50 protein-coding genes (1 of these 50 running past the window's edge) are annotated in these 57,671 nt (G+C 36.6%); 28 read left to right on the top strand and 22 right to left on the bottom strand.

Going from position 1 to position 57,671, the window contains the following annotated elements; all coding sequences use genetic code 11:
* Positions 1–8: 8 nt before the first annotated feature.
* From B5440_RS10170 to B5440_RS10225, 12 genes are all read left to right on the top strand, one after another.
* The gene (locus B5440_RS10170) at positions 9–230 is read left to right on the top strand and encodes an integrase core domain-containing protein (RefSeq protein ID WP_079711126.1); all 222 of its coding nucleotides are present in this window, start codon (positions 9–11) and stop codon (positions 228–230) included.
* A gap of 46 nt (positions 231–276) precedes the next feature.
* Entirely contained in the window at positions 277–855 is a 579-nt protein-coding gene (locus B5440_RS10175) for a hypothetical protein (protein WP_079711119.1), read from the top strand.
* Entirely contained in the window at positions 852–1,901 is a 1,050-nt protein-coding gene (locus B5440_RS10180) for a glycosyltransferase family 2 protein (RefSeq protein WP_070053513.1), read from the top strand. The genes B5440_RS10175 and B5440_RS10180 overlap by 4 nt, the downstream gene beginning before the upstream one ends.
* 312 nt (positions 1,902–2,213) lie before the next feature.
* The gene (locus tag B5440_RS10185) at positions 2,214–3,179 is read left to right on the top strand and encodes a beta-1,6-N-acetylglucosaminyltransferase (protein ID WP_157823638.1); all 966 of its coding nucleotides are present in this window, start codon (positions 2,214–2,216) and stop codon (positions 3,177–3,179) included.
* A 57-nt stretch (positions 3,180–3,236) separates the two neighbouring features.
* Positions 3,237–4,310, top strand: a complete 1,074-nt coding sequence (locus B5440_RS10190) for a glycosyltransferase (protein ID WP_070053515.1) — start codon at positions 3,237–3,239, stop codon at positions 4,308–4,310.
* 107 nt (positions 4,311–4,417) lie between these two features.
* Positions 4,418–5,239: a polysaccharide deacetylase family protein gene (locus B5440_RS10195; protein ID WP_200805510.1), complete on the top strand. Its 822-nt coding sequence runs from the start codon at positions 4,418–4,420 to the stop codon at positions 5,237–5,239.
* A 70-nt stretch (positions 5,240–5,309) separates the two neighbouring features.
* Positions 5,310–6,416, top strand: coding sequence for a glycosyltransferase family 4 protein (locus B5440_RS10200; RefSeq protein WP_079711121.1), 1,107 nt, complete (start codon positions 5,310–5,312; stop codon positions 6,414–6,416).
* 11 nt (positions 6,417–6,427) lie between these two features.
* Positions 6,428–8,326, top strand: coding sequence for an asparagine synthase (glutamine-hydrolyzing) (asnB, locus tag B5440_RS10205; RefSeq protein WP_070053518.1), 1,899 nt, complete (start codon positions 6,428–6,430; stop codon positions 8,324–8,326).
* 76 nt (positions 8,327–8,402) lie between these two features.
* Positions 8,403–8,879 carry a PssD/Cps14F family polysaccharide biosynthesis glycosyltransferase gene (gene pssD, locus B5440_RS10210; RefSeq protein ID WP_070053519.1) on the top strand — a complete coding sequence of 159 codons (477 nt, stop codon included), beginning with the start codon at positions 8,403–8,405 and terminating at the stop codon, positions 8,877–8,879.
* A gap of 23 nt (positions 8,880–8,902) precedes the next feature.
* Positions 8,903–9,382, top strand: coding sequence for a PssE/Cps14G family polysaccharide biosynthesis glycosyltransferase (gene pssE, locus B5440_RS10215; RefSeq protein ID WP_070053520.1), 480 nt, complete (start codon positions 8,903–8,905; stop codon positions 9,380–9,382).
* 31 nt (positions 9,383–9,413) lie between these two features.
* On the top strand, positions 9,414–10,421 hold the full coding sequence (locus B5440_RS10220) for a Gfo/Idh/MocA family protein (RefSeq protein ID WP_070053521.1): 1,008 nt from the start codon (positions 9,414–9,416) through the stop codon (positions 10,419–10,421).
* 7 nt (positions 10,422–10,428) lie between these two features.
* Positions 10,429–11,298 carry an aldo-keto reductase family protein gene (locus B5440_RS10225; protein WP_070053522.1) on the top strand — a complete coding sequence of 290 codons (870 nt, stop codon included), beginning with the start codon at positions 10,429–10,431 and terminating at the stop codon, positions 11,296–11,298.
* A gap of 58 nt (positions 11,299–11,356) precedes the next feature.
* Here B5440_RS10225 and B5440_RS10230 read toward each other — a convergent pair whose 3' ends face one another.
* The 5 genes from B5440_RS10230 to katG form a co-directional block, all read right to left on the bottom strand.
* Entirely contained in the window at positions 11,357–12,211 is an 855-nt protein-coding gene (locus B5440_RS10230) for a polysaccharide lyase family 20 protein (protein ID WP_070053523.1), read from the bottom strand.
* A 359-nt stretch (positions 12,212–12,570) separates the two neighbouring features.
* Positions 12,571–13,734 (bottom strand): heparin lyase I family protein, encoded by a 1,164-nt coding sequence (locus tag B5440_RS10235; protein WP_070053524.1) that lies wholly within the window; start codon positions 13,732–13,734, stop codon positions 12,571–12,573.
* Between the two features lie 152 nt (positions 13,735–13,886).
* Positions 13,887–14,402, bottom strand: a complete 516-nt coding sequence (locus tag B5440_RS10240) for a hypothetical protein (protein WP_070053525.1) — start codon at positions 14,400–14,402, stop codon at positions 13,887–13,889.
* 475 nt (positions 14,403–14,877) lie between these two features.
* Entirely contained in the window at positions 14,878–15,375 is a 498-nt protein-coding gene (locus B5440_RS10245) for a hypothetical protein (protein WP_070053526.1), read from the bottom strand.
* A 324-nt stretch (positions 15,376–15,699) separates the two neighbouring features.
* Positions 15,700–17,955 (bottom strand): catalase/peroxidase HPI, encoded by a 2,256-nt coding sequence (gene katG / locus B5440_RS10250; protein ID WP_070053527.1) that lies wholly within the window; start codon positions 17,953–17,955, stop codon positions 15,700–15,702.
* A 252-nt stretch (positions 17,956–18,207) separates the two neighbouring features.
* On the opposite strand from katG, the gene B5440_RS10255 reads away from it, so the two are divergent.
* The 5 genes from B5440_RS10255 to B5440_RS10275 all read left to right on the top strand — a co-directional run bounded on the left by B5440_RS10255 (position 18,208) and on the right by B5440_RS10275 (position 24,819).
* Positions 18,208–18,861 carry a PIG-L deacetylase family protein gene (locus B5440_RS10255; RefSeq protein WP_070053528.1) on the top strand — a complete coding sequence of 218 codons (654 nt, stop codon included), beginning with the start codon at positions 18,208–18,210 and terminating at the stop codon, positions 18,859–18,861.
* A gap of 6 nt (positions 18,862–18,867) precedes the next feature.
* Positions 18,868–20,010: a glycosyltransferase family 4 protein gene (locus tag B5440_RS10260; protein ID WP_070053529.1), complete on the top strand. Its 1,143-nt coding sequence runs from the start codon at positions 18,868–18,870 to the stop codon at positions 20,008–20,010.
* Positions 20,011–20,018: 8 nt separating this feature from the next.
* Complete coding sequence (locus B5440_RS10265; RefSeq protein ID WP_232755989.1) at positions 20,019–21,212, top strand: glycoside hydrolase 100 family protein; 1,194 nt, start codon at positions 20,019–20,021, stop codon at positions 21,210–21,212.
* Positions 21,213–21,517: 305 nt separating this feature from the next.
* On the top strand, positions 21,518–23,797 hold the full coding sequence (locus B5440_RS10270) for a glycosyltransferase family 4 protein (RefSeq protein ID WP_070053531.1): 2,280 nt from the start codon (positions 21,518–21,520) through the stop codon (positions 23,795–23,797).
* Entirely contained in the window at positions 23,797–24,819 is a 1,023-nt protein-coding gene (locus B5440_RS10275) for a glycosyltransferase family 4 protein (protein WP_070053532.1), read from the top strand. The genes B5440_RS10270 and B5440_RS10275 overlap by 1 nt, the downstream gene beginning before the upstream one ends.
* 7 nt (positions 24,820–24,826) lie before the next feature.
* Here the strand turns inward: B5440_RS10275 and B5440_RS10280 are convergent, their stop codons facing one another.
* The 4 genes from B5440_RS10280 to B5440_RS10295 all read right to left on the bottom strand — a co-directional run bounded on the left by B5440_RS10280 (position 24,827) and on the right by B5440_RS10295 (position 29,164).
* Positions 24,827–26,290: a glycoside hydrolase family 130 protein gene (locus tag B5440_RS10280; RefSeq protein ID WP_070053533.1), complete on the bottom strand. Its 1,464-nt coding sequence runs from the start codon at positions 26,288–26,290 to the stop codon at positions 24,827–24,829.
* A gap of 162 nt (positions 26,291–26,452) precedes the next feature.
* Entirely contained in the window at positions 26,453–26,902 is a 450-nt protein-coding gene (locus B5440_RS10285; protein WP_070053534.1) for a pyridoxamine 5'-phosphate oxidase family protein, read from the bottom strand.
* 238 nt (positions 26,903–27,140) lie between these two features.
* Positions 27,141–28,325, bottom strand: a complete 1,185-nt coding sequence (locus B5440_RS10290; RefSeq protein ID WP_070053535.1) for a PepSY-associated TM helix domain-containing protein — start codon at positions 28,323–28,325, stop codon at positions 27,141–27,143.
* Between the two features lie 356 nt (positions 28,326–28,681).
* Positions 28,682–29,164: a hypothetical protein gene (locus B5440_RS10295; protein ID WP_070053536.1), complete on the bottom strand. Its 483-nt coding sequence runs from the start codon at positions 29,162–29,164 to the stop codon at positions 28,682–28,684.
* A 203-nt stretch (positions 29,165–29,367) separates the two neighbouring features.
* Here B5440_RS10295 and B5440_RS10300 point away from each other — a divergent pair, with 203 nt between their 5' ends.
* Entirely contained in the window at positions 29,368–30,261 is an 894-nt protein-coding gene (locus B5440_RS10300; protein ID WP_070053537.1) for a DUF808 domain-containing protein, read from the top strand.
* 174 nt (positions 30,262–30,435) lie between these two features.
* On the opposite strand, the gene B5440_RS15730 is transcribed toward B5440_RS10300, so the two are convergent.
* From B5440_RS15730 to B5440_RS10340, 8 genes are all read right to left on the bottom strand, one after another.
* Complete coding sequence (locus B5440_RS15730) at positions 30,436–31,293, bottom strand: nuclear transport factor 2 family protein (protein WP_232755990.1); 858 nt, start codon at positions 31,291–31,293, stop codon at positions 30,436–30,438.
* A gap of 19 nt (positions 31,294–31,312) precedes the next feature.
* A complete protein-coding gene (locus tag B5440_RS10310; RefSeq protein ID WP_317039370.1) occupies positions 31,313–31,597 on the bottom strand; it encodes a RidA family protein in 285 nt (94 codons plus the stop codon).
* Between the two features lie 154 nt (positions 31,598–31,751).
* Entirely contained in the window at positions 31,752–32,534 is a 783-nt protein-coding gene (locus tag B5440_RS10315; RefSeq protein WP_070053538.1) for a hypothetical protein, read from the bottom strand.
* Positions 32,535–32,563: 29 nt separating this feature from the next.
* On the bottom strand, positions 32,564–33,505 hold the full coding sequence (locus B5440_RS10320) for an NAD-dependent epimerase/dehydratase family protein (protein WP_317039369.1): 942 nt from the start codon (positions 33,503–33,505) through the stop codon (positions 32,564–32,566).
* 35 nt (positions 33,506–33,540) lie between these two features.
* A complete protein-coding gene (locus B5440_RS10325) occupies positions 33,541–34,059 on the bottom strand; it encodes a nuclear transport factor 2 family protein (protein WP_070053540.1) in 519 nt (172 codons plus the stop codon).
* A 16-nt stretch (positions 34,060–34,075) separates the two neighbouring features.
* Complete coding sequence (locus tag B5440_RS10330) at positions 34,076–34,486, bottom strand: hypothetical protein (protein ID WP_141728110.1); 411 nt, start codon at positions 34,484–34,486, stop codon at positions 34,076–34,078.
* 14 nt (positions 34,487–34,500) lie between these two features.
* Positions 34,501–35,265, bottom strand: a complete 765-nt coding sequence (locus B5440_RS10335; RefSeq protein ID WP_070053542.1) for a hypothetical protein — start codon at positions 35,263–35,265, stop codon at positions 34,501–34,503.
* Positions 35,266–35,382: 117 nt separating this feature from the next.
* Positions 35,383–36,117 carry a LytR/AlgR family response regulator transcription factor gene (locus B5440_RS10340; RefSeq protein ID WP_233425375.1) on the bottom strand — a complete coding sequence of 245 codons (735 nt, stop codon included), beginning with the start codon at positions 36,115–36,117 and terminating at the stop codon, positions 35,383–35,385.
* A gap of 424 nt (positions 36,118–36,541) precedes the next feature.
* On the opposite strand from B5440_RS10340, the gene B5440_RS10345 reads away from it, so the two are divergent.
* Positions 36,542–36,982 carry a universal stress protein gene (locus B5440_RS10345; RefSeq protein WP_070053544.1) on the top strand — a complete coding sequence of 147 codons (441 nt, stop codon included), beginning with the start codon at positions 36,542–36,544 and terminating at the stop codon, positions 36,980–36,982.
* 168 nt (positions 36,983–37,150) lie between these two features.
* Here the strand turns inward: B5440_RS10345 and B5440_RS10350 are convergent, their stop codons facing one another.
* Positions 37,151–37,582 (bottom strand): PepSY-like domain-containing protein, encoded by a 432-nt coding sequence (locus B5440_RS10350; RefSeq protein WP_070053545.1) that lies wholly within the window; start codon positions 37,580–37,582, stop codon positions 37,151–37,153.
* Positions 37,583–37,790: 208 nt separating this feature from the next.
* Between B5440_RS10350 and B5440_RS10355 the strand changes: the two genes are divergently transcribed.
* The 6 genes from B5440_RS10355 to B5440_RS10380 all read left to right on the top strand — a co-directional run bounded on the left by B5440_RS10355 (position 37,791) and on the right by B5440_RS10380 (position 47,899).
* The gene (locus B5440_RS10355) at positions 37,791–38,993 is read left to right on the top strand and encodes a porin (protein ID WP_070053569.1); all 1,203 of its coding nucleotides are present in this window, start codon (positions 37,791–37,793) and stop codon (positions 38,991–38,993) included.
* 265 nt (positions 38,994–39,258) lie between these two features.
* Positions 39,259–39,585 (top strand): DUF6660 family protein, encoded by a 327-nt coding sequence (locus tag B5440_RS10360; RefSeq protein WP_070053546.1) that lies wholly within the window; start codon positions 39,259–39,261, stop codon positions 39,583–39,585.
* Between the two features lie 34 nt (positions 39,586–39,619).
* The gene (locus B5440_RS10365; protein ID WP_070053547.1) at positions 39,620–41,788 is read left to right on the top strand and encodes a TonB-dependent receptor; all 2,169 of its coding nucleotides are present in this window, start codon (positions 39,620–39,622) and stop codon (positions 41,786–41,788) included.
* Between the two features lie 361 nt (positions 41,789–42,149).
* The gene (locus B5440_RS10370) at positions 42,150–43,535 is read left to right on the top strand and encodes an efflux transporter outer membrane subunit (RefSeq protein ID WP_232755991.1); all 1,386 of its coding nucleotides are present in this window, start codon (positions 42,150–42,152) and stop codon (positions 43,533–43,535) included.
* Positions 43,536–43,553: 18 nt separating this feature from the next.
* A complete protein-coding gene (locus B5440_RS10375) occupies positions 43,554–44,768 on the top strand; it encodes an efflux RND transporter periplasmic adaptor subunit (RefSeq protein ID WP_070053548.1) in 1,215 nt (404 codons plus the stop codon).
* A 26-nt stretch (positions 44,769–44,794) separates the two neighbouring features.
* Positions 44,795–47,899 carry an efflux RND transporter permease subunit gene (locus B5440_RS10380; protein ID WP_234996380.1) on the top strand — a complete coding sequence of 1,035 codons (3,105 nt, stop codon included), beginning with the start codon at positions 44,795–44,797 and terminating at the stop codon, positions 47,897–47,899.
* A 154-nt stretch (positions 47,900–48,053) separates the two neighbouring features.
* Here the strand turns inward: B5440_RS10380 and B5440_RS10385 are convergent, their stop codons facing one another.
* Genes B5440_RS10385 through B5440_RS10400 form a run of 4 tightly spaced genes read right to left on the bottom strand, consistent with a single transcriptional unit; the run spans position 48,054 to position 52,510 of the window.
* Positions 48,054–49,571, bottom strand: a complete 1,518-nt coding sequence (locus tag B5440_RS10385) for an amidohydrolase family protein (RefSeq protein ID WP_141728111.1) — start codon at positions 49,569–49,571, stop codon at positions 48,054–48,056.
* 44 nt (positions 49,572–49,615) lie between these two features.
* Positions 49,616–50,464: a hypothetical protein gene (locus B5440_RS10390; RefSeq protein ID WP_141728112.1), complete on the bottom strand. Its 849-nt coding sequence runs from the start codon at positions 50,462–50,464 to the stop codon at positions 49,616–49,618.
* On the bottom strand, positions 50,464–51,423 hold the full coding sequence (locus tag B5440_RS10395) for a hypothetical protein (RefSeq protein WP_141728113.1): 960 nt from the start codon (positions 51,421–51,423) through the stop codon (positions 50,464–50,466). The genes B5440_RS10390 and B5440_RS10395 overlap by 1 nt, the downstream gene beginning before the upstream one ends.
* Positions 51,424–51,469: 46 nt before the next feature.
* A complete protein-coding gene (locus B5440_RS10400; protein ID WP_070053553.1) occupies positions 51,470–52,510 on the bottom strand; it encodes a patatin-like phospholipase family protein in 1,041 nt (346 codons plus the stop codon).
* Between the two features lie 506 nt (positions 52,511–53,016).
* Between B5440_RS10400 and B5440_RS10405 the strand changes: the two genes are divergently transcribed.
* The 3 genes from B5440_RS10405 to B5440_RS10415 all read left to right on the top strand — a co-directional run.
* On the top strand, positions 53,017–55,746 hold the full coding sequence (locus B5440_RS10405; protein WP_070053554.1) for a substrate-binding domain-containing protein: 2,730 nt from the start codon (positions 53,017–53,019) through the stop codon (positions 55,744–55,746).
* A gap of 243 nt (positions 55,747–55,989) precedes the next feature.
* The gene (locus B5440_RS10410; protein ID WP_070053555.1) at positions 55,990–57,330 is read left to right on the top strand and encodes a sugar porter family MFS transporter; all 1,341 of its coding nucleotides are present in this window, start codon (positions 55,990–55,992) and stop codon (positions 57,328–57,330) included.
* 11 nt (positions 57,331–57,341) lie between these two features.
* Positions 57,342–57,671, top strand: partial view of a glycoside hydrolase family 32 protein gene (locus B5440_RS10415; RefSeq protein ID WP_070053556.1) — the start only. The gene runs 1,275 nt beyond the window's last position; the window shows 330 of its 1,605 coding nt (coding positions 1–330); it begins with the start codon at positions 57,342–57,344; the stop codon falls past the right edge of the window.

Raw genomic sequence — 57,671 nt, forward strand, 5'->3', positions numbered from 1 at the left:
AGTTAAGTATGGATGGTAAAGGAAGAGCTATCGATAATGTTTTTATAGAACGCTTATGGAGAAGTGTGAAATACGAAAACATCTATCTCAATCCTCCGGAATCCGGGGTAGGTTTATACAGGCAACTCCGGGACTACTTTGATTTTTACAACCATAGGAGAAGGCACCAGGGAATAGAAAATGAAATACCTATCAACCGATATTTAAAACAAGAAAGAAATGCTGCTTAAAAAATAAAAAATAGAACTTAATTTAGCAGCTAAGCTGTCCTAACAAATGGGGGTTCTTCAGATATTTGGTTCTTTCTTAGCGCTCATAGTATTCTTACAGAATGTTCAACATCCAATTATTGAGGGGCTTATTGATTCTACGCGTAGTGATGCCCGGTTAGGTACTAACTATATTCGTGTACTGGCAGGGGAATATTTTTTAAGCGATTTCTCTCCGAATTTGGTAACTCAACTTCTAGGAAATGGAGTGCCATATTTTGGAGTTTCTAATTTTGGCCTATATGTAGATAGTTTAGGAGTAAGTCAGGAATACTTTTTATCTGATGTTGGGATTATAGCGGTCTATGTAATGTTTGGCGTGCTCGCAATTCTGGCCTACTTGCTTATTTTTATAAAAAGTTTCATAATTCCGCTTCCAGAGAAATTTCAATACTTAAAATATTATTTGTGGTTTATGCTACTAACCAGTTTAACCTGGTATACCACTTACCACTATCATTATTTAATTATTACGGTTTATGTTCTTTATATGTATCAAGCTGTCTATTTAGAGCAAGAGGAGAATAAACTCCAACTGCAAGAGTCTGAGAAAGAATTAGACAGAGAAATCATCGTTTCCGAATGAGAAGGCCTATATTAACTGTAGCCATGCCTACGTATAATGCAGAAAAGTATATTAGTGATGCTATTGATAGTGTTCTTAATCAAACATTCGAAGATTTTGAATTACTAATAATTAATGATGGATCATTAGACCATACCTTAGAAATAATTTCTTCTTATAAAGACACACGAATTAGGCTGATTGATCTTGAAAAGAATAAAGGGATAGCTCATTGTCGTAATCTTGCTTTACAAGAAGCCCGCGGCGAATTTATTGCCTGGACAGATAGCGATGATCTCAATGAACCTACAAGATTTGAAAAACAAATATATTTTCTGCAACATAACCCAGGTTTTGGGGGGTGTGGCACCTGGCTTTCAAGGTTTAAAGGCTCTAAAACTTATTATGTAACAAAAGCTTATAGGAATCCAGAAAAGATAAAAGCAGCACTTTTATTTAAACCGGCCAGTATTCCAAATGCTACTGCAATGTTGAGATTATCAGAAATAAGAAAGTATGGATTGAGATATGATGAAAGCCTTCAAATAAGTGAAGATTATGATTTTATATTTAATTGCTCAAGGCATTTGAAATTTTCTAATATCCAGGAAGTTTTATACCGCTATAGAGATTCGGATACAAGTATTATGAAACCTTTTGAAGCCCAGGAAGAGCAGACCTTTAATATTTTAAAAACAGTTTATAAAAAAGCTTTAGCCAGCTTAGATATTATAGCAACTGAAAAGGAATTACGCCTTCACCACGATATTTGTTCAAGCAGAATTTTTACTCAATTTTCTGAATATGAAGCGTGCTATTATTGGTTGGAAAGTTTAAAGCTAAGAAACGATTCAAAAAGAGTTTACAGCAATAAAGTATTCAATCATATTATTACAGAACAATTCTTTTTTCTCTCTAAGAAAGCCTCTTCTTTTGGGTTAAAAACTTTAGTATTTTTTATTCGAAAATCTTTAAAAAATAAATGGTTAATAAATCCCAGAGACTATTCTAAGCTGGCAGTTAGATGCGCCTTGAAATATGATAAGTTTGAATTTAAGCTAACGTAAAAATTCATAAAAACATCCTGTTTTAAGGGGAATATTAGTCTTGTAGATATCATTGTAGTTGTCAACTTTTTTGATGAAAATCCTTTTCTATATCAAATTTTCCAGGGAATAGATGATTCATGCTGGCTTGCTTCTTTTTGTTTAAACTCTATTAAAAAAACAGAAGATTAGATGTGCTAGAGTAAGTGGATAACTGGAAAAATTGAATAATCATTATTTAATCAACTAGTTACGAGATAATTTTGGGTCTCTAATATTGAAAAAAATAGTGCAGTACACTATGAATAAATAAACACAGTAAAATTACTGAAAGTGGTTATCAATTATTTAATACTTGCTCATAAGAACCCGGAACAGTTATACCGATTAATAACTCGACTGGATTCTAATAATGTGAATTTTTTTATTCATATAGATAAAGCAGTTGATATTTCTACTTTTAGTACAGGTTTGTCTGGTTTAAGCAATGTTTATTTTCTTAAAGATAAATACCGGTTGATTACTCCCTGGAGTGATATTAATGGCTGTAAGGTCCTAATCACCTTATTACGTATGGTCTATGAAAAGGTGAAAACAAATGCATATTGTATATTTTTATCTGGCCAGGATTACCCGCTTAAGGATAATATTTATATCTATAATTATTTAAAAACCCATTATGGGAAAAATTTTATTTCTTTAAATCAAATAACTAATATTTGGCCGGAATGGAGGACGAGACTAGAGCGTTATAACTTTCATTTTCCTAATAACCAACGTGTTTTCAAAGGTATTTTTCCATTAGCTGATAAGCGGTGTTTTACCACTGGGAATTTAAAGAATTCCTTTTACATAGCTAAACGCCTGGGATTAGCCAAAGTTCTCCAAACCTTCTTTAAGCCTAAGAGATTTCACCCATCCCACATTGAGCCGGTTGGAGGCTCAGCTTTTTGGGCGCTTCCTATAGAAACGGTAGATGAATTACTGGTGTACATAAATAAACATCCTGAATTTTTAGATTATCATGAGTATACCCACGTACCCGATGAGATTTTATTTCATAGTATCGTAAATCTACTAAAGCAGCCTCATGAAATTGCAGAAAGCACTACTTATACTAATTGGGAAAGGAAAAGGGAAGACGATAGTGGTCCTGTTATGTTTCAAACCCAGGAAGATTTGGAAGAGTTATTGGCTTTGGATGATCATTACCTATTTGCCAGGAAATTTGATACCGGATTAGGTAGTTTTATTTTAGATGAACTGGACAAGAAAACCAACTTTCAATCCCAATCCTAATTGATTAGAATTAAAAAGCTGGAGAAACCTTGTGATATTTAAAAAGTTCAATTTATTGTGAGAAACAAAAAGAGGGTACTTATAACGGCGTCGGATCAATTTGGATATTCTACCACTTTATTTAAATATTGCCAATACTCAACTTCAATATTCGATATTACCTACATAGGTTGGGATTATAATTTACCCAAAATAGAGTTAGCTGGCGTTAGGGTGAAATACGTTAGCAGAGAGGGTAACCTTTTAAAGAGAAACGTGGGTTTACTAAGAGCATTTCATAAGGAAATTTCGCTTGGTTACGACCTTATATTTTTAACATATGTAAGAGGAATTTCTTTGATCAAACTTTTAAATCCGCATTCCAATTTTCTAATGTACATAGATACATTTGGGGTTATGCCTAACGCATCGAAACGTTTTATATATGATGCAATATTGAAATTTGAAGTTTCATTTTTTTCAAATGTTGCCGTTATAAGTGAAGGCTTAGCCAGGCGTTTGGGAAGAAAAAAATATAAGATGCTTCCTCTTGGTGGCGAATGTTTCAATACTGAAATCAAATCATTCGAACAACTGGAATTATTATATGTAGGAACCTTAGATAACAGGAATATGATTGATTGTGTGAAAGGGTTTCACAAATATCTTCAGAAACAAAAAATAAATGAAAGGCGAACCATTTTTAGGATTATTGGAGATGGACCCAACAATGAATTGGAAGAAATTAAGGATTACGTAAAAACTAATAATTTGTCAGATAACATGGAGGTACTGGGCTATTTACCCCAAGACCAATTGAGTCCTTTTTTTAAAAGTGCCAATATTGGGGTGTGCTATGTTCCTATGTTTTCTTATTATGATTATCAAACTCCAACAAAACTTTTTGAATACTTAATTTCCGGCTTACCTGTAATTGCTACAAGAACAAGCGAAAATGAAAAAATAATTGAGCCCTGGGCCGGAGTTATAGTCGAAGATAATCCCGATTCTTTCTGTGAAGGTCTTTGTCGGCTTCAGGAGCAAAAGTCAACATTTAGCAGCACTCGGATAAGAAATGAGTATAATAAGCATACCTGGAAACAAGTAGTTGGGTCTTATTTTATTCCGCTGCTAAATTCCTCAATTAACTAATGCGGCTTTCGCGCATGCTATTTTAAGATGCAGTGAAGAACAAAATCAGGAATATCAATGCAAAGATCATTTCTTTCCTTTTTATAACTCTTGGACTTTCTAGACAAGTGAAAAGGAAAGCATTGCGCGGAGATTTCATACTATCTATATACTTTCACTCTCCAGAAGGAGCGCTATTTGAATTTTGTATAAAATGGCTAAAGAAGAATGGTTTTCATTTCCTTTCAGAAAAAGATATTGTAGCGATAGCGAAAAATGTAGTTCCTTTTCCACAGGGCGGAGTTCTCTTAACGGTAGATGATGGTTGGCTAAGCAATGAAAAGAATGTTATTGCAATAGCAGAGAAACACAAGGTACCGGTTACCCTCTTTATTGCAACCCATGCCATTGAACACGGGAATTATTGGTGGCCATATGTAGCGAAAGCTCAAGAATTGAGAATGGGTTTTCCCTCTATTGCAGAATTAAAAACCTATCCAAACAAAGAGCGCGAAAAAATATTGACGAAAGTCAAAACCAAAGTTACTTTAGAAAGACAGGCATTAAGCCTCAAGCAACTTAAAAAAGCAGCAAATTCAGCATATATTACAATAGGTGCACATACGGTACACCACCCAATATTGACTAATTGTGAAGACAAGGAAGCTTATTTAGAAATAAAAGAATCTAAAGAAAAAATTGAATCCTGGCTAAATACTAAAGTGGGTTCTTTTGCTTATCCAAATGGAGATTATTCCAAAAGAGAAATCGAATATTTAAAACAATTAGATTTTTTGTCAGCTTATACCACAGAGCCCGATTATCTAACCAAAGAGAGGCTTAAAAAAATATATCAGTTACCTCGTTTCTGTATTTATGAAGGTGTCTCAAAACCAGAAGCAATTTGCAGGATGACAGGAATATGGCAACGATTTTTTAAAGGATCTTAATAAAAAATAAACCATCCTGAAATTTATAATTCTTAATCAGAACAACGTACTAAAATAATAAGGAAAAGCTGTGAATGTACTACATCTAGAACGCAAATTTCCCGGTAACACTGAAACTTTTATTGTTAATCAGATAAATGCCCTGCCAAATTATAAGCATTCAGTCTTTACAGTAGATTTTCTGAATTCATTGCCTTCCATAGCCAAAGTATACCATCCGCGTAGCGTTCCATTTTTATCAGATAAAATTTTAAGGAATAATCAGGTTGCTTATTTTAAAGAGCAGTTGGATATTATAAAACCAGACATAGTTCATGCGCATTTTATCACAGATGCCTGTGTATTTCGTGAAATCACTAAGAATTTGAATATCCCTAAAATTTGTTCTTGTTATGGTTATGATGTATCTGTTGTACCGGTAAAATTCAAATACTTCTATAAACATTTCTATAAACCTGTTATCGAAGAATACGATTTATTTTTAGCAATGACAGAGGAAATGAAAAATGACTTGATGAACATGGGGTTCCCGGAAAGTAAGATTAAGGTGCACTATCACGGTATTGATACCCAAAAATTTGATTCTATCAGAAATTATGAATTGATCAAGGGAGAAATGAAAATTTTAACCATAGCAAGTCTTTTGGAGGTTAAAGGCCATGAAACTGTATTACGGGCATTATCCCTTATTAAGAATGAAAATCCGCATCTTAAATTTCATTACGACATTGTTGGTGGAGGTAAACTCAAGAAAACCCTTACCCAAATGACTTATGATCTAGGAATAGCCGAAAATATTACATTTCACGGTTACTTAAATCATAGTGAGAATATGAAGTCATTAATACAGCATGCAAATGTATTTGTTCATCCAAGTGCATTAACAAAACAGAATGACAAGGAAGGTATTCCCGGTGCTATTGTGGAAGCTATGGCAAGTGGATTACCGGTAATATCTACATATCACGGAGGTATACCATTTGTTATTAATGATAAGAAAACAGGTTTTTTGATCAAGGAAAAAGATGATAGGGCAATGGCAGAGCTTCTTATTAAGCTTTATGATTATGATCTTAGAAAAGAAGTGGGAGAACAGGCTAAAATGTATGCCCGCGAATTTTTAGACCTATACAAAAAAGCCAGGGATTTAGAAGAAATATATAAATCATTAATTTAAAAATAACAACTATGTGCGGAATAGCAGGGGCAATAAATGCTGAATTAACTAAAGACTCCCTCAATCTGATAAACCATAGAGGGCCGGATTTTCAAGATTTTGTTATTGAAAATATGGGAAGCAATTCTGTGTTTTTAGGGCATACAAGATTATCTATTCTAGATTTGAGTCCTACGGGCAATCAGCCAATGAAATCAAAATGTGGTCAATACACATTGATTTTCAACGGGGAGATTTATAACCATTTGGAACTCCGTAAAAAATTGACATCCGTAGTCTTCAAAGGAACCTCAGATACAGAAACCATTCTTTATTATTTGATGAAATTCGGAATAGACGGTGTTCGTGATTTTAACGGAATTTTTGCGTTGGCGCTACTTGATAAAAAGGAGGAAAAAATGTATTTGGCCAGGGATATGTTTGGGGTGAAACCATTGTACTACTATCAAAAAGGCAAAACCTTGCTGTTTGCTTCGGAACTTAAAATAATAAAGGAAAACCCTGCTTATGAGAAGGCTATAGACCTTGATGCTTTGAATACTTTTTTAGCGTTTCGTTATAACCCTGCACCCAAAACTATTTTTAAAGGCATTAAAAAACTAGAAGCTGCCAGTTATTTAGTACTGGATAAGAACTTAAATAGTACCCAAATAGATTTCTGGCCCAGAAAACAAAAAATAAACCATACTATTAGTGAAGCTGAAGCCGTAGACCAATATAGTTTTTTATTTGAACAGGCCATTAAGAGGCAGGCTTTGAGTGACGTACCCATAGGAGTGTTGCTAAGTGGCGGACTAGATTCTGCAATGGTAGCCCTTATGTTAGCTAAACATACAGATAAGCAGTTAAAAACCTTTACCGTAGGTTTTCAGGGAAAGGGGAATTTTAATGAACTTGATGATGCTCGAGAAACTGCGAAATTTATTAAATCTGATCACTATGATATCTTCATGAATATTGAGCAGTTTCTGGAAACTTTTTCAATGTCTTACTATCATACAGAAGAGCCCATTGCAGCAGCTACAATTCCACCTTTATACCATGTTTCAAAATTAGCCCATGAACATGTAAAAGTGGTGATGAGTGGTCAAGGTGCAGATGAGCCTATGGCAGGTTATAAAAGATACCGTGGAGAAAAGATTATTGGTGATTATGGTAAAATACTTAATATCTTGCCCTTAAATGCAATACAAAAACTTTTTCCCGCTAACATAGCGTTAGAAAGAGGTATTTATTCCTCCAGGTTCAAAATCGAGATAGATCGGTTTGTCGCTATTTTTACATTATTTACTCCAGAATTAAAACAAAAACTTTTCAAACCAGAAATAGCGGCCGTTGCTTTTTCAGAACAAAGAGAACTATTCGATAAAATATTGGCAAATTCAGATCCGGAAGCAAATTCTCTTAATCGTCTCTTATATTTGGATACGAGAAGTTTATTGCCTGATAGTTTATTGCTTTTTAACGATAAGATAACTATGGCACATTCTATTGAAAATAGGGTGCCATTTTTAGATATGGATCTAGTTGCTTTTATTGAGAGTCTTCCTATAAAATATAAGTTGAATGGAAAAATTACAAAATACGTTCAACGCAAAGCGGCGGCAAATTTTTTACCAGGCAATATCATTAATAGAAAGAAAAAAGCTTTTGAAACACCAATAGGAATATGGTTCAAACAAGAACTGGGCAATACGCTGATAGAATTGATTGAAAGACCCAATTCTTTAAGCCGGGAATACTTTAATATCTCTTTTATTAAAAATATGATAGGCCTTCACAAGAATAAAAAACGAGATTATGAAAAGCATTTATTCATTTTATTGTCTTTAGAATATTGGTATCAAAATTTTTATTCGGAAAACTTTAGTGATGTAGTATTGGAGAATGCAAATTATATATCCAAATAATTTTTTTGAAAACTGAAACAAATTTTTTTAGAAGAATAAAAATCACCAAATGGGTTTATAGAAATATTCAAGCGTAATGAAAAAAAAGAAAATCATCCTTATATGTTCTGATGGGGGCCATCTTGCCCAGATTTTAGAGTTAAAAGATATGTTTTTGACCTACGATTACCTTATTGTTACAGAAGAATCTCCAGCTACGCTTCCTCTAAAGGAGAAGTATAATATTAAATATCTAAAAGGTAGGTCCAAAGGGCAAAAAAGAAATTTATCATTTATTTATAGCCTGATAGTGAATGCTTTTCTATCCCTAAAAATTTTAATTCAGCATTTTCCTAAAGCCATTATAACTACCGGCAGCCATACTGCGATTCCTATGTGTTTTTTAGGGAAGATATCAGGAGCAAAGATTATTTGGATTCTTAGCTATGCCAGGATAAATTCAAGGGCTTTTTCAGCCGATATAATTTATCCGTTCGCTGATAAATTTATTGTACAATGGCCTGGGGTACAAAAACTTTATAAGAAAGCTATCTACCTAGGCGGTATCTATTAACTATTCATATTAATACATTTATCATGATTATAGTATTGTTAGGAACCTTTCCAACGGCATTTGAAAGACCTCTTATTGAAATTGATAGACTTTGCAAGGAAGGCCTAATAACCGAGGAAGTGATTGTTCAGAGTGGACATACTCAATTCGATTCGGAATATCTAAAAATGAGACCCTTTATTGCTCCAGATGAGCTAACCGAATTGTATAGGCAAGCTCGTGTAGTAATTACCCAGGCTGGAACCGGTTCTCTTATTAAAGGAATGAAACTGAATAAAAGAATAATAGCTATTCCCCGACTAGCTAAATATGGAGAGGTGGTAGACGATCATCAGGAAGAAATTCTGCATGAGTTTACAAAACAGAATTATATACTACCCTGGACCGAGGATGTAGCTTTAGAAGAGGTGTTACACAAAATTGATGATTTTGAACCATCACCTTATGTTTCTACTAAACAGAACATAATAAATCATTTAGAAGGTTATATCAATTCCTTATAAAACATTTTTAATTTCAAATATTTAAAAACTTATGGTTAAAGTCGGCTTAATAGGTGCTGGAAAAATGGGAATATCTCATTTATCAATTTTAGGGGCCCATCCAGATGTACAGGTAGTTGGTGTATGTGATACATCTAAACTTGTTCTTAGTGCACTGGAAAAATATAGTAAGTTTAAATGTTATACTGATTATCTTAAGATGGTAGAAAAGGAAAAGCCAGATGCGGTATTTGTGGCTACTCCTACTAAATTTCATTTTGATTTTGTAAAAGAACTTTTAGCAAGGAATATTCATGTTTTTGTTGAAAAACCATTCTGTCTTACAGAAGAACAGGGAATGGAACTGACTTCTATGACATCAGAGAGAAATTTAGTGAATCAGGTAGGATATCATAACAAATTTGTAGGCACTTTTAGAGAAGTGAAAAAGTTAGTAAAAGATGGGGCTATAGGAGAAGTTAATCATTTTATGGGAGAGGCTTACGGCCCTGTGGTTACTAAGAAAAAAGAAGGAACCTGGCGTTCTAATCCTTCTGAAGGTGGTGGGTGTTTAATGGATTACGCATCTCACGTAATAGATCTTATTAATGATATTCTTTCCCCAATTACGGCTTCTAAAGGCAGTATCCTAAAATCTATATATTCCAAAAGGGTAGATGATGCAGTATATTCTCTACTAGAACTTTCTGATAAAACTACCGGTATGCTTTCTGTAAATTGGAGTGATGAGACCTATAGAAAAATGTCCACTTCAATTACTATAAATGGAGATAAGGGTAAAATTATTTCAGATGCAAATGAACTGAAGGTATACTTTAAAGAAGATCATTGTCCAGAAGGTTATTCTAAAGGCTGGAACGTGAAATACGTAACAGATTTGACCCCTCAGGTAGATTTTTATCTAAGAGGAGAAGAGTACTCGGCACAGGTTGATTATTTTATAAATGCCGTTATCGGAAATGTTCCGAATAACATAAACAATTTTCAAAGTGCCTGGCTTACCGATAGAGCTATTTCAATAATAAAGAATCAAAAGTAAAAATAGGATGGAAAGAATATTATACGGAGACAATCAGTTTTTTGCGGTTAATCATATCTCCGACGCAAAATCTATGGCTCAGTCTATTAAATTTAAAAGTGATGAAGCTATTATAAGAACTTTAGATTATGCTATTGAAGCTGGTATTAATACCTTCATGTGTACCACTCATGATAGGATAGCGAGGATATGTAATGTGATAAGAGCAAATCCCGGTAAATATAAAGACTTCAAAATCTATCCCTGTATGCCTTACGCTCACAAATATGCAAACGCAGTAACCGAATTAGGAATACAAGGTACAATTAAACAATATGTTCCCGGAAACCTTTTTGGCACTATGTTTAAAGGAGGAATGGCAGTTGTATCTAAAGACTTTCTAAAGATTATGGAGCTTCTTATAGATGCTGAAATGAAAATGTTTAAAGGGATTAATACTCCGGTAATTTTTCTTCAAAATGTAATTACAGATTTACTTCTGGGCTTAGGAATGGTAGAGGTATTGAAAGGTTTTCACGATTATATCTTGAAAAAGTATTATGCTGAACCCGGATTTATAACCATGAATATGCCCAAGCTATTGGATACACTTGAAGGGGCAGGAATAAATAATCCTATTATTTGCTTTTCGATGAATAAGGTAAATTTCAGAATGTCTGGGGGAAAGGATCTATATGAAGAAACGCTGAAAACGCGAAAATTAAGAGCTATCACAATGCAAGTTTTAGGTGGCGGAGCAATTCCTCCTAAAGAAGCTTTAGAATATATCTCCAAATTGCCGAATGTGGAATCTATTCTTTTTGGAGCTTCCTCAAAAGCTAATATTGAGAATACAGTTCATAATATTAGAAATTTTGATAAGGAAAAAATCAGCTGAATTTTTATTAAACAAATACCGCCAGATATGTCTTAATTAAAGTGGAGAAATTATTAAACTAATATGCGCCAGGTTTTACCTCATCATAACTGCTGTTTTCGTTACCGACTCTAACTTCATCATAATAAATTACTTTTTGGGAAGAAGCGCTTCCCCAATTCCATTTATAAACACCAAATTTGAAATACGGATACGCATCATCATTATAAGAATTGGGCATATTTTGTCTGTCAATAACCTTTTCACCATTCATCCATACTTCCAGTATCCCGGTGTTGGTGTGGGAGTATTTGATATGTACAACCCAATCAATCCATTCGTTTTTTGGGATGGGTCCCAGGTCTAAGTATTCCAAACCATCAGAGTAACCACTGTCCATAATTTTATCAGCATCCCACCTGGCCATCCATTTAATTCTACCATCACCAGTTAGTAAAGTATTTGAAGGACTTCTATCTACATGCTCGCCTTCATCTGCCTGGTCATGCCATTGCCCAATTACCTCTCCTGTAGAGCCTGATGTATAGGAGTCTGGGAAATATTGGGAAAAGCCATACCATCCTTCTTCGCATGCTGTACTTTGTGCCTGGGACATTTCAGTTCTATGGCCGCCCCATATTTTAGGATCACTCTTATTAATCTCGAACCGGCCTGCTGTTGTTCCTTCTCTTTTTATACTTTCTTCTAGTTGAAAGCTATGATCTGTAGCATGCTCTAAATAAAAATCGCCAGCTTGTGGGTCATCCTTCAGATCGGGGTTTTCGAAAGTTTCTACTAAGATTAAATTTTTGGTATTCCGCTCTTCTAAAGGAGGTTCAGGAGTGGTTTGAAACTGTTTCTCTTCCACAGCATAATGATAGTTTCCAGAGAAAGCAGAAGTTGAAAAAAGTAATATGTAAAGGATATATTTCATTATACTATAAATATAAGAATTGTTATTAATTCTTATGATCCTAATAATATAAACTGTAACATTTAAAATCCTTATAGGACTAGTTTACTCTACCTCACCGTAAATACTGTTTGCGGAAACAATCCTGGCTACATCATAGAAGTTCGTCTTTGGTAAGTAGGGGTTTTCAATCCCAGTTAGAAATCCAAATTACCAATGTGCCTAATAAAAAAGCTCAGATACAAATTTTTATCGACCTTACTATAATAAGTGTTTTTGGGTAAATTTAATTGGAAGTATTTAGGTTCGCAAAAACCGGTACTGTGAAAATCAGTACCGGTTTTTCGAACCATTATAATATGTTGATTAATTATATCGGGTTATTGCGCTTCTTTGGATACGATTTCTACCAGCTCGTATTTAATAGAAGAGCCACCTAAAGGAGTATTTTCCGCTTCTGTTTTTTTTACTTCGAGCCCGTATACAAAACCGGGTTCATAAGTGAAACCTTCAATGCTGTTTGAAAAGTAGAAATTTTCCCAGTTTTCTGTACCTATCATATTACCTTCTTGAACAAGCAAGCAGGTTCCTTCCATTTCTCCAACGCAACTTACAGTATAGCTGTTTACCATCATGTTAATCTTAGATTCTGGCAGTACTACTTCTTCCGAACCTCTAGGTTTTACCTCATCATAACTGCTATTTTCGGTACCGATTCTAACTTCATCATAATAAATTACTTTTTGGGAAGAAGCGCTTCCCCAATTCCATTTATAAACACCAAATTTGAAATACGGATACGCATCATCATTATAAGAATTGGGCATATTTTGTCTGTCAATAACCTTTTCACCATTCATCCACACTTCCAGTATCCCGGTGTTGGTGTGGGAGTACTTGATATGTACAACCCAATCAATCCATTCGTTTTTCGGGATAGGTCCCAGATCTATATATTCCAGCCCATCAGAGTAACCACTGTCCATTATTTTATCAGCGTCCCATCTGGCCATCCATTTAATTCTACCATCACCAGTTAGTAAAGTATTTGAAGGACTTCTATCTACATGCTCACCTTCATCTGCCTGGTCATGCCATTGCCCAATTACCTCTCCGGTAGAACCTGATTTATAGGAGTCGGGGAAATATTGTGAAAAGCCATACCATCCTTCTGCACGTGCTGTACTTTGTGCCTGGGACATTTCAGTTCTGTGGCCTCCCCATATTTTAGAATCACTTTTTTTAATCTCAAATCTACCTGCCTGTGAGCCTTCTTTTACAATATTTTCCTCGATATTGAAGCTGTGATTTTCAGCGTGTTCTAGGTAAAAATCGCCAGCTTGTGGATTATTATTAAGATCGGGATTTTCAAAGGTTTCTGTGTAAATTAAATTAGCTGGATCTCTGTTTAAAGCCGGCTCAGATTCTAAATTCATAGATTCCGGGGTGTCAGAGGAAGTGGGTTGTTGCTCTAATATAGCATCCTCATTATCTGGAGAACAAGCAAATATTGCTAAAAGTAATATATAAAAGAATTTTTTCATTATAATAAAATTTAATTATTGTTATTTATTTTGTTAATAGTAAGCAGTGAAAATTGCATTGTTTGTATTGAATTTTTTCGCTAAGAGCGTATAGTTGTTATTCGGCGAACGTGGAGATTTTGTAAAAAGTAATATGTAAAGGAATGTTTTCATTATAATATGATATAAGAATTGTTAGCTATTTTTCTAATAATACCACCGGTATAAACTTCATCGTTTCCAATGCTACTATAACCACCCGTCTTACCGTTGATTATAACAATTGAAGTTTCGTTTACTGTTAAGGTAGTATCGTGTGCCTCCAAATTGACCTCTCCAACTTGCATTGCTGAAAATCCAAAATTTATGGTAAAAGTAGTATCTACCTCTTCCTGGGGATAGATTTCGGGTGCACCACTTAAACTCCAGTATTCTCCATCAAAATCATAGGCGACATTGATATCCCAACCTTTTGGAGATCCAGTTGTGGCAATTTCCTCCTCATAATGAGATGAATAATAAATCTGGCCTATGGAATAGGACAGACTTCCCTCTGCGCTAGAAATATTAACGCCGGCTACATTAATTGAGGAGTGTAAGTTTTTAGTTTTGGAGTTTTTCTTTTGTGACTTCTGGCATTGGCATAGTAGGGGCGTTAGTACAAAAAGTACTGGAATAAAGAATTTCATATGAGTGTAGGGATAGGGGCATTCAACTATATTTTTTTGTGAATAATTTTGTCGCGAAACTAATTATTAGAATCGATAAAACAAGCAATTCAATCGTCTAAGAACACTCTTAAGGTCTAAAAATCAATTTTTTATGAAATTTGTAAGAGAATACTTATAAATTGATATGGTAGATAATAGTCAATATTATGCCAAGAAGATAAGCCTTATCTTCAATAAATGGAGACGTAGTAATTATAGGCTAAATGCGAATAATTTTTAATCAGCAGGTTAAAGTCTCGAGTGCGAAAAGAATAATAATTGTGTAGATTTTTGAACTTAACCGTGCATAATATCCCCACAAAATTTAAAAGTCTTATATCGCTTTTGAAGAAACATCTTACACCAAAAGGTAGTTTGTGCCCTTAGAAAGACTTTCAAATTTTTGATATTTTAAAAGAAGAAATAGAAAAAAGAAAGTTACTGGTGTGAAAGATTAAAATAAACCTTCAAAACTTTTTAAATCAGAATTAAACCTATAAATAAGTTTCTCCTCATTTTCTGAGTTGTAACACCTGTCCAGTAGGATCATACCCAACCGCTTACCTTCATACTCGAGGATAAAATCAAAGGGATAATCTTCGTGAAAAATTTTATTGCATTTTTCCAGGGCTATAGAAAGTTTTATCGAATCAAGGGGTAATTCTAATTTTTTAGAGAGAACGGTTTTTATAATTTGAGTAGGGGATATAGTTTTCTCGTCTTCCAGAATACTACTTATACTTGAATTTGCGGATTGAGGTAAACTTTGGGGTTTAGAAACCAATCTTTTCCAAAATGCAGTTAGATTGCTAAAATTACTTTTGGTTTTGCTACCGGATTTTGGGAAATCTATAGGTAATTTATCCTTTTGAGTTTGCAGAAGCAAATCATCATCATTAAGTAAAGAAGAGTAGGGGGTAGATTTATCTACCATTTGGGGGTCGAATTTCATTGTTTTTTATCTCTTTTCAAATAAGAATATACAAAAAAATAGCAATATTAATTTATTTTATGATTATTAATGAAATTACGAATTTTTTTTAAACAGTTCCTCGTATTTTTTTATACTCAAGAAAGTTGTTTGAAATTCATACAATTATTGATAAATAATAAATAGCAATTAAAACATGCACCAGGCAAATTTAAATTAATTTGATATGAAATGACCTGGAATATTTATTATAAAATAAAAATATTTTGAATTAGGTTGTACATCTATAAAAAAAGCAGCCATACTTTCTGGCTGCTTTTAAACTATAGGGCTTTTTACTTTATGTTATTTAAGATCAAACCTATCGAGGTCCATTACTTTCTCCCAGGCTTTCACAAAATCCTTTATAAATTTTTCTTCTGAATTTCGGGTTCCATAAACTTCAGCTAAAGCTCTGAGTTCTGAATTTGATCCAAAAATAAGATCGACTCTGCTTCCTGTCCATTTTACTTCATTAGTAGAGCGATCTCTACCTTCAAATTCGGTTTGAGAATCTGAAGTTGCTTTCCAGGTAGTTTTCATATCAAGAATATTCTTAAAGAAATCATTGGTAAGCTGTCCCGGTCTATCTGTGAAAACACCGCGTTTTGATCCGTCAAAGTTAGTATTCAAAACCCGCATTCCACCAACTAGTACCGTCATTTCTGGCGGAGTTAAAGTGAGTAATTGTGCTTTATCTACAAGCATTTCTTCAGCCGAAGCAGATATATTATCCCTGTTCCTCGCATAATTACGGAAACCATCTGCATTTGGTTCAAGGGGTTCAAAAGCTTCTGAATCTGTTTGCTCTGCCGTAGCATCTGAGCGTCCCGGTGTAAATGCCACGCCAACTTCGTGACCTGCATCTGCAGCGGCTTTCTTAACCCCTACACAGCCTCCAAGTACAATAAGATCTGCCAGAGAAACTTTTTTGTTTCCTGATTGGGCTTCATTGAATTCCTTTTGAATATTTTCAAGCTTGGTTAATACTTCCTGTAATTGTGGTGGATTGTTAACTTCCCAGTGCCTTTGTGGTTCTAAACGAATACGCGCACCGTTGGCGCCTCCACGTTTATCTGAACCTCTAAAGGTAGAAGCTGAAGCCCAGGCAGTAGAAACTAATTGTGAAACCGTTAATCCAGAATTAAGGATCTTTTCCTTTAGTTCTTTAACGTCATTCTCATTTACTATTTCGTGGTCTACTTTAGGAATAGGATCTTGCCAGATAAGTTCTTCTGATGGTACTTCTGGCCCCAAATATCTGGAAATTGGTCCCATATCACGATGCGTTAATTTATACCAGGCCCTGGAAAAAGCATCTGCAAATTCCTCTGGGTTTTCGTGAAAATGTTTTGAAATTTTTAAATACTCAGCATCTTCTTTTAAAGCCAGATCTGTGGTTAGCATAAATGGCGCGTGTTTTTTTGAAGGATCGTGCGCATCTGGTACAGTTCCTGCACCGGCACCGTCTTTTGGTCTCCATTGGTATGCACCTCCGGGACCTTTATGACATTCCCAGTCAAATCCAAATAGGTTGTCAAAAAAGCTATTGCTCCATTTTGTTGGTGTTTGTGTCCAGGCACCTTCAATTCCGCTGGTGATTGTATTTTCTGCATTTCCGCTTCCAAAACTGTTCTTCCACCCGAGTCCCATTTCTTCAATTCCTGCTCCTGCCGGTTCTGCACCAACATATTCATCAGCATCAGCAGCACCGTGTGTTTTTCCGAAGGTATGTCCGCCGGCAATTAGTGCCACCGTTTCGTAGTCATTCATTGCCATACGGCCAAAAGTTTCTCGAATATCTTTGGCAGCACCAATAAGATCTGGTTCTCCATTAGGACCTTCTGGATTTACATAAATAAGGCCCATATGTGAAGCTCCTAGTGGATTTTCCAGGTCACCCTCTTTTTGGTACCGTTCTTTATTTCCTAACCATTCGCCTTCAGAACCCCAATAGATATCTTCTTCTGGTTCCCAAATATCCTCACGGCCGCCGGCAAAACCAAAAGTCTTAAGTCCCATAGATTCAAGGGAAACATTTCCGGCAAGAATCATTAGATCTGCCCAGGATATTTTATTACCGTATTTTTCCTTAATTGGCCAAAGAAGTAAGCGTGCTTTATCCAGGTTGGCATTATCTGGCCAGGAGTTTAAAGGAGCAAATCTTTGCGAACCAGAACCTGCACCGCCGCGACCATCACCAATACGATATGTACCCGCACTATGCCAGGCCATTCGGATAAAAAACGGCCCATAATGGCCATAATCTGCCGGCCACCAATCCTGGCTATTGGTCATTAGGTCATTTAAATCTTTTTTTACTGCAGCAAGATCAAGACTTTTAAAAGCTTCAGCATAATTAAAATCTTCATCCATTGGATTAGATAAATTAGAATGCTGTTTTAATATTTTCAGGTTTAAAGCGTTTGGCCACCAATCTCTATTGGTAGTTCCCATTCCAGCAGTTTTTTCAAGTGCTCCCCCCATAAATGGGCATCTACTGGATTCGTTTACGTCCCATACTTTATGATTATCAGGATTCTTTGATTGATTGTTTTCCATAATTGAAGAGTTTTAGTGGTTTAATATTCTAAAAATACTATAATTTTTTCTTATAGGTTTTTAACTTTTATACTAAATAACTATAGTGATTAGGCAAAAACTATGGAGGTATAAATCCATGATTTCGTAAATAGTTAAAAGTGTGATTATTATAGTTTGCACCCCCCATTTTTATCGATTAAAATAGACTAACTTTAAGTGATTTCAACTCAGTTAGAAATAATCGATTGAGGTTTTAAAATAAATTTTCAATTGGGGACTGGAAATATTTTATCGGATAGAAATGCAGTTGTTATCGTAGCGCACCCAGATGATGAAACATTATGGTGTGGCGGTACTATCTTAACTCATTCTTTATTCAACTGGTTTGTGATCTCTCTTTCCCGTGGGGATGATCCCGAAAGAGCCCCAAAATTCTATCGGTGCCTAAAAATTTTAAACGCTACCGGTGTTATGGATACTTTAGATGATGGGCCTGAACAAACTCCCTTAGCTATAGAAGTAATAAAGAAAGGAATTCTGGATTTATTACCTGAATTAAATTTTGATTTGATCATAACACATAACCCTACGGGAGAATATACCCGGCATTTAAGACACGAAGAAGTAAGCCGCGCTGTGCTTGAGTTATGGTACGAAAAGAAGATTTCTACAAAGGAACTTTGGACTTTCGCTTATGAAGACGGAAAAAAAGAATATTTCCCGAGAGCCGAAGAAAAAGCTTATCAATTTCCGTTACCGGAAAAAATATGGAAACAAAAGTATGCTCTTATTACCGAAACCTACGGATTTCCACCTGGCGGTTTTGAAGCTAAAACGACACCTAAAATAGAGGCTTACTGGAAATTTAAGAATCCAGGAAAGGCTTATGATTGGTTACAACAAGGTGGTAGATTAAAACAATAATAGAAGATGAAAATATTGGTGCTTTACGATTACCCTCCCTCACCGGGCGGGCTGGCTACGCAAGGAGACTTATTATATAAAGGCCTTCTTGAGTTGGGTGTAGACGCCCATGCAGTTCATTTTGAATCAGCTCAGGAGAAGGAGTGGTACTATCGTTGGTTTAAGCCCGATGTTGTGGTAGGAATTGGTTATTGGGGCCATACCCCGGAACTTATTCTTCATCCACAAAGTCATGGGGTATTGCCAGTACCCTGGTTAGTGGCTGATGGATATATTGCCAATTATCAAGAAGTTTTGAACAAACTACCACTTATTCTGGTAACTTCAAATTGGGTGAAAGAAATGTATGTGCGTGATGGTATAAACCCTGAAAATATTGAAGTTTTACCCGTGGGTTGTAATACCGATTCTTTTATTCCTTTTAATAAGAATGATCCTAAAATTGTGGCGGTTCGGGAAGCTTTGGGGATTTCACCTGATCAACTAATGATCCTTACCGTAGGTGGCGATGCCGCTTCTAAAGGTGCGAGAGAAGTAATGGAGGCACTCGCCTTAATTGATGATAGTTCGCTTAATTGGAAATATGTATGTAAAGTATGGCCTCAACCGCGCACTAGAGCTCAAAACCTTCTAGATATGGAATTAGCTGAAAAACTGGGTCTCGACAAAAAGATCTTTTACGCTACAAATACCATTTCCCGCAATTTTGTTCCTTACCTGATAGGTGCCTGTGATATTTATGCGGCTCCATCAAGACTTGAAGGCTTTGGAATGCCACAGGTAGAAGCTGGAGCTTGTGGAAAACCGGTTTTAGGAATAAATGCCATGGGAATGCTAGATACGCTTATCCACGATAAAACAGCTTTCCTGGCAGAAGTTGCAGAAAAAATTATTGCTAAAGAAGTGGTTTTAGGGAAGGAGTCTGGATTTGAGAAAAATCATAAAATCATTTTTGATACCCCGCGTACGGTTGATTACCGTGCAGATGTTCAGGATATAGCGAAGTATCTATCTAGGCTGATGAAGGATGAATCTTTAAGAAATAAGATGGGAGAAGAAGGAAGAAAGCGGGTTGTGGAGAACTTCGATTACAGGGTAGTGGCAAAAAGGTTTTTGCAAATCCTGGAGAACAAAATAGGGATAGGTTAAAATTTTAAATGATGACATCAGAAAATTTAGAATTAATTGCTTTAGCAAAAGATGCGGCATTGAATGTGCTTTTGCATAATGCTGAAGGCCCCTTTCAACATCTGCCCCGAACTGCAGGCTGGGGTTATCCCGAACCTTATACCAGGGATTTAATGTTTTCTATATTCGGAATAGCAGTTTCAGATAATTCAGTGCTTTTAGCGAGCATCCGGAAAGTTTTGGAAACCTTAGCTGAAAATCAATCAGAAAAAGGACATATTCCTTCGTTAGTTCACGATAGCGAGGATAGAGGAGCGAGCGATACAACACCCTTATTTTTATTGGGTACCGGAATATTTAGAAAAGTAGTGAATGAACCTGATTTTTTAAAAACTGCTGTAGAAAAATCTTTATTGTGGATGGAATATCAAAGCCCTACAGATCAATATCTAGTTGCTCAGCAGCCCACTAGTGATTGGCGCGACGAACAGTGGGTTTTAGGTTATGGACTTTTTGTAAATACTGTGGTCTATAGTTATTTGCAGTTAATGGGGTTTCATAAACGGGCGAAGAAGATGCACGCCGAAATGGAAAATTTTACGATCATTAGAGACAAGCTCAAAAAACAAGTTCAGGAAGGTTTGTTAGTAAGGGATAAACCTTATTACGCATTTTGGTCTTATAAAATTTATAATAGTGATAGGTTTGATCTGCTTGGAAATAGTCTTGCTATTCTTTCTGGTATTGCTTCTCCAAAAATAGCAGATTCTATTATTGAATGGATTGAAAAAGAATGCACAGCAATCAAATCCAGCGGAGATTTGGCAGTAAATTTACCTCCTAATTTTTATCCTTTTATAAAACCCGAAGATTCAGACTGGCACAAACGTTATGCAGATTATAATTTACCTGGAAATTATCATAACGGCGGAATATGGCCATTTATTTGCGGAATTTACATAGCAGCCCTTGTGGGTGCAAAGCATTTTGACCTTGCCGAAATAAAACTCATTGAGCTTACCAAACTTATAAAACGCTCCAGAACAACCGGCCTTGACTTTGGATTTAATGAATGGTTTAGATCGCAAAATGGTGAGCCGATGGGGCAGGACTGGCAAACCTGGAGTGCCGCGCTCTATCTTTATGCCGCAAAATGTGTAGAAGAAAAAAACACCCCGTTTTTTGATGAAATAAGAGAAGCCTCCTTCAATCAGAATAGCTAAGCTTTACTCTAAAATTAGCGTAGATTTTCAATTTAATTTGGTTAAACTTAACACCTAGAAAATGAGGCTTTTAGATTTAATAGTCTTATCTTTAGTACACCCTCCAACGTAATGCCTGAATTATCTTTTTGAAAATTATTATAAGCTCAAGTCAAAAAGATGAATATTAATTTCTGGTAAAAGCACGCCAAAGGAATACTGAAAGAAACAAGTTTTCATACTTGTAATACCCAAGGAAACAGAATTTCTTCATTAGCGATTTTGACTTAGGATAGGGATAAAGTAAACCAGAAAAACACTTTAAAATGAAGATTGCTTATATAGGAACATATCCGCCAAGGGAATGCGGGATTGGGACTTTTACCCAAAACCTTGCTTTGGCCATGACCGCAAAAAACCATCAGGGAGAAAAAATCCATAAACGTCTCATTATCGCTATGAACGATTATGATGAAACTTACACTTACCCACCCGAAGTTAAACTCACTATACGCCAGGAGCAACAGGCCGATTATTTAAAAGCAGCTAATTTTATAAATTCCAATGGGATAGATGTTTGTGTTCTTGAACATGAATTTGGGATTTTTGGAGGATCTGGCGGGGTTTACGTTTTACCGCTGCTACATCACGTTAAAGTCCCAATTATAGTAACTTTACACACAATTCTTGAAAATCCTACCTATATAGAAAAGGCAATTCTCAAGGAAATATGTAAGATGGCCGATAGTATTGTGGTAATGAACCAAATGGCTATTACTTTTCTCACTTCTATTTACGATGTTCCGAATAAAAAGATAAATCTTATAGAACACGGCGTTCCCGATATTCAATTTGACAAAAAACAATCAAAGACCGAATTTAAACTCAAGAAGAAAAAAGTATTAATGACCTTCGGTTTTATTGGTAGAAATAAAGGAATTGAAACCGTTATAAAAGCTTTGCCTCAAATAATTAAAACCCATCCCGAAATTCTATATATGGTTTTGGGAAAAACCCACCCCAATGTGGTGCGCCATTCCGGAGAAGAATACCGAAATTATCTACAACTCCTTATAAAAAATCTGAAACTTCAGGATCACGTTTTATTATTAAATGAGTTTATTGACGAAACTGAATTATTTAAGTATTTATCTGCCTGCGATATTTACATAACTCCATATATTAACGAAGCCCAGATCACCAGCGGTACGCTTACCTATGCTATGGGCGCTGGCTGTGCGGTTGTTTCTACTCCTTACTGGCACGCGGCAGAATTATTACAGAATGGTAAAGGCCGACTTTTTAATTTTAATAATCCAGACGACCTTGCTTATACGCTGAAAGAATTATTAGATAATCCAGATAAACTTAAGGAAATTCAAAGCAAGGCTTTTAAATATGGTAAAGAGATTAAATGGCCCAAAATAGGGGAGAAGTATATAGATCTTGCTCAGGAAATTTTGAAATCCCCTAAAAAGGAAATTTTAAATGAAGAGGGAACTTTAATAGATCCCTTGATTTTGCCACCATTTTCGCTGGCGCATATAAAAAGATTAACTGATGATACAGGAATTATCCAACACGCAAAATTTGGAATTCCTAATCTTAAAGAGGGTTATTGCCTGGATGATAACGCCAGGGCATTACTCATGTCTTTGATGGCGTTTAATCAGAAAAAAAATTCTTTGGCGCTGGAATTAATGCCTGTTTATCTTAGCTATATCCATTATATGCAAAATGAGGACGGAACTTTCAGAAACTTTTTAAGCTTTAATCGAAATTTTTTAGACATAATAGGTTCCGAAGATTCCTTTGGAAGAACTATTTGGGCACTGGGCTATTTAATTGGAAACGCGCCTAATGATGCCTATTATCAAAATGGGAAATTGGTTTTCTTTAACGCAGTACCAAATTTCGGAAAATTAAAATCTATTCGAAGCGTCGCTAATACCATCATTGGGATTTGTTACTATTTAAATAGTAATCCTGCAGATGAAGAAATGCTTAGCCAACTAAAAAGCCTAAGTTCGAAACTGGTCACACACTATGAGCAAAATAGTACAGAAGACTGGAAATGGTTTGAAAATTTATTGACTTATGATAATGGCATTTTACCTTTAGCACTACTGCACGCTGCTCAAATTTTGAACGATAATTATATGCAATCTGTGGCTCTGGAAGCGATGGATTTTCTTACTAAACAAACTTTTAAAAACGGTTATCTCTCAATTATTGGCAATAAGAAGTGGTATGTAAAAGACCAGGAAAGATCTATGTTCGCACAGCAACCGGTAGATGCTTTAGCCATGGTGCTTATGTATTATCAGGCTTTTTTACTAACGAAGGATAAAGAATATCTAAATAAATTATTCCTTTCATTTATGTGGTTTTTAGGCGAGAATGATTTGCGAATGAGCCTTTATGACTTTGATACAAAAGGATGCTGTGACGGTATAGAAAATTATGGAGTAAATAGAAACCAGGGCGCAGAGAGTTCATTGGCTTATTTGATCTCGCACCTTACCGTGCTTAAGGCTTATGAAGAACTTTACCAAACTAAGGAATTTAAAGACGCCAATCCTTCAAAAATAATGGTTAATTCCTAATGAAGATTGCGATTTTAGCTCCAATAGCCTGGCGTACACCACCTGAAAAATATGGTCCCTGGGAACAGGTAGCTTCAAACCTTACAGAAGGTTTAGTAGAAAAAGGCTTTGATGTCACACTTTTTGCCACAGCAAATTCTATTACCAAAGCAAAACTGGAATGGGCCTGCAAATTACCTTACGAAATAGATAAGGAGAATGATCCCAAAGTGATGGAATGTTTACATATAAGTCATTTAATGGAGCAAGCCGGGCTATTCGATATTATTCACAACCATTTTGATTTTCTTCCTTTAAGTTATTCCGGGTTAATTAAAACGCCAATTATTACTACAATTCACGGCTTTTCCTCACCCAAAATAATTCCGGTTTTTAAGAAATATAATAATTCAACTTCCTACGTCTCTATTTCAGATTCAGATAGAAGCGACGAGCTGAATTACCTTGCTACTATTTACCACGGTTTGGATCCTAACAATTTTACTTTTAGAAAAGAAAAAGAGGACTATTTGCTTTACTTCGGAAGAATTCATCCGCATAAGGGAGCTCACGCAGCTATCGAAATCGCTAAGCAGGCGGGGTTTCGGTTAAAAATAGCCGGACTTATTCAGGATGAAGCATATTTTAATTCAGAAATTAAACCTTTTATAGATAATAAGAGTGTAGAATACCTGGGCAATGTGGGCCCTGAAACAAGAGATGAATTACTCGGCGGTGCGAAAGCATTATTACACCCAATATTTTTTGAAGAACCTTTTGGGCTAAGTGTCCTGGAAGCAATGATGTGCGGAACACCCGTAATCGCGTTTAAAAGAGGGAGTATGCCGGAACTTATTACCGAAGGAATAAGTGGTTTTCTACCAGCAAATATTTCAGAAGCAGTCTTGGCGATAAAGACATTAGATAAAATTGATCCTAAAATCTGCAGAGACTATGCAGTGAAAAAATTTAGCCTGGAAACGATGATCAATAATTATATTGAAGCTTATAGAACCGTAATACAAAATAGATCAATTAAATAATAAGAATCTAATTTTCTTTAAGGGCGGCGAATAATTCGGCTAAATTCACAACTGCATAGGTTGAAGAGTAGTCTGATAGCGCGTAGGGTAAAATAAGGCTCTGGTTATGAATTAACGCACCGCAAGAATACACCACATTAGGAACATAACCTTCCCTTTCATGCTCAAGCGGCGTAATTAGAGGTTCTTTTAGTCTGCCAATTTCTTTGGTAGGATCTTCAAGATCAAGAAGTGAAACGCCAATACAATAACGGCGCATTGGGCCTACGCCATGAGTGATAATTAACCATCCTTCAGGCGTCCATAATGGAGAGCCACAGTTACCAATTTGAGTAAATTCCCAGGGGTATTTAGGCTTTTGAAGAAGGATTGGGTTTTTCCATAATGTTGTTCTATCAGAAAACATGATATAGTTATTTACCCCATCAATTCTGGCCAGCATAGCATATTTTCCTTTTATTTTTGAAGGAAATAGGGCCAGGTTTTTATTTTGGGCTCCATCTCCGTGCAAGGGCATCACCCTAAAGGTATAGAAATCATCTGTTGACATAAGCTTGGGTAAAATAGTATGGCCATTATAAGCGGTGTACGTGGCATATACCTTTGTTTTTCCATCTTCATCCATAAATCTAACAAAACGAGCATCTTCTATTCCCCTACTTTCAGATTCTGAAATCGGAAAAATTACACGTGCCGAGAGATCAGCATCGTGTTTAAATTGAATGTCATAAAAAGAATCTACTAGCCACGTCATTTCTTCCAGCGCCATTCTTCTTTCCGCAATCATATTAGTGTCTTCTAATATTCTGCGTACTTCTTGTTTTAAGGCATAATATTCAAATCTATCGGGAAGCCTGTCCATTATAGCATCTGAAAATTTTGTGGGAATATCCATTTCCGAAAGACGCTCTATAAACCGACTTTTATCATATAATTTTTTATGTGAGATCTCTGCTTTGTCTATATGATTTCCAATTTTCATAAGATGGAGATCATTGTTTTTATCAATAATAGCTCTTCTAAAAACTAATGAAGAAATATGTCCTTCTCCAGTTGCTCTAAAAGAAATGATCACTCTTTTTTCACCTTCTTCTAAATAGGTTTGATCAAAATCTTCTACGATGGAAGGATTGAAAAATGCGGCCGATTCTAGCGCAAATTCCATCGTACAGTAAGAACCAATCAGTAATTTTCTATCTTCAGAAAGATCGTCATAGTTCACCTGCATCCCTTCAATGATATGGCGGATATTGGAACAATGCTTAAAAAATACTTTGGAAATGTTGCGGTGGCGCCGGGAGAATTCCCTTAGAGTTTGTTCCAGGGTTTGGTTTACCTGAAAATCACTCATCGCCATTATCCTCGCTACAAGGTTTTGAGTTCTTTGATCACCGTTCATAAAAAAACGCACCACCACCCGGCTACAATCAGGTAGAAACTTGACATCCTTACGTTCTACGGAAACTCTCATAATATAGGTATAACTACCTTAAAGGTATGGTATAAGCACTTATAAAAAGTGATTTTGAATCTTTATTTTTATGGGAATATGAGAAATTATGAGTTTGAGAGAAAATATTTGAAATTAGACATATTTTGGAATAATAATGATATCTCTAAATCAATAATTCATCTAACTTCTTTTTCGCCCGGTAATCTCATCTATATTAATACGGTAAACTATTGGAGTATCAGAGCTTTCTGCTTTGCTAGAGAAATTTTGTATAAAATCGGGGTAGGAGTGTTCTTTATTTTTGATCACTTTTTTTACTCCTTGAGAAAATATACGAAGCACGTGTTTGGCATCGATTCCGGTTAATTCTTCAAACTTACCATATAATAAAACCGATTTCCATTTTTCTAAATTGGTGATTTCATCTATCTGGAAGGAAACCAAGGGATTTTTGCGCATCGCATCAATTTTACTTCCCTGTCCCGAATAGCTCAAAATACTATTGTGGTCTGGATCAAAATAATAAGTTATAGGAATAACTTCTACTCTTTCTTTAGAAATATATCCAAGTCTGCCAATATAATTTTCGGCAAGAAGTTGAGTGCTTTCGGTGGAGGTAATGGTTTTCATAATAGTAGAACTTAAAATGACCCTGTAAGTTAGCTCTCTATCTCTAAATAAAATATGACAAGTATCATCAAAATTTATTTTACTCGATAATCGAGATTAAATGCTCCGAGGCTTGCCTCAAAATCAAATTAAATTTTCCCATAATAATGCTTCGTGAGCTTGCTCCGAAGTTGTTTACATGATAAGCTCGATTTTAGGTGTTGAAGCTTGAAAGATAAAAGCTACAAAAACCGAAATTTTAATTAGAAGTAGCGAGCACTCTGCTTTCCTTACTTTTAGAAGTTTTGGCTTTCACCTTTTTTCCATACCAAACCAGAAAACCGGTAACCGGAAGTGAACTGCAAAGCAGGCTAATTAGAAAAGCAAGAATTTTACCCGGTAATCCCGCTATGGCACCCACGTGAATATCATAATTCATTCTTAGTATTTTTTCAGCTACCCCGGCTTCTTCGTAAACACCGTAAATAGTTTCAGAGGGAACTTCAGCAAGATCGTTTTGATCGTAAAATCTATAATCTGAATCGTAGTAAATTCCATCACTATTACTTACTTCTACGTAAATACTATGCTTTTCATCATAGGGATAGTGAATTTCATAATCTTTCGCATCGGGAAATTTTTCTTTAAGCAAAGGCATTAATTGCCTAATAGGTTCATTTCCATCGCCGGTACTTTTAAAACTTCCAGCTGGATTTTCGGGCACAGAAAATACCACTTCTTTTTCCCCGCCAATCGTTTTATAAAAGCCTCCGGCAAAGCTTTCAAAAGTCATTATAAGTCCCGTAAAAATGAATATTACGGCGATAAAGCTCGCGTAAAATCCTATAATTTGATGGAGGTCATAATTTTTCCGTTTCCATTTAGTGTTTTGTTTCCATTGAAACCAGGTACGTTGCTTCCTGACTTTTTTGTTTTTGGGCCACCATAAAATAATCCCCGAAACCAACATTAAAAAGAATATAAATGTACTCCAGGCAACGATGTCACTACCTATTTCTGCTGGTAGCCACAAATGCATATGCCCATCTATAACAAAATGGAAAAATCCTGAAAGATGATCTTCTATATGTAAAATTTCGCCACTCCAGGGATGTACAAAAACCGATTTATAAAACTCTGGTTTTTCTTCATAAAAGATTACTTCTATTGGGCTGGTGCCTCCCTGGTATAAAGTTCCATGAACGTGTTTTCCGGGAAAAACATTTTGCGCTATATTTTTTACTTCCAGAGGATCTATCTCCGGATTATTTTGCGGGATAACCTCAGGAACATTAGAAGTTAAGGCTTTAATTTCTTCCTGAAACGCCCACAAACAACCGGTAATGGAAACAATAAATACAATTAAGCCAGTAGCCAACCCTAAATATAAATGTACTGTGCGTATATACTTCCTAAACTTCTTAGTTGGTTTATTCTTTCCCATCGCCAATATTTAAATCCGGCAAGAGCCGAATATTTATTTTCCATTAGACCTTTTTAAAGATTTTATTTGTAATAGGTCTAAATAAATATAAAGCGAAAGTAAAATCTTCCTGCTAAAAGCGCAAATTTTATTTAGAATTTATTTAAATAACGAATTGGCTAGGGAATTTGGATTGATGAGTTTAAATGATTAAAGGTTATAAATTATTCAAAATCAATACTAAAACTATTTTGAGTATTGTACTTTTCTTGTTTTCCTATGGATAGTAAATAACGATCATACGTTGCTTTTCTTAACCATTGCACCTGGTAATTATCTTTTAGTGACTTACTTTCTGCAGCTTCGGCTGCTAATTTTTAAACTATTTTATAGTCATTGCTGTTATCGCTGTGATGATATATAAAAGCAGCATAGAATTTATCTAAAGCTTTTTCAATCGTATCTTCTTTCTGAATTTTCTTTACCTGGGCTAACCTTTTATCATCTCTTTGTTCCAAATCGCTAAAATAAGTAAGAAATGACCTGAGCTGCTTTCTGTCCTTTTGATCGGTTTCGTAAGCATATTGTAGCCTTTCACTTAGCGTTCCTGTTTCGGTCACGGTTTCTTCATAAGGTCTAAAGAGAGAAACACCTATACCAAAGATGCATATCACTAAAATTCTAGATGGGATTTTAAAATATTTTCTATTTAGGTTTTTAAAAATACTGATGATTCCAGCAAATATCAGGAAGATAAAAGTCAGCGTTATAATTGCTATTAAAATGAATTCAAAAGATGAAATTAGATAGGAAAGTATAGCTATAATTAAAAGGCTAAAGAAAAACACGAGTTTAGACATAAACATTTTTTATATGATTTTATGCTGAAATTTTAGAGCAGTAGAACCTTGGTTTTTAATAATGACGTAGAAAATTTATAAAAGTTGCAAAGGGAGATACAGTATCTAAAGTAGTAGTTGTGCTAATTTGAAAGAAATTTTACGAAATTATTTTAATTTCAGTTTATCAATTACACTTATCTTGGCTCTTTAAATAAAAAACTATGGCCTCAGGAATTTTTGCCCTTTTAGATGATATAGCAACCTTAATGGACGATGTTGCGGTAATGAGTAAAGTGGCAGGAAAGAAAACGGCCGGTTTACTGGGAGATGATCTCGCCGTTAACGCCGAAAAAGCATCAGGTTTTATGTCTTCCAGGGAATTGCCGGTTCTTTGGGCAATTACTAAAGGTTCTTTTCTAAATAAGCTAATTATTTTACCGCTGGCTTTTCTGCTAAGTGCATTTTTGCCTGCTGCTATAACCATTATATTAATTATTGGTGGACTCTACCTGGCTTATGAAGGGGCTGAAAAAATTCATGAATACCTTTTTCCCCATAAGCACAAAAAGGAAAAGCCTAAACTAGAAAAACTTTCTGAAGAAGAAGTCCTAAGCCGGGAGAAAGAAAAGATAAAGTCGGCGATTTTAACCGATTTCATACTTTCTGTAGAGATTATCATCATTGCGCTAGGTGCCGTAGGAGAAGAAGTTCTGCTAACCAAAATATTGGTAGTTACAGTTATTTCCATTGTGGCCACCGTTGGAGTTTACGGAATTGTGGCTTTAATTGTGAGAATGGACGAATTTGGCGCAAAGCTTATCAATTTAAATGATGAAGAGAATAGTTTTTCAGATAAAGTTGGGCACTTCCTGGTGAATGCATTACCCAAGGTAATTAAAGGGTTATCCATTATTGGAACTATTGCTTTACTTTTAGTTTCAGGAGGTATTTTTGTACATAACATACATGTTTATCACGATTTGATAGAAAGTATACCTGTTCCCGGTATTATTCTGGAACTATTAACCGGCCTGGTGGTTGGTTTTATTGTTCTGCTAATCATAAATTCTGCTATTAAAATCTACAAGAATTTTTCCGCTAATTCCGGCCAATAATAATTTAAACAAATTGCTTTTAGAAGAATTCCATGTCAAAATGGATATAAAGTAAATCGACTTTCCTGATCGATAATCTTTCCTCTCTAAATGCTTCTTTGCCTTGCTTAGAGATAGTTTTCTCGATAATCTTTCCTCTCTAAATGCTTTTTTACCTTGCCCCGAATTAGTTTACTATTTGCTCATGGCATCATTTAATTTTTTGGTATCTACGTATTGCTGAAAGGCACTAACTTTTCCATCTTTTAAAGTCCAAAGGTGAGCAACTTGTGCGTTATAAGTTTTACCCGTTTCTTTAACTTTAGCATCATATCGCAAGGTAACCAATACTTGATTGTTGCTCATTTCATGTAGCTCGATGTCTTCAAGTTTGAAATATTCATGTTCTGCTCCAACCCTCTCGAAAACACCTTTTAAAACGGCTTCCGGTCCAATATATGGGTTGCCATCGGCATAGGCGTTACCTTCGGCTTCGTTCCAGATAATTTCTTCATCCATTGCTTCCAGCACAGAAGGAATATCGCCCTCGCCAAAAGATTTATAGAGGCCATCATTAATTCCTTTATTATGATTTGTACTTTCAGGTTTCATTTCCACCCGAATGAGTCGTATTGGCTTTGTCTTGCTAAGGTTCACTACAGAATGCGGTGCTTCCGGTTCTTTGGTCATGGTGAGCGGAAAGCTTAATGGTTCCGGAAGTTTTTGGGTATCAAAAATAACCTTATCGTCACTATCATAATCAATAAAGTCGCCGGCTTCCTGGATATATAAAACGCTGGACCATTTGTGATGGTGAAGCGGTTCTTTTTCTTCGGGAGCCAAATAAACTTCAAGGACCCTTACCTGGTCATTCTCCAGTAATATTTTATGATTATTTGGAGCGGCTATCACGGCATCCAGTTCAGCGGGCCAATTAGCCGGGTTTCCGGTTTTATAATCTATATTTTGATTTTCCACGTAATCCTGTCCAAAAGTGGCAATGGTCACTAAAAATACGGCTAGTAAAATAGCCTGGATTTTAAGTGTTTTCATAATTTATTTTTTAAAGTTTTTATTGTTCTACATGCGCTTCTAATTCTATTTCAATTAAAAATTCTGGGAGCGCCAATTCTTTTACGCCAAGCCAGGATCTGGTGGGGAAATGCGTTTTGTAAATTTTAGTTCTATAGCCTGCAAATTCCAGAAATTTAGGTATATTGGTGGTGAATATGTTTTCTACAACCACTTCGTCAAAGCTGGATTTGTAGTGTTTCAGCACTTTGTCCAAATCAGAATAGCAATTTTTCATTTTTTGTTCAAAATCACCTACAGCGATAGGATTGCCTTCATTATCCATACTCACGGCACCGGAAATTTTTATGCTGTTTCCAATTTTACGGCGTGTGAATAGCCATAAGATTTTTCTACTTCTGGCCTGAGTAAAAAATACTCAGGCTTTTGGTTTGACTTTTCCATAATTTTAATTCCTTAAATAATAGATGTTTTCATTTTTACCGCACCTTTCTTCGAAGCGTAGCCATATATCTATATTTTAAATCACGCATCGTCAAGGCTTCTTCAATTTTTCCCATCTGTTCTTCAGATAAAGTTGGTCCCTGGTTAGCCCAGGAGCTAAAAAGTTGTTCGTAATTTTCATACATATCTACGGTGATATGGGTTGCATAAACATCACTTCCCGCAGGCAACATATAACGCAGTAAATCCCAATTTGCCCTGAAGCCATCATCCACTTCTTTTTGCTGCATGGGCTGGAAAAGTTCTGATTCATTTTGCTCAAAGATGCTGTAATTTTCCTGCGGAACTTTCATTAAATTAATTGCTGCAACTGTTCCCAGGGGCATATCAAAATCCCCTTTGGTAACCGCTATTTGTTCGAGATATATACGCTTTGCCAGATCTCTTGATTTTGCGGTGTTGTCGAATTTTTCATTTAGCTCATCTTCTGGCATGTCTGGGTATGCTGCATTTAAAGCGGCTTCAAAATTCCCGGCATTACTCATCATTTTTAAGGGATCATTATAAATACTTACCGTTAAGTATTGATAGCCCTGATCTTCTCCTCCAGGCTGTAAACTCCAAAGATCCCAGCCCAGAATATCTCCATTTTTAACGCGTTGTACGTGAATTTCTTCCCAGAATGCTTCGGTTTCCATATAGGCTTGTTCCTGCTCATTATCTACTTTCATAAATTCGAAAATTAAATAAAGTTTGTCCTGGGCCATACCGGTATTGCTAACCAGCATTAATGCCATAATAATTAGTAACTTTTTCATGATTAATATGTTTTAGATTCGGTAATTTCTCATTTAGAATAGCTCCTTAGGGTTTCTCTAACAGGCCTGAAATGAATTCCTAAATCCGTTTTTGCGAGATCGTTTTTATAGACGATTTGTGCTTTTTCTTTGGGTTCTTTATGATTCAACATTTGGTGAATATCCCACACTTTATAGGTTTCACTCGTTAAAAGGTAATCTTTGCAGTGTAACCCTTTTTTCGTGGCCGCCTGGTATGTGGCATTAGCCACATCTTCAACATCTACCACGGCAAATGGAACATTATTATCGTAGAGCCTTTGAATAAAATCATCTGGCGCTAATTTGTTTTTTATAAGAAATTGAAGGCCGGTAGAGGTGGAGTCTTCTCTATTAGACAAAGATTTTCCCATAACCATTACAGGGGAAACAGAACAAATTTCAAATGGAAGATCCGGGTTATCTGCGATGAATTTCTCAACGACCTGGTTGGCAATAAATTTGGCTTGAGAGTATGGATGGCTATCTTCACTGGTGTACCTCTCCTCTTTTTCATCAAAAGTATCGGAAAAGCTTTTGCCACCCGCAGGCATAGGGAAATTGGTATTCCAGGCTGCAACAGAGGCAATAAAAACTACTTTTTCAATATTCGAAGCTTCGCTTATTGCCTGGAGAAAATTTTGGGTTCCTTTTATGGTAGGATCAAAAAGTTCAGTTTGCGAGTCTTTTACATCCAGTTGAAAGGGAGTGTCACTGTGAATTACGATCTCGCAATCTTTTATAAAATCTTTTAAGGGATCCAGATCTTCCAACTTAAAGGCCCTGATGTTGAGGTTTTCTGAATTTTGAAGATCAAAAAGATGCTGATATTTTTCGCTCTTATGGATATTGGTTACCGAGACTTTTACCTCGTAGCCTTCTTCCAAAAATTTCCTGGTTATGTAGCTTCCAATAAAGCCCGAACCACCTATAATTCCTACCGTTTTCATCATCATAGCATTTTAGTAAGTCCTAACTGTTTTCACAGTTAATTCCCTGTTCTTTCTTCTGAAGAACTTATTTCATCTGCCTGCTGGATATCCTTTATTATTTTTGAAACATCCCAGTAACCAAACTCTTTTACAATTTTCCCGTTAACAAACTGTGCAGTAATATGGGTGGGAATTTGATACACTTGATTATTTGTTTTAAAAGTGCCCTCCCAAAGGCCCCAAAAGTTCACCCAGGTTTCGCCTTTATCGTTTACAATCATTTCATATTCTGACGCTTCATCTACAAAATCCCAGCTAGAAAATTGAGACGCATCTTTTTTGTTTTCAGCTAAGAATTGCGTCAGGTTTTTTCCTTCTTCTTCCGTTACATTGTTCATTATTTTAGCGGTATCACTATAATGTGCTACCATAGCTTCCCAATCCCTATCTTCATAATCTTCCAGTACTTGTTTGTAAGTTTCTATTTCGGGTGATTGCTGGGTGTAGCGTGTGCGTTGTTGGCTACAAGCTATAAATATGACTATTGCAACTCCTAATGACATTAAATCTTTCATGACTTTTTATTTTTAACTATTCTAAAAAACCTATTATTTTACCATGCTTTAAAGACCAGGAATGTTTAAAACTCGTATAGATGTATTCACATTCTGATGCTTTGCGACCCTTTACTATTCCGGTTACCAAAACCTTATTTTTATCTGAAAACTCAAAATTTAGATTCTTAAATAGAATGCTTTGCCATTCATTTTTTATAATCCCGCCAAGCGTAATATTGTAATTGGTTTTCTTTACACTTTCTATTTCATCCCAATCTATACTGTTCGTTATAGCTTTAATTTCATTTGAAGTAGCATTCTTATTTTGCAAAACTTCATATAGCTGTTTTACCAAATCCTGGTCAATATTCTCTTGCCCCTGCAAATAGTTTGAAGTAAACAAGCCAATAAGTAATGAGATGAAATAGAGGTGTAAGACTTTCATAGCTGTGTATTTAATTAATTGGAGCTGTTATAAGCTAGATCTGGACGCATACGGCCTGTTTTAGATTCATATTTATGAACATATTGCATGAGATCATCAAATAATTTCTCACCTTCTTCTCCCAGCAGTTTATCTGTTTCTTCAGAAGTTTTAGTATAGGATTGCGCATCTTTGGCTGAAATCACCACGAGGTAATAATCTCCTGTACTTCCAAAACCATTGCGATAAATTCTGAAATGTTGTTTAGCACCTTTTGTTTCGTAAAGGGATTTAACTTTCTTCATCTTGTCTCTAAGGTTTGCAACATTTTGTGGTGTCACGTGAAAGAAATGCCACTTCCGGTAATCTTCTCCCTCGGTATTTGTGGTAAGACCATTGGGCATATAAGACATATCGTCTATTAAATGCACCATATAATTGCGATGGGTATCGTAGCATTTATCAAATCGACTAAAAATAGCCCTGAAGTTTTCTTCTCCCATTTTTTCGGCTAAAGGAGCCATAGGATTTTTGTCAAAATCGGCCATACTATTAATGGGAGCAATAGTTAAATAGGTTCCGCCATCAATACGCGCTGTAGCCCAGTCTGCATCTTTAAGATCGTGTTCCTTGCAGGCTTTAATAAAATCTTTGCTAACCGCTTCATATTCTTTTAGCATAGAAGGTTTTACCTGATCTTCATGTACCCAGAAAGCCTGATTAACATTTTGAGCAAAGAGGTTGGTGGTTTGCAATAATACAATGGCGAGGAGCAGGCTGATAAGTTTTGCAGTTTTCATAATTCTCTAATTTTTAAATTATTATACTACAACTTACTTAAGTAATATTCGGAAAACAAGTGAATTAGGATGAACGGTCTTAAATAATGTCCTAACCGACATTATTTTTATCGAAGACTAAATAGTTTGTAGCTTTTTTAAAAGTTCCGGTCGCATACCTTTAGCCATTGGAATTGCTTTTTTTGCAATAACCACGTGAGTACCAGCTATTTCGTCTATTCTGGAGAGGTTGATAATGTAAGATCTATGGATCCTGAAAAAATGCCTTTGCGGCAGTTTTTTGTCCATTTCTTTTAGGGTTGCAACCAATAGATATTCTTTTTCGGTAGAAAATATCCGGCAGTAGTTACGATCGGCTTCTATATATCTAATGGCTTTAATATCTACTTTTACCATAGTTTCCTGGTGGCGTATAAATAGACATTCTTTTAAAATAAAGGTTGAGTTTTCTGTTTTAGTGCCATTTTTCTCAACCGCGATGTTACATTGTAGCTGACTTATAGTTAGCTCAATACTGCGCTGTAAATCTAGTTTCTTAAATGGTTTAGAGATAAAAGCATAAGGATGGGTCGATTTAGCCCTATTAAAATTGGCCTCATCAGCGTTGGCAGTAAGATAAATAATAGCAAGTTTACTCTGAATTTCCAACATTTTATGCGCAGTTTCAATTCCATCTAATTCACCTTTAAGCTGAATATCAATCAAAACAATATCGGGAAGGTTATTTTTTATATGCGTCAAAGCATCTTCCCCCCGTGGAATAATACCTGAAACTTCATAGCCCATATCTGTAAGCTGCAGCGAAATGTTTGCCGCAATAATCATTTCATCCTCAACTATTAATATCTGCACTGGTTGGACCATTGGGAATTTGTATTTAATTCCTCATAAGCGTCTTATGAGAGATATTATGTTTCAAAAAATTGGGTTGGGGGGAAGTTTTCCATTTTGAAAAACTCATCGTGTAGGTTAAAAAGTCCTCAGGGCGGAACAGAACATAGAATGCCTTAGGAAACAAACTTCTTACAGAAGGATTCTAATCCTACTAATTTAATGAAAATTTCTCTTAAAATTAGGGTTATTCTGAAATGATAATCGCATAAATAATTATGCTTTAAATACTTAGAGATTTGAACTTATGGGTTTGGTTAGGGCTTTTTTGAGGTTCACAAACAAAATTGAGTTTCTCTTAAAAGAATGATTACTATAAAAGTTATCGATTGGTTGATAAATGCATATCTTTTGCTTAATTTTAAGTACCAAAATCTCAATTTCTATGAAGAACTTACTTGTAGCTATAGACAGACGTCAGGATGCAGAACAGCTAATGACGCAAGCCATAAAAATTGCAAAGCTTACCGATGCAAAAATTTGGATCATGCACGTTACTGAGGCAGATCCCGATGATTTTTTAGCGCGCGAAGCAGGACCGCAATATGTTTATGAAAAAAGAGCTAAAGAACGTAAGAACGCCAGTCTTGAGATCCAGAAATGGGTGGAGGAAGTAAAAGAAAAATATAGCATAGATATTGAAGGTCTTGTGATAAACGGTGAGGTTACTAAATCTATTAAAAATATTGTAGATGAGCGTAATATAGACCTAGTTGTAGCGGGGCATAAAAAGAAAAGTCTACTTTATGGGCTCTTTACGGCAAACAAGAAAAAGGACCTTATAGACGACTTAAAGGTCCCATTATTGGCTATTCCTTTAGTATAGTCCAAGCTTTACTAATTTCCTGAATCCAACCTTATTTGAGTTAAGGAAATCCAGGATTTTTATAATTAATTTTACAATAAAATAAAAAATGCCCTCAAAAAATAGATCTTTTTTGAGGGCATTTTAAATTAAGATAGGCGTTAAATAAAACCTGACTTTGGGTGAATCTTAATCTATTTTTCTAAAATTTCCCTGTTCATCAAATTCCAGCTCTGTGCCGTCTAGTAATTCAACTTCCTGGCTCTTTTTTTCTTTTTCCCATCCAATTACTTGGGAATCTGGATAATTTTCTTTTAAATAAGTAGCGATAGTTGAAGGTAAAGCTTTCATTGGGATAGCTTCATCTTTTGGACTGTCTATTTCGATTATATTTCCGTTCTCGTCAAAATCCAATTCTACTCCGTTAGAGAGTTTTACTTCATATTTATCGTCTGCCCATATTTGCCATTTACTATTTTCTTCAACCTCTTCTACAGTATTTGAGGAAAAATTCTGTTGAATGAAATCCTGAGCGGTAGCTGGTAAAATCTTAGTATTTGTTTGTGCAAATATTCCAAAGGAACACAATGCGAAAAATCCTGATAAAATTACTTTTTTCATAAAAATCGTTTTTTAAATTCTATTCGAAATAAACATTCAAAACTGGAAAGAATTAGGAATAGATATGGAATAAAATTCCCGTTTCTTTCCAGTTTTGTTATTCATATTTGTTCTATATGGAGAATTGATAAAAAAGTGTCAAATTTGAAAATTATAATTAATTCCTGTTTTTTATATGTTTCAAATCATCAAACCGATTAAAAAATTAATGAAAATTCAATATTTCTTTCTTATTTGTTTATTGCTAGTTGCTGGATTCCAGGGGAGTGCCCAGGATGTCACAGAGAATACTTTTGGGAATGGGATAATCAATACGGTAGCGAAAGATAGTTCCTTCAGCGTCAAGTTTGGAGCTAGGTTTCAATCCTTATATGTAACCGATTGGAGAGATTCTGAATTTGAAGGTTTTGAATCTGAAAGTTCAAATTTTTTAATTCGCCGTGCCAGGTTAAAATTTGATGGTTTTGCGTATTCTCCAAAATTAGAATATAAGATAGAGTTAGGATTGTCCAACCGGGATATTTCCGGCGCATCAGAATTTACCGAAGGCGCCCCTATGTATATATTTGATGCCGTTTTAAAATGGAATTTTTATGAAAATTTTATTTTATGGGCAGGGCAGGCAAAATTACCGGGAAACCGTGAGCGGGTGGTTTCTTCAGGTAATCTTCAATTCGTAGACAGATCCCTATTAAATAGTCGGTTTAATATAGACCGGGATCTTGGACTACAATTACATCATAAAATTAATCTTGGAAGAAATGTAGTAGTAAAAGAAATTTTTGCGCTCTCCCAGGGAGAAGGAAGAAACGTGGATACAGGAAATTTGGGAGGACACCAGTACACAGGGCGTTTAGAAGTTTTACCATTTGGAGAATTCAAAGACTACCGGGAAGCTGCATTAGAAAGGTATCAGACTCCTAAATTAGCTTTGGGGATTACCTATGATTTTAATGATGATGCAGTAAAGACACGTTCCAATATGGGGCAATATATGTTTACCGAAAATGGTTTTCATCAAACCGATATCTCAACTTTCTTCGCCGATTTTATGTTTAAGTATAAAGCTTTATCAATACTTGGAGAGTTTGCCCATAGAGATGCAGAAAACCCTATTGCAAGAGAAGAAGATGGAATGCCTACCGGGGCAATTGTAAATACTGGGAATTCTATTAACCTCCAGGGCGGTTATTTACTAGATAACAATATTGAATTTGTTGGGAGATTTACCAATGTACAGGAAGATCTCCTGGATTCGCGTTTTGCAAATCAAAATCAATATACCTTCGGAATTTCTAAATATATATCAAATCACAAGCTAAAAGTGCAAACAGATATCAGTTTTAACGATAATCCGGAACCCGAAATGAACCATATTATGTACAGGCTGCAAATAGATTTCCATCTATAGGATTCATCTTTTTAGATCTTTTGGTATTAAATATTCCGGCTTAGAAGAGGTTGTAAAAGCAGTTTGAAAATATTCTTTATGTTGAATCAACATTGCAGAATCTGGCGCTTTTTATTTTATACGTTTATTGGGATAAACGGAAACGGAAAACGGCCAAAAATTGATGAAAATAGAGAATATTGAGGGCGAGAACCAGCTAAATATTTAAAATAAATTCAATTTATAAAGTCCATTTTTCTTTTCTTAAAATCCATACTTTTGCAATATGAAAGTCCTGGTGGTTATTTTAGGAATTTTTTGTTTGCTTATTTCGTCATATCCTTGTTGTATAGATGATGATTGCGAGCCTAATTCCGTAGAAAAAATAGCGGAACATGAAAATGGCCAGGAGAACGAGGAATGTGGCTTATGCTCTCCTTTTATTAACTGCGGTACTTGTACCGGGTTTATTCCCGGCGGGGAGGAGACAGTAACAGTCTCAGCGCCTCAGCCAATAGCATTTTCAAATTTATTCGGACTTTCATTTAAAAGTGTAGAAGCAGAATACGCCGAAAGGATTTGGCAACCGCCAAAACGGGTTATTATTTCTTAAGAACAGAAATTCTATAATAACCTAAATTTTTAAAATGATTAAAATCTTATTTAAACTTGCGATCTTCCTGGTCGCATTTAATGCTGTGGCTCAAAATACCCTGGACGCGGTAATTAAAAATGCTGAAGATAACATGCCTTTACTTGGTGCAAATGCCATTGTGGAAGGCACCAATATTGGGGCTACAGCAAATATAGACGGAGAAGTGACTTTAAGCGGAATCCCAGACGGAACGCAAAAGATAGTTTTCAGTTTTGTAGGCTTTTCTCCCGAAGAAGTCACGCTAAATTTCCCCAGAACAACTAAAGATACTCTTGAAATTTTCCTTCAACCCGGCGGGGAAGAGATGGATGAAGTGATTATTCAATCTACCCGATCCAGGCGCAGCATTGCCGATTTACCAACTCGTGTAGAAGTGATTTCGGGTGAAGAACTTACCGAAAAGGGGAATATGAAACCAGGCGACATAAGGATGTTACTCAATGAGACTACCGGAATTCAAACACAACAAACTTCTGCGATTTCGGGTAATTCAAGTATCAGAATTCAAGGTTTAGACGGGAAATATACCCAGTTGCTAAAGGACGGTTATCCATTATACTCCGGGTTTTCAGGCGGCCTTAGTTTGCTGCAAATTGTTCCGCTAGACTTACAGCAAGTTGAGGTGATTAAAGGATCGTCTTCCACGCTTTATGGTGGAGGAGCCATAGCCGGGCTGGTGAATCTTATTTCTAAAACCCCGGGAGAAGAAAGAGAACTCAATTTTATGCTGAATGCGACTTCTGCTTTAGGATTGGACGTGAGCGGATTTTATTCTGATACCTACGGAAAACTGGGTACAACCGTCTTTGCGTCCTATAATATTGGCTCACCATACGATCCGGCAGATATTGGTTTGACAGCAATTCCTGAATACAATCGTTATACTATAAATCCAAGGGTTTTTTATGAATTTACAGAAGATACTAAGCTAGATATTGGGGTAAACACCACTGTTGAAGAACGCACCGGTGGAAATATAGATTACCTGGAAGGAGAAGAAGTTGAAGATCCCTTTTTTGAAAGAAATAATACCGCGAGAACTACATTGCAATCGGGTTTTGAACATTCCTGGAATGAAAATAACCGTTTCAATCTAAAAAATAGTTTCAGCTTTTTTGATCGGGAAATAGAAACCGGAGATTACATTTTTGCCGGAAACCAATTTGCTTCCTATAATGAGGCTTCCGTAGTCTTGGGAACCGATGCAATGGAATGGGTTGGAGGTCTAAATTTATGGGTAGATCGCTTTGAACAAGATGTGCTTACCGATGCGCCCGTTGTAGATTACGAGCATCTTACTTATGGAGCTTTTATACAGAACAATTGGACAGCTACCGATTGGTTTCAGTTGGAAACAGGCCTTAGAACCGATTATCAAAATGAATATGGATGGTTTGTACTACCCAGAATTTCAGCCATGTTCACCATTAGTGATGCCCTAACTACCAGGATTGGAGGAGGAATGGGCTATAAAACTCCTTCTGTATTTACTGAAGATGCCGAGCGACTTCAATTTAGGAATGTAATGCCTATTGATGTGAGCTCTACCGATGCTGAAAATTCTATTGGCGTAAATTTTGATATTAATTACCGTACAGAGCTTTTTGAAACCATAGAATTTACAAGCAATACACTTTTTTTCTATACAAAAATTGATAAGCCTATTATTCTCAAAAATACTGCTGAAGGAATTTTTGAATACCTACAACCCGATGGATTTATTGAAAGTAGGGGAATAGAAGCGAATTTGAAATTTGGATATAAAGATTTTAAATTATTCACTGGCTATACTTTTGCCGATGTAAATCGTACAGAGAACGGAAGTACTTTTGAAATGCCTTTAGTTTCCAAACATCGTTTAAATAACGTGTTAATGTACGAACTGCACGAAAAGTTGAAAATTGGTCTGGAAGGTTATTATTTTAGTCCGCAGCAGTTAAGCAGTGGTGCTATAGGTCAGGACTATTGGATTTTTGGTTTGATGATGGAAAAATTATGGGAAGATTTTTCAATTTTCCTGAATTTTGAAAACTTTACCGATACCCGTCAAACTCGTTTTGATTCTATTTATACAGGTTCTATTTCCAATCCACAATTCAGGGATATTTATGCTCCTGTAGATGGTTTTGTGGTAAACGGAGGAATAAAATTGTTTTTCTAAATTTTTAATTGATTTAATAATGAGAACGGAGCTTTTACAGGCTCCGTTTTTGTTTTATACCATATAGCAACCTATCTCATTACTTTTAAAAATTCTTTATAAAATAGTGCTAAAGCCTTGGTTATTAGGTTTCGGATAATGAGTTGTTTTTTGATATTTACAAAGCATAATTTTTCTTTGAAATAAAGCCCTGGTTGCTAACTTCCAAAAAAATAGTAACTTAGAAGAAGCTGTGTTTAAAGAATTACGAACCTGGAGCAGAAGAAACTAAAGCGACAGCCTATCTGTCACCATAGCAAATGCTTCTATTGAAGTAGGTATTATTTTAACTCAATTATTAATTAAAGCTAAAGCCGGTTTATTGGCTGTTCGGTCACCATTACTAATATGGCTGTCCGTGGTAGGCTTGTGTGTATTTAGCTGCGCTCCAAAACTCCAAAATGTAGAAGCACCTATTGAGCAAGTTGAAGATTTTTCCTTTACCGGGACTGAAGCCATCCCCGAAAAATGGTGGACTTCATTTAACGATCCTGAACTAAATATTTTAATTGATAGTGCTCTTACAGAAAATCTTAACCTTGCCGCCACCTGGGAACAGTTTATGGCAGCCCAAGCCATTTTGAGGCGGGAGAAATCTTCTTTGTGGCCAGATATTGAACTGGTCGCCAGAAGTGCCGTAAGCCGTCCGGAACCTGATTTTGCGGGTGGAGAAAACTTTCAGGCAGGGCTTGCTGCCGGTTATGAGGTAGATTTATGGGGAAGAATACGTGCCGGCATAGAGGCTGAAGAATTTAGAGCAGAAGCCTCTTTTTATGACTACCAGGCTGCAGCTATGACTCTTTCAGCTGAAATAAGTGCCACCTGGTTTCAATTATTAACCTTTAGGAAGCAACTGGATCTAACTAACCGGCAAATTGAAACCAACGAAGAGATTATAAGACTTATTCGCGCAAGATTTACAAGCGGACAAATTCGGGCAGTAGACATTCTGCGACAGCAGCAGTTACTTGAGAGTACACGAGATCAAAAGATTTTTTTTGAAACACAATTGAGGCTTCTCCAAAACCAATTGGCGGTGCTCCTGGGGCGTCCTCCTCAAAATTTATCCATTACCCCGGAAAGTAACCTGCCGGATTTACCTCTTCTTCCCGAAACCGGACTTCCACTGGAGCTAATTAGGCGGCGTCCAGATGTTAAGCAGGCGTACAACCAGGTTCTGGCTGCAGACCGGGAAATGGCGGTGGCAATAAGAAATAAATATCCTCGCATCTCATTTGATCTAAGCGCCCAATCCAGATCTAATAATTATGGCAATCTCTTCCAGGACTGGGCATACACCCTGGCCGGAAATCTTGTAGCTCCTTTATTATACGGTGGCCGCAATAGGGCAGAAGTTGACCGTACCGAAGCTTTAAAAAATCAACAACTTTTCTTATACGGGCAAACGGTGCTGAATTCATTTAGAGAAGTAGAAGATGCCCTTATCCAGGAACAAAAACAAAAAGAAAGAATTGAGGTCCTGGAACGCAGGCTGAATTTGGCCCAAAAAACAAATAAACAATTAAGGATAGAATTTCTAAACGGCCTTAGTGAATATCTTGACGTACTCCTTTCGCTAGACCAGGAACAGCAGCTACAAAGAGATATCCTGGAAGCCCGGCAAACACTCCTGGAGCATAGGATCACTTTATACCGCACCCTTGCCGGTGGATTTGAAACAGAACGAACAGATTCCGAAGAATTTTAAATAAAGAGAAAGGCAAATATGAGCACAAAAAAAATATTGATTATCTGTTTCGGTATCCTGCTTCTCGCAGTTATCGTTACTTATTTTATTTTTTCTACCGAACCCACTGCAAGTTCTGAAGGTGCTACTAAAGAAACAGCTATGCTAATAGATGTTGTAAAAGCTGAACAGGGCAATTTTAGGCCTGTTATTGAGGCTACCGGCACGGTTCAACCGGTTGAGGATGTGATGCTGAGTCCGCAAGTGAGTGGCCAGGTAATACGCAGGTCTCCGGAATTCATTCCGGGAGGTTTTGTTAGTAAGGGAGCTGTATTGCTGCAGATAGATCCTTCAGATTTTAGAAACACCCTGGAATTACGAAAAAGTGATCTTTTACAGGCTAAAACTGATCTTAACATGGAAATGGGACGACAGGAAGTGGCAGAACAGGATCTGGAATTAGCCGGTGTGGACTCTCTTTCTGCAAACCAACGTTCCCTGGTACTTCGGCAACCACAATTGGATGCCATTAAAGCGCAGGTAAAAGCTGCTGAAGCGGCAGTAGCACAAGCCGAACTGGAATTATCACGAACCACAATAAGAGCACCTTTTGATGCCCATATTTTAAGTCAGAATGTGACCGTGGGATCACAAGTTACACCCGGCGACGAGCTGGGCCGGTTAGTGGGTAGCGAACAATATTGGGTTAACCTTACGGTTCCTGTAGATAAACTTCAATGGTTATCTTTTCCAAAGTCTGGTGATGAGAAAGGATCTACGGTACAGATTAGAAATTCGGGTTGGCCAAAAGATATCTATCGAACAGGTTATCTGGATAAACAAGTAGGAGCATTAGATGACCAAACAAGACTTGCGCGTGTGCTTGTAAGAGTAAATGATCCGCTGGCGCGAGAAGATACTACCAATATTCAACGAGAACTTATCATAGGAGGTTTTGTTGAGGCAAAAGTACAGGCGCGGGAAATCGAGAACGTGGTGCGGTTGAATCGTGATTACCTAAGAACTAATCAGACAGTTTGGGTAAACGAGGACGGGGAATTGTCTATTAGGGAAGTGGAGATTATTCTAACAGATGCTAAATACGCATACATTAGTAAGGGACTTGAACAGGGAGAAAATATAATTACTACCAATCTAAGTGTGGTTTCTGAAGGAGCTAAACTGAGAACAAAAGCACCAGAAACGTCTGCTGAAAACAATGATACCCAGCAACAAAATATAGACGAACAATAGCCATGGAGAAGCCTGAGGATAAAAAAGTGCGGAAGGAAGGAGCTATCGCGTTTATGGCGAGAAATTCCATTGCTGCAAACCTGTTAATGATCATTTTAATAGGTGGCGGGATCTGGACCATGTTTAATATTCAGAAGGAAGTATTTCCGCAGTTTCAGCTGGATTATGTAGAAGTAAATGTGGTTTATCCGGGAGCTGCTCCTGCCGAAGTGGAACAGGGAATTTTACTTCCGGTAGAGGAAGCTATTCGTGGTATTCAGGGAATAAAAGAGATCACTTCTACCGCAAATGAAGGTTCAGGAAACATACTTATTGAATTGGTTGCCGGGACAGATAGGATGCAGGCTTTTCAGGATATAGACCAGGGAGTACGGCGTATCCAAACCTTCCCCGATGATATTGAGCGACCACAGGTAAACCTCCAGGCTCGCCAAAGAGATGTTATGGAAATAGCCATTTACGGCGAAAGCGATATTTGGACGTTGCGGATCTTAGCAGAAAGACTTCGGAATCGTCTACTCGGCGATCCGCAGATTACGCAGGTAGAGATAGGGAATGTACCAGATTATGTGACGCATATCGAGATTCCGCGACACAATCTTAGACAATATAATCTAACGCTGGGGCAGGTAGCCGATATTGTTGCCCAATCTAGTGAAGATGTGCCGGCGGGCGCGGTAGAAACGCATTCGGGCGAAATTTTACTTCGAATGAAGGAACGTAAACAATGGGCAAAAGAATTTGGAGATATTACTATTGTTTCCTCTCCTTCGGGCGCAAGAGTTAGCCTGCAGGACATAGCTACCATTACAGATGGTTTCGAAGAGACCGGGTTCCACGGGCAATTCAATCAAAGCCCTTCCGTAGATCTTAGTATTTACCGCATTGGGGATCAATCTCCACTGGATATTGAAGAAACTGTTCTTGAGATCATGGAAGATTTTCAGCTACCTCCCGGAGTTCAATTCCGTATAGACAGTAATAGTGCTGAAGATTACCGTGAGAGGTTATCCCTGCTTACCGAAAACGGAATTATGGCTATAGTGATCGTCCTGGTAATCCTTGCGTTGTTTCTTGAATACCGGCTGGCATTTTGGGTGATGATGGGAATGGCCATTTCCTTTATAGGCGGGATTATTTTTCTCCCGCTTTTCGGACTTAGTATTAATATGATCTCCATGTTCGGATTTCTGGTGGTTCTGGGTATTGTGGTAGATGATGCTATTGTGGTAGGAGAGAACATTCACGAATACCGGCAAAAAGGATTAAGTGCTATAGATGCGGCTATTGCAGGCACCAAAGATGTTTCCAAGCCGGTTATCTTTAGTATTCTTACCACCATTATCGCTTTTGTGCCTCTGCTTTTTATGCCTGGGGAAACAGGAAAATTTTGGTGGCCTCTACCGGCCGTGGTGATCGTTATTTTAGCTGTTTCACTTTTAGAAGCCCTATTTATCCTGCCCTCACACCTTGGTCATCTTAAGGAGAAAAAAACAAAGGGATGGACCGCCAGGCTGGAAAAATTACAGGAATCTTTTGCTAAAGGTTATGAAAGGATTATCGATAAATATTACAGGCCCTTACTGGACCTTTGTCTCAAATATCGTTATATCACTTTAAGTGCGGCAGTAGCGCTCCTCTTAATAGTTGGTGGCTATGGTTATAGCGATCATATGGGAATGATCATGATGCCCGAGGTGGCAGCCGATGAGATTGAAGCCGGGGTAAGACTGCCAGTAAGCACCACTCCTGAACAAGCTGCCCGGGTAGCCGAAGAAATAACCGAATCTACGCGCAGGATGTTTGATGAACACAACCTGTATGAAGTAGCGGAAGGGGTAAAAACCAACGTACGTGGACAAAATTTTATTGACGTGGAAATAGTAATGCTTCCTCCCGATGAAAGAGATATGTCGGCACGGGAGCTTATAGCGTTGTGGCGCGATAATATTGGGGATATCGCAGGAGTAGACCAGATCACTTTTGAAGCTGAACGTGGTCCCGGAGGTTACCAACAAGATATAAGCGTAGATCTTAGCCACGCAGACATTAATGTCTTGGAACAGGCAAGTAAGACTTTTCTCGAACAGATGGAAGCTTTTGAAAATACCCGTGATCTTAACGATAATTATGATAAAGGAAAAGTACAGTACGATTTTAAACTTTTGCCAGAGGGAAGGAATCTTGGGTTAACGTCTAACGAAGTAGGCCGGCAGGTACGGGATGCCTTTTTTGGGGCACTTGCTATGCGGCAGCTTAGGAGTACTAACAAAATTGAAGTACGCGTAAAACTTCCGCTGGAAGAAAGACGCGATATTGATAACCTGGAAAGCTTTCTTGTTCGTACTCCTACCGGCGTAGAAGTTCCGCTGTTGGATGTGGTAGAAGTGGAGCAGCGGGAAGCATTTACCAGCATAAATAGGCGTGATGGCCGTAGGGTAGTAAATGTAGGAATGGACGTAGAACCATCTAATGCGGTGAGCCAGGTTTTAGCTTCCGTTCAGAATGAAGTTTTACCGCTGCTAAGGGCAGATTATCCCGGGCTTACCTGGAGCTTTGAAGGAAGCCAGGCAGATATGCGCGAATCTACCAACTCTCTTTGGAGCGGTTTTTCTATGGCAATGTTGATTATTTATGCACTTTTAGCTATTGCTTTTAGCAGTTATTCACAACCTATAATTGTGCTTTCTGCCATTCCGTTTGGGATTGTTGGAGCCGTAATAGGGCACATTCTATTAGGATATGATCTTTCGGTGGTTAGTTTAATGGGCGTTATAGCCCTTTCGGGAGTGGTGGTAAATGATTCTTTGATCATGATCGATTATGCTAATAAACAAAGGGAGACCTCATCTGTTTATGAAGCTATTCACGAAGCCGGATTAAGGCGTTTCCGGCCGATTATGCTTACTACACTAACCACATTTGGAGGTCTTACCCCAATTATCCTGGAAACTTCCAGCCAGGCAGAATACCTCATTCCTATGGCTATTTCATTAGGCTTTGGGATCGTTTTTGCGACCTCAATTATCCTTGTAATTGTGCCCTGTCTTTACCTTGTTTTAGAAGATGTTAGTCTACTTATTAAAGAGGGCCGGATCGTAAAACGAAAAGCAGAAGTAACGAAAGCATAGAAATTTATAAAGTACTAATGCTTATAGATCTCTAGGGTGCAAATCATTAGTAACCGAATTAATTTCTCTTTTACCAATTCTGAATTTTTAAACATTTCCTTTTTGCCCAATATTTTTGAATGATATATAATAGAATTTGATGAGAAATATTTTTTTAACTGCTCATCATTTTCGACAAAACATTCAAGGCATTGCTGGTCATTACCCTTTCTACAATATGTTCAGGGGAAACAGATTTGTTTCGGGCCTGTATGAGCGGGCAAGGTTCTTTCACTTCTTTTATATAATTGTAAACATGCATGAGCAGGTAATCGTCAAGTTTGTTTAATTCCTGTGAAGTCCAGTAACCATTAATAGGATCAATTATACCGTCGAAATCGGTTCCCAGTGCTTGTATACCCCAGGCGTACTGACCGTTTAAATCCAAAACTTCGGCGATATGTCTAATCTGGTACCATACTAATTTAGACCAGGCGTAGAGAATATCACGTCTTTTTATATTTCCACGAGCTTCCCGCAGGACTAGTTTGGAAGCGATTCTCCGTTCATCCAGTTGAATCCCGAAGAGACCGTTGGAAAGTCCGATTTTTAAAATTTCATCATCGTAAAAATTAATGTCATCAGTCATAAACAGGCCCTGTTGTGCTGCCGACGTTTGATTGATGCCGCCGGGTTTAGAAAGACCGGTTACACCACCATGACTTACTAGAATAGGAATGTTTTGCCCTCCAAAATCTTCTAGCAATCTAAAGTATTCTAAGCGTGATTTTCGGCTCATATGTTTTATGTCCACATATATAGGTGGTACGGGATTTCCATCCTGGTTATTTTCTTTTTCCAGCATGGCGGTAATGGCGAGTTTGCCGGCTTCGGTAAGTCCTTCCCCTAAACCATTTTGCTGATCTATTACGCATCTTACCAAACCGCCCAAACTTCGGGAGTGGCCGCAGAGCCCGTTCCAAAAGTGGTGGGCAATTGTAATGAATACAGGTCGTATTAAGCCGTTTTCTTCTCTACGTAATTCTTTCACTCTTTTAAGAAGCCTTTTCAATTCTTTTTTGCTCACCCCATCTGGATATTTATTCCAGGCTTCGTTAGGGTTCATTACCTGGTCAAAAACATGTGCTCCTTCAATCGTTGGGACAAAGATGATCCTGGTTTCTCCCAGTTCCTCATTTCTTTCGGCCATTTCAATTTCAGCATAGCTATTGGTGATCGAATAGCTTACTTTCTCACCATCGATAGTAACTTCATGACCGCTTTCCCGTTTCAGGAATTTCATTTCGAGTTGAAGGTCTTCCCAATAGCTTTTTAGATCCTGAATATGATCTATCCTTTCCTGCCCAAATTCCGTAGCAAGTTTGCTAAGTACATCTGAAACAATTCCTTTACCCAGTTTGTTCATGAAAAAGGGTTTTTCTTGAGGATAAAAAGAAAGGCACACCACAGCTACTCGTCCCCGTTTTAAACTGGTGCCATCACTTTGAACGAAATTGGTAAGGGTAGCGATGTAATTCTTTAATTTATCGAAAAGTGAAGGCGCATCGTGAAACCATATAGAATGTTTATGCCGCGGGTTCCTGGATTGCAGGCCTGGAGTGTGTGCAAAAGATCTCGCGTAAGGTTTCATAGAAGAGTGGCAGTGGATGTCAACAAAAAAATGTGATTTCATAATAATAGTTTTTTGAAGTTGATTAAAGTGTTTGGGTACATTCTTTAGTTTTGGCTGGAACGATTGAACCGTATTCTTTTATTTTTAAATTGATAGTATTCTTTAAATCCATTCATTTTAGACATAAAAAGCAGGTGTTTATCGGTCAGGTAGATTTTTTCGATCTCTCCTTTGAAATTTTTGGCTCTTTTAAACGGCTTAGGTCTCTTTATACCTGAAAAACATTCTGGGTAAGCGGCCTTTCCATATTCTAAATGGAAATCTTCTTTATAAAAGATCATTTGGGCAGAAAAAGCTGAACTCAATTTAATGGGCGATTCTGGCTTGGAAGGTGAAGTTGGTAAACTAACCAGGTTTACTTTTAGGGAATTCGCATCTTTTTGATAATACCATCTTGCAATTTTGCCAGATTCGTCTTTGAATTCCAGCGTATGATTCTTAGTCTTTTTTCCGATGAAAATAAAATCGGTATCCTCTACAAAAAAAGTATCCTTAAACTCTGAACAATTAAAAACGCCCTTGTCTTTATATAAGTTTTTATGCGAAAATGAAGTAATATAGAGTACGGTATCATTTTGCAGTTGCCTGGGAAGTAAAAGGATATTTTGTTCAATAATCTTTTCTGAAATATTTACCCTGCAATTTTCAAAAACCGGGTACTGCAGGAGTTCATAGTTGCCATCAGGATCTTCATTTGTATAAGATTCACACAAGTTAAAAACATAAATATCGTAGTGGCTAAGATCAAAACTGCTTTTTATATTGTTGGGGAAACTTGCATCCTGTTCATTTTTTACCCGGTAGCACAGGTCGAACCAATTACAGCGCAGGTTGAATAGGCCACAACCCGAAAAGAACATCAAAATCGCTATGGATAATAAGACTTTTTTCATTAAAACTGCTCGTTGATATAATTATAACTAATGCCAATGGCCGGTCTCCAGTTACGGTCAGGATTCGGATGATAGGCCGAATGAATAAGATAATGGATAAGATCCTGTCCGTCTCTGGTTTGGATATCATAACCCGAAAACATAGCAGAAAAACCGTGTTTATTACAGCCAATTTTTAGCCTAAACCTGCTCTGGTTATAGTAATAGTTCCTATAATCTTTATAAGGCAGAAAATCGATTTGCAAATGATTGGCCAGCTCGAAAGCATCTTGCGGGTAGCCAGTGAACTTATTAAAAGAGAATTCGATGAGGTTAATATCATCTGAAAGTTCACCATAATAGGCGAAGAACCCACCGCCGGTAAAATAACGGTCATAGCCATCCCCAAGCCCTATAAAATGGAAAGGTGTACCGTCATTATAATAGCTAAACTGGTAGGTTCGTTGAATATTGAAATTCAAAAAACCTATGTACTGAGCCTTTTTGAAAGAATCTGAAAAAAAGATATAGTTGGTGCCTAAAGAGATTGAGTTATAAAACGGATTTTGCAGGGGAGTAGCCGAATTATCGTTAAAAAAATTAATGGGGTTAAAGCGCTTTTCCAAATCTATAGATGTTCTACTTTTAATCCCGCCAATCATCAGGAAAGATACTATGTAATCGATATTTAATCTTCGTTGTTGAAATACTGAAAGTGAGCTCCCCATTCCACCCCGGTAAAGTTTAACTTCTGTATGGATGGTAGGTTGTAAAAATTCTATTTTATTGAATCTTTTTCCGGCGCCGGCCACAAGGCTCAACCTGAAATTCGCAAATCGCTGTACTTCAAAATTTAGTTTTGCGGAAAATCCATATTGAAAAGAGGGCAGCTCCTGGTCATAATGCGAAACCACTTGAGAGTTCCCAATGTTGGAAATTCCCAATAGTAATGCTATTTGTAACCAAAAAATACGAGCCATATGCTTTGGTGTTTATTATAATCAATAAGTCCTCGTACAAAAGCTATTAGTGCTCCCGTATTAACTTATCTACAATGATGTCTAATTCCTCCTTATTTTCGGTAACCGTATTTAAACCATCTTCATGCAGTGCCAATATGTTTTCTTTCCTGGCATTGTCCATGGCACTATCTGCGTGGACCAATTCCGGCTGAATGCGGTGATAATCCATGGAATCTCCAGGTTGCAGCGTTTCATAAATTTTCTTCAATTGATAATCTACGGTTTCTGAATTTCCGCTCATCATAATATCGATCAATGGTTTTATCCACTTTAACATCCCCGCATCGCTATATTCTTCATAAGCATAGGGCTCTTTAACTTCTCCCGTTCCTATTGAAAATATCAACATATCTTTCGCGCTGGGTTTATCGGGTTTGTCCAGATTTTTCAATTCTTTGGAGAAAGCGATGTTTCTTGCTTCTGCATAGGCACAGAGCGTAGGATTATTGGCAAAAACGCCGCCGTCAATTAACGAATATGGCGTACCATAAATAGATTTTATACGGGTTGCTTCAAAGTATGTAGGTGCTGCAGAAGCTGATCTGGCTACATCCTTTAGATAAAAATCATACAACTTACTTCTTTTAGCTTCTATGCTCGTGAAAAAATGAGCCCTGCGATTTCTAATATCATAGCTGGGAACCAGGCAGGGTTTAAGGCTTTCAGATAAAGTGCTTTTTTTGAAGTAGTATTCTAAATTCTTTTCCAGCGCGGCTTCAGGGTATTTCTCGTCTATTACCCCTCCCAGACTTTCAATTTTATTTTTGAGGGGAACATTGAAAATTTCTTCACCTTTTTCCAAATAGATCTTTAAAGCATCCATGGCACTATACTTACTGATGCCATTTTCATCTGGAATAAGATAAATTAGCGTAAGAATTCCACCCGTACTCGTACCGGCAAAAAAGTCGAAATATTCTGAAATGGAAGCATAAGGATTGTTGGTCTTCTTTTTCAGTTCATCTTCCAGGTAGGTCAAAATTGTACCTGGCAATATTCCTCTAATCCCACCACCATCTATTGATAAAATTCTGATTTTTTTCATAAAATAATTTCAGTTTTAAGTACTTTTTAAATTTTAGCGCTGATGGGGAATCGCTTTTTGAGGTAGGAATATGTAAAGCTGATTTAAATCTATCAAAAATATCTTAAATTCAGATAAATAAAACACTAAAAATCAGGATAATATAGGATTATTGTTTTGTAAAATTTTGAAACTATCCATTGCCATCATATTTTATTATAAAAAAATGCAGGAAGCATCATTTCAGAAATAGGAAATTACATGGTTAATCTTTCAACCCCAGAATAATTCGTTGCCCAGATTTATTTTTTAGAGTTTTTTTTGTAAAAAACTCCTTTAGAAGATACTTTCAGAAAACTTTCCAGAGAAAAAATGTAGAGTGGATTTCTGTTTTCTGTAAATATTATTAAATCCTTTAAAGGAATAAGGCTCTAGCAAGGATTGAATTAAAAGAAATTTGTATCATTATTGAACAAAGTGAATGCTACATTTAGCATCTGTTTAATATTCATTTATAGTGACGGTTTATGAAGAATCTATGTTGTATAGTATTAATTATTTTTTCTTTTGCTACGATCTCGTGTGAGCTAGATCAAAAGCAAGAGGATATTTATACAATAGGCTTTGTACAAGCCATGACTAGCGATAACTGGCGTAAAGAAATGAATAGGGCCATGAAGGTAGAAACTTCCATGCACCCTAATCTTAATCTTGAAATTAAAGATGCTCATAACGATGTTGACAGGCAAATTGCCCAGATAGAAGATTTTATAGAAAAAGGAGTAGATGTTTTAATTGTATCGCCCATTCAATCTGTTCCTATTACTCCGGTAATTGAGAAAGCTATGAATGCGGGTATTCCCACCATAGTTATAGATCGTAAAATAGAAGGAAGTAACTATACCGCTTATGTAGGAGCAAACAATGTTGAAATTGGTGAAAATGCCGCTAATTATATTATATCAAATTCTAACCCAGGCGAAGAGCTAAAGCTTATTGAGATCACGGGTTTACAATCTTCTTCTCCTGCCTATGAACGTAGCCAAGGTTTTCGCAAAGTGATTTCAAATCAGGAAAATATTGAGGTTGTAGCCACCATAGCCGGAGATTGGGAGAAGACTTCGGTGAATAAGAATCTTCAATCTCTTATAGATTCTATAGAAGCTCCAGATTTCATTTTTGCGCATAACGACCGTATGGCTATGGGTGCCTGGGAAGTAGCGCGAAGTGAAAACCTTGCAGATAGTATTCAAATTATTGGTGTAGATGGCCTTTTTGGGCCAAGTGGCGGTATACAACTGGTGAAAGAAAACATCCTCGCCGCTACAGTGTTGTATCCAACCGGTGGGGCAGAGGCGATTAAGCTTGCTACCCAATTACTGGCCGGGGACAATATTGAAAAAAACAATATTTTAAATACGGTGGTTATTGATAAGGTGAATGTAGATATCATGCAGAACCAGTTCAATAAAATGAATCAACAGCAAAATGATATCGAACAGCAACAGTCAGTAATTAAGGAGCAGATAGCTACCTATAACTCGCAAAATTATCTCTTAAAGATTATGGTTGGTCTTTTTATCCTGCTTCTCCTACTGGGACTTTGGGCCGTTTACCTGGTGTTTAAATTAAAAAAGCGTAAGCGCAGGCTGGAGCTAAATAATAGGAAAATAATTACCCAGCGTAACCAAATTGAAAAATTTGCAGAACAGTTAGAGGTTTCCAACGAAGTAAAGATCAATTTTTTTACTACCCTGTCTCATGAATTTAAAACTCCGCTTACATTAATTACGAGTGCTATAGAAAGCTTAGGTCAAAACCCTAACAAACAGCTTAGGGATTTTGCTTATGAAACCAGCCTTATTAGCAAAAACTCGGGTAGATTATTAAGGCTTATTAACGAGCTTTTGGATTTTAGAAAGTTAGAGAGTGGAAGTTTTAGGCTCAAACCTTTAAAGACCAATTTATATGAATTTATAGAAAATATCTACGAAGATTTTAAATCTGAAGCTTTAAAGAAATCTATCGATTTAAAGCTCGAATCCAATTCTAAGGAAGTGATGGTTTATATTGACAGGGATATGATGGATAAGGTGTTTTTTAATATGCTTTCAAATGCTTTTAAATTCACCCCAAAAAACGGTCAAATTAATATTAGCATAGAAGAAACTGGGGAAGATAGAGTAGAGATTCGTTTTAAAGATTCAGGAATAGGAATCCCAAAAGAAGATTTTCAGAAAATATTTGATCCTTTTAGGCAGGCGGGGAATAATGTTAAACCCAGCTCGGGATTGGGATTGTATATTACCAGACAGTTTGTAGAGCTTCATAAAGGCAAGATTTCGGTTTCCTCCCACCAGGGAACAGAGTTTAAAATAGAATTGCTGAAGGGTAAAGATCACCTGGCAGCATACGAATTTGTTGAGGACACTTTAGAAATTGAGAAAGAAGTAACTGCAAAGGAACTGGAAAACAACTACATTCCCGAAGAGCTTTCTCAGTCTATAGATGAGAATGCTGAGACAATTTTAATTATTGAAGATAATACAGATCTTTCTTATCTTCTGAAGAAAAAATTACTGGTAGATTACAAAGTAGAACTCTCTGATGGTACCGATGCTCTAGAAAAGGCTCTTCAAATTATTCCAGATGTAATTATTTGTGATCTTAATCTTCCTGAAAAAAGCGGATTTGAAATCTGTAAAGAACTTAAAAGCGATCTACGTACCTCTCATATTCCAACCTTAATTCTTACTGCGTTAAGCGATGAAGATTCTCGTTTAAAAGCTTTAAAAGCTGGTGCCGACTCCTATATTACCAAACCTTTTAATTTTGAAATTCTAAAAGAGTCTTTAAGATCAGCCTTATTTAATAGGGAGAAATTACGCTATTATTATACCAACAAGATAGACCAGGTTAAAGACAATAAATTTGAAGATTCAGAACAGGTTTTCTTAAAGGAACTTAATTCTCTTATCGAAAAGAATTTAAAGCAAACCGGTTTTAATGTAGAAGACCTGGCGCATCAACTGGGGATTTCCCGAGTGCAGCTTTACCGAAAGGTCAAAGCTATTATGGGTATAAGTATAAGTGATTATATCAATGCTCAAAGACTTAGTAAAGCTAAAAGCCTGTTGCAGGAAACCAATTTAAATATTTCTGAAATTGCTTATGAAGTTGGTTACGCTTCTCCTGGCTATTTTTCTACATCTTTTAAGAATAAATATGGTACTACCCCAAAACAGTTTCGAAGTTAGTTCCCTTCCACTAAAACGATTTCGAATATCCCTTTTGTTTAGGTAACATAATTCAACTTTTTGTATCAAAATTAAAACTATAACGGTTTCGTAAATTCAGTAAATAATCTTCAAAGCACTGTATAACAGGTGATTTTAGATTTATTTTGTTTTAATTAACAATTTTATAATCATTTTAAGAATTCCTAAAATACGGTAGGGAATTTTAAACATAGCTTAGTTTCACACTTAAGAAATTACGATATGAGTAAAATTTTTGCCTGGTCAATTAGTGCTGCCTTAGCAGGTTTTCTTTTCGGATTTGACACCGTTGTTATTTCCGGAGCCGATAAACAGCTACAGGAACTATGGGGAACCTCAGATGCTTTTCACGGGTCTATTGTTATGGCAATGGCGCTTTGGGGAACCGTAGTAGGTGCCATTTTTGGAGGAATCCCCACCAATAAGTTTGGTAGAAAGAACACCCTGTTAGTAATAGGTATACTTTACCTTGTTTCGGCCCTGGGTTCAGCCTTTGCCAACGATCCCATTACTTTTGCGGTTTTTCGCTTTTTAGGAGGATTAGGAGTGGGGGCATCAACTATTGCTGGTCCTACTTATGTTTCAGAAATTGCCCCGCCGAAAGATAGAGGTAGGTTAGTATCGCTGTATCAATTTAATATCGTTTTAGGGATTTTAATTGCTTATCTCTCTAACTATTTACTTCGCGATACCGGAGCGCAACCCTGGCGTTGGATGGTTGGGGTAGAAGCTATTCCGGCTTTTATTTATATCATTTTTGTAGTGTTTATTCCTAAAAGTCCGCGTTGGCTTATCTCTAAATCAAGAACCGAAGAAGCGACAAAAATACTCGAAGACATCAATCCCGAAGCCGATCTCGAAAAAAGAATGCTGGAGATTAAAAAGCAATCTGAAAACCAAATTACGGGAGAGAATATTTTTATGAAGAAATATCGTTTCCCTTTAATTCTGGCTTTTTTAGTAGCATTTTTTAATCAGCTTTCGGGTATAAACGCATTTCTGTATTACGCTCCACGAATTTTTGAATCAGCAGGATTAGAAGCAAATACAGCTCTATTGAGTAGTATTGGAATCGGCGTGGTTAATCTACTTTTTACGCTTCTGGGAGTTTTCCTAATAGATAGGGTAGGAAGAAAAAAACTTATGTTCGTGGGTTCTATAGGGTATATCATTTCCTTATCTCTGGTTGCCGCAGCTTTCTTTTTGAATTGGGGCGGACTCTGGGTTCCTATATTCCTTTTCTTGTTTATTGCGGCTCACGCCATTGGCCAGGGCGCGGTAATTTGGGTTTTTATCTCTGAAATATTCCCTAATCATTTAAGAGCATCGGGACAGGCATTTGGATCTTCAACACACTGGGTGCTGGCGGCAATCGTGCCCTCTTTAGTACCGGTACTTTTTACCACAATTGGTCCTGGTTATGTATTTGCCTTTTTTGCTTTTATGATGGTGCTACAACTAATCTTCGTGATCTTTATGATGCCTGAAACTAAAGGTAAAACCCTGGAAGAACTGGGTGAAGAATTATCACCGGGTACTAACAATCAAGCTTTTCAACAATAAAATTATCAGTTATGAAAAATAAATTTATATTTCTTTCTTCCTGTCTTCTTAGCGCGATGCTGCTATTTTCCTGTAAGGACAACAAAAAAAAGTCTAATGAGGAAACTTCGGAAGTTACGGCTCAAAGTGATACCGATTTCCGACCAAACTTTCACTTTACTCCTGAAGAGAATTGGATGAACGATCCTAACGGAATGTTCTATTTAAATGGAACCTATCATTTATTCTTCCAGCATTATCCTGAAGGAAATACCTGGGGTCCTATGCACTGGGGTCACGCTACTAGTAAGGATATGATTAATTGGGAAGAGCAGCCTATAGCACTTGAACCTGATGAAAAA

Source organism: Salegentibacter salarius, from assembly GCF_900168265.1.
GTDB lineage: Bacteria > Bacteroidota > Bacteroidia > Flavobacteriales > Flavobacteriaceae > Salegentibacter > Salegentibacter salarius.

Bases quoted from the DNA above. Each gene is read 5' to 3' on its own strand.
- B5440_RS10170 (WP_079711126.1), top strand. From the start codon at position 9: ATGGATGGTAAAGGAAGAGCTATCGATAATGTTTTTATAGAACGCTTA.
- B5440_RS10175 (WP_079711119.1), top strand. From the start codon at position 277: ATGGGGGTTCTTCAGATATTTGGTTCTTTCTTAGCGCTCATAGTATTC.
- B5440_RS10180 (WP_070053513.1), top strand. From the start codon at position 852: ATGAGAAGGCCTATATTAACTGTAGCCATGCCTACGTATAATGCAGAA.
- asnB (WP_070053518.1), top strand. From the start codon at position 6,428: ATGTGCGGAATAGCAGGGGCAATAAATGCTGAATTAACTAAAGACTCC.
- pssD (WP_070053519.1), top strand. From the start codon at position 8,403: ATGAAAAAAAAGAAAATCATCCTTATATGTTCTGATGGGGGCCATCTT.
- pssE (WP_070053520.1), top strand. From the start codon at position 8,903: ATGATTATAGTATTGTTAGGAACCTTTCCAACGGCATTTGAAAGACCT.
- B5440_RS10220 (WP_070053521.1), top strand. From the start codon at position 9,414: ATGGTTAAAGTCGGCTTAATAGGTGCTGGAAAAATGGGAATATCTCAT.
- B5440_RS10225 (WP_070053522.1), top strand. From the start codon at position 10,429: ATGGAAAGAATATTATACGGAGACAATCAGTTTTTTGCGGTTAATCAT.
- B5440_RS10230 (WP_070053523.1), bottom strand. From the start codon at position 12,211: ATGAAATATATCCTTTACATATTACTTTTTTCAACTTCTGCTTTCTCT.
- B5440_RS10235 (WP_070053524.1), bottom strand. From the start codon at position 13,734: ATGAAAAAATTCTTTTATATATTACTTTTAGCAATATTTGCTTGTTCT.
- B5440_RS10240 (WP_070053525.1), bottom strand. From the start codon at position 14,402: ATGAAATTCTTTATTCCAGTACTTTTTGTACTAACGCCCCTACTATGC.
- B5440_RS10245 (WP_070053526.1), bottom strand. From the start codon at position 15,375: ATGAAATTCGACCCCCAAATGGTAGATAAATCTACCCCCTACTCTTCT.
- katG (WP_070053527.1), bottom strand. From the start codon at position 17,955: ATGGAAAACAATCAATCAAAGAATCCTGATAATCATAAAGTATGGGAC.
- B5440_RS10260 (WP_070053529.1), top strand. From the start codon at position 18,868: ATGAAAATATTGGTGCTTTACGATTACCCTCCCTCACCGGGCGGGCTG.
- B5440_RS10265 (WP_232755989.1), top strand. From the start codon at position 20,019: ATGATGACATCAGAAAATTTAGAATTAATTGCTTTAGCAAAAGATGCG.
- B5440_RS10270 (WP_070053531.1), top strand. From the start codon at position 21,518: ATGAAGATTGCTTATATAGGAACATATCCGCCAAGGGAATGCGGGATT.
- B5440_RS10275 (WP_070053532.1), top strand. From the start codon at position 23,797: ATGAAGATTGCGATTTTAGCTCCAATAGCCTGGCGTACACCACCTGAA.
- B5440_RS10280 (WP_070053533.1), bottom strand. From the start codon at position 26,290: ATGAGAGTTTCCGTAGAACGTAAGGATGTCAAGTTTCTACCTGATTGT.
- B5440_RS10285 (WP_070053534.1), bottom strand. From the start codon at position 26,902: ATGAAAACCATTACCTCCACCGAAAGCACTCAACTTCTTGCCGAAAAT.
- B5440_RS10290 (WP_070053535.1), bottom strand. From the start codon at position 28,325: ATGGGAAAGAATAAACCAACTAAGAAGTTTAGGAAGTATATACGCACA.
- B5440_RS10295 (WP_070053536.1), bottom strand. From the start codon at position 29,164: ATGTCTAAACTCGTGTTTTTCTTTAGCCTTTTAATTATAGCTATACTT.
- B5440_RS10300 (WP_070053537.1), top strand. From the start codon at position 29,368: ATGGCCTCAGGAATTTTTGCCCTTTTAGATGATATAGCAACCTTAATG.
- B5440_RS15730 (WP_232755990.1), bottom strand. From the start codon at position 31,293: ATGAAAACACTTAAAATCCAGGCTATTTTACTAGCCGTATTTTTAGTG.
- B5440_RS10310 (WP_317039370.1), bottom strand. From the start codon at position 31,597: ATGGATAATGAAGGCAATCCTATCGCTGTAGGTGATTTTGAACAAAAA.
- B5440_RS10315 (WP_070053538.1), bottom strand. From the start codon at position 32,534: ATGAAAAAGTTACTAATTATTATGGCATTAATGCTGGTTAGCAATACC.
- B5440_RS10320 (WP_317039369.1), bottom strand. From the start codon at position 33,505: ATGATGAAAACGGTAGGAATTATAGGTGGTTCGGGCTTTATTGGAAGC.
- B5440_RS10325 (WP_070053540.1), bottom strand. From the start codon at position 34,059: ATGAAAGATTTAATGTCATTAGGAGTTGCAATAGTCATATTTATAGCT.
- B5440_RS10330 (WP_141728110.1), bottom strand. From the start codon at position 34,486: ATGAAAGTCTTACACCTCTATTTCATCTCATTACTTATTGGCTTGTTT.
- B5440_RS10335 (WP_070053542.1), bottom strand. From the start codon at position 35,265: ATGAAAACTGCAAAACTTATCAGCCTGCTCCTCGCCATTGTATTATTG.
- B5440_RS10345 (WP_070053544.1), top strand. From the start codon at position 36,542: ATGAAGAACTTACTTGTAGCTATAGACAGACGTCAGGATGCAGAACAG.
- B5440_RS10350 (WP_070053545.1), bottom strand. From the start codon at position 37,582: ATGAAAAAAGTAATTTTATCAGGATTTTTCGCATTGTGTTCCTTTGGA.
- B5440_RS10355 (WP_070053569.1), top strand. From the start codon at position 37,791: ATGAAAATTCAATATTTCTTTCTTATTTGTTTATTGCTAGTTGCTGGA.
- B5440_RS10360 (WP_070053546.1), top strand. From the start codon at position 39,259: ATGAAAGTCCTGGTGGTTATTTTAGGAATTTTTTGTTTGCTTATTTCG.
- B5440_RS10365 (WP_070053547.1), top strand. From the start codon at position 39,620: ATGATTAAAATCTTATTTAAACTTGCGATCTTCCTGGTCGCATTTAAT.
- B5440_RS10375 (WP_070053548.1), top strand. From the start codon at position 43,554: ATGAGCACAAAAAAAATATTGATTATCTGTTTCGGTATCCTGCTTCTC.
- B5440_RS10385 (WP_141728111.1), bottom strand. From the start codon at position 49,571: ATGAAATCACATTTTTTTGTTGACATCCACTGCCACTCTTCTATGAAA.
- B5440_RS10390 (WP_141728112.1), bottom strand. From the start codon at position 50,464: ATGAAAAAAGTCTTATTATCCATAGCGATTTTGATGTTCTTTTCGGGT.
- B5440_RS10395 (WP_141728113.1), bottom strand. From the start codon at position 51,423: ATGGCTCGTATTTTTTGGTTACAAATAGCATTACTATTGGGAATTTCC.
- B5440_RS10400 (WP_070053553.1), bottom strand. From the start codon at position 52,510: ATGAAAAAAATCAGAATTTTATCAATAGATGGTGGTGGGATTAGAGGA.
- B5440_RS10405 (WP_070053554.1), top strand. From the start codon at position 53,017: ATGAAGAATCTATGTTGTATAGTATTAATTATTTTTTCTTTTGCTACG.
- B5440_RS10410 (WP_070053555.1), top strand. From the start codon at position 55,990: ATGAGTAAAATTTTTGCCTGGTCAATTAGTGCTGCCTTAGCAGGTTTT.